Genomic DNA, 56,537 nt, shown 5'->3' with positions numbered 1-56,537 from the left:
CATCGCGGCCACCACCCCCGACCCCCGGTAAGACATACCGAAGCCCCCGATCAACCGCTCAATTTCGCAACAACCCGAATTTGCGTGCATAACTGGCCACTCGGCGAGCTGGCTAGCTCAACAAGCCCCGGCCGTACCAGTCATGGTCGTCGGCCAAACCGGGCAGTGCGAAGAAGTAGCCACCGCCGAAGGGCTGCACGTAGTCGACGAGAGGTTCGTCGTTGAGCCGGTTCTGCACGGTCTCGAACTGCCGGTCGATGTCCTGCTGGAAGCACACGAAAACATGCCCGGACTGCATGTTGCCGTTGCGGTCGACGCCCAGGTCGTAGTTGTAGGACCGCCGCAGCAGCCGCTGGTTGTCCGTGGCGGGTGTGCGCGGATTCGCGAGCCGGATGTGAGCGTCGAGCGGAATGGTCTTGCCCGCGGCGTCGGCGGCATAGTCGGGGTTGTCGAATTCGTTGTTGCCGTCCAGCGGGGCCCCGCTGTCGCGGCGCCGGCCGAACATGCGCTCCTGCTCGTTGATCGACACGCGGTCCCAGAACTCCACGAGCATCCGGATGATGCGGACCACCTGGTAGGTGCCGCCGTGGGTCCAGGCCGGCTCGGCAGGGTCGGTCACCCAGATCAGCTTCGCGGCGTCGTCCGACACGGGGTTTCCGGTGCCGTCTTTGAAGCCGAGCAGATTGCGTCCGGTGCCCGACGGGCGTGGCGGCGAGTTGTATCCGTCGATGCGCCACCGCATCTGCATCGAGCCACGCACGGTGCGCATGATGTCGCGCAGCGCGTGGTGCAGGGTGTCGGGATTGTGCGCGCACAGCTGCAGCAGCACGTCGCCGTGTGACCACTGCGGATCGGGAAAGTCGTTGGGGAATACCGTCATCGGCTTGAGTTTGACGGGTTTGCGATCGGCGAGGCCGTACCGTCCGTCGAACAGGCTGGCGCCCAGCGCGACCGTGACGGTCAGCCCGTCGGCCGGGATCACCGGGCCGAGCACGGCGCTGTCAGCGGGCGGCTGGGATATGCCGAGTTCGGGCGGCGTGCCGCCGGTGGTCAGGAACCGGGCCCGCTCGGTCAACGCCCTGAAAGTGGCTGCGAGCGTTGCCTTGTCCTTGGCGGTGACGTCAAAGGCGATGAGGCTGGCGAAGTTCTGCTTCTCGGCTGGCGGCGGCGTCAGGATGCCGGACTGGTGCTCGGCGTGGAACGGATAGCGCTCGGGCGGGGCTGCCACGGTCGCCGCGTTGGCGTCCACCGTCTTGCCTTCGAGCAGCACGGCACCGGTGATCGCGGTCCCCGCGGCACCTGCGGCGGCGCCACGCAGGAAATGCCGTCGACTGACATCCATCTGCGGCTCCTAACGGCTGACCGGTAGTTCGATGACGAGCGGCACCGAGGCCAGCGTCTCCAGTGCCTGTCCCAGGGCCGCGTTGACGGCGTTACGCTGCGCGGCAGAAGCCCGACTCAGCGGTACCCACCCCGTCGCGCGCAACGCGGCATCCAGCGCGTCGAGATCAGAATGGGCCTGCCCCAACAACTTCGGCGCACGCGGTGTGATCAGCGGGGCGAACTGACCGAGCACCGCGCGGGTCGCCTCGACCGACGCCGCGGTCTCGGCGTACTCGGTGCCCGCGCCCTGGTTGGTGTATCCGGCCAGCTGGAACCGCAGCATGTCCTCGAGAATCTCGTGGGGCCGCTTGGTCTGATCGGCGGGCTCGGGCATGGCGTCGGTGAGGTTGACCCGCAGTTTGGCGACCTCGGTGGCGAGAGCGTCGGCTACGGGCGTCAGCTGGGCGGGCGACTGCCCGTGCCACAGGCCGTATTCGAGCCGGCGCAGCCCGGCGAAGTCGGGATCGTTCGCGCCACCGGGCAGTCCGTGCGGCAGGCCCGCGATGGCGTCGCCGTAGTCTCCGAAGCTGCCGTAGGCGGCGCCGACGCGGTTCCAGGTCAGCATCGCGGCAGTCCAATCCGTCTTGGCCGCAGGGATGTTCCCGCTGCCGAGGTCGGTCCTGATGCTGCGCACCTGGTCACTCAGCGTCGCGAGCAGCGCGTCGACGTAACCCTGGTAGGCGGCCATGGCCGGCAACAGATCGTCTTCGGTGACCCGCACGATCGGCGCCGGGGCACCCGGAACATCTTGTCCGCTGACCTGTTTGGCCTGCGAGACCACCGCGGGCTGCCCGGCCAGCAGGCAGGTGAACTTGTAGCTGCCCGAGCCCAGATTGGCCGTCATCGGCGCGCTGGTGGCCGGGCCGAGGGTCTCGATCTCGGCGACGACGCCGTTGTTGGCGTCCACCAGGTTGATCTCGCCGGTCTTGCCGGACTTGTTGACGACGGTGAACGTCTGGTTGCCGGGGCGCACGGTGGACCAGTCCGCCGCGCAGGTGGTTGCCGTGACGGTCACCCGGGTGGCGTCGGTGTCGGCGCCGGGCAGCAGCGCGATGACCGCAGCGGCCACCACGGCGGGCACCACGACGACCGCGACGGCCACTGCCACCGGCCGGTGGGCGATCAGCCGACTAACAGCGGAAGGTGCCGACGGCTCTGCGGGTTTGGCCGGCGCCGGGGCCTGCCGCGCCGACCGCAGGAAGGCCGGTATGACGACGACGAGGTAGCCGACCCACGCCAGCACCTGCAGCACTGTCATCCGCGGGGTCAGCTGGGTGATGCCGGTGATGATGGTGACCCACCACGAGTCGGCGGAGATGTGACCGCTGAGGTCGAATGCGTACCAGGACCGGCCCGGGAGCCAGCCCGCGGTCTGCAGATCGCCGATGCCGTAGGCGAGGATGCCCGCGGCGATGACGATGAGCACCACGGCCGTCCGGGTGAAGAAGGTCTTGAGGTTCATCCGCACCGACCGCCGGTACAGCAACCAGCACAGCACGACGGCGATCGCCAGGCCGACGGCGCCGCCGATGATCGGGCCGATCGATTCTCCGGCTGCCTTGGCCGCGGTCCAGAAGAACAGCGTGGTTTCCAGGCCTTCGCGGGCGACCGCCAAAAAAGCCGTCAGCGCCAGCGCCCCTGACCCCAGCATCATGGCCTCGGCAACCTTGCCGCTGAGCTCGCCGGACAGCTGGGCAGCCGTGCGCGACATCCAGAAGATCATCGCGGTGACCAGCACCACCGCCAGGATGCTCAGCAATCCGCCGACGATGTCCTGGCCCACGCCGCCCAGCGAGCTCGTCGTGGCGCTCAGCACCGCCGCGAAGCTTGCGGACACCGTAAGCGCCCCCAGCAAACCCAGCCAGACGGGTGCGGTGGGCCGCCTGGCACCGTCGGCAAGCGGGGATTTGTGCACGGCGGCCAGCAGGATGCTGACCACCAGGCCCGCTTCCAGGCCTTCCCGCAAACCGATCAGCAGGTTCGGCACAGCGTCGGATAGGACCACCTAATTAAGGTAAGGCACACCAACTGAGAGGCCGCTGTGGATCCATCAGTGCGGCGGCCCCAGGTACGGGAACACCTGCAGCGTGTCGGTATGCGGGCTCAGACCGGAAGGCGGGCAGTCACCCTTCGTCAGCGACGCCAACCGGTAATCGATGACGTCGTCGGTGAACACGCGGCCGTTCGGATACTTGGCCGGCTTCGACGGGTCGAACGTCAACATGTCGGGCAGGATGCCCTCGGCGTCGATGGCAGCCACGGCTTCGTCGTCCGAATAGCCACCGGTGTGCCCCAACAGGTGGACGAACTGGGCCATCCAGCGCTCCCGGTCATGGATCGGCACGCTGGCGTTGTACTCCAGCTTGGTGTCGTCGGTGTTGAAGAAGCTGCTCACCGACGGATGCCCGGCCCGGTCCACGTGCTGCAGCTCGCCGTCGACGCGCACGCTGCACCGACCCCAGATGCGGATGTCCGGGTCGGCGCCCAGCTGCTCGGTGGGCAACTCAAGGACCATCGAACACACATTGGCCTCGGTGTTGGAATCCACGCCGGTCCAAGGGTATTGGCCGCTGAGGTGCAGTGCGGTGAAGTTGCGGCCGCCCCGGATGTCGAACAGGTTCTTGATGCCGTCGAAGTCGAAGAAGAAGGCATCGCTGCGCGCACCCGCGAAGAACGTGTAGGCATCCGTGCGGGCGATCACCGGTTCCCGCCCGAACGACACCTCGACGCCACCGAAGATCCGCTCGCCCACGGCCTCGGGTGATTCCGCCTCTTCACCGGAGGCCAGGTACACGTCCACGGTCTGGCGGCCGTCGGCGGGCTCGGAGAACACGTAGCTGAACGCGATGTCATTGCGCAGGTCACCGTTGTTGTCGATGGCCAGGCGGTAGATGGCATCCGGATGTAGGAAGTCGGCCTGTGGATTGGCGTTGAGGATCAGCACCGTGCGTGACGGGTCCGCCGGTGACTGGAAGGCATACAGATCGCACAGATCGAGACGCTGATCGCCCAGCGGCGGCCCGAGGCTCAGCCCGGTGAAGTGGTTCGACATGGTGCTATCCAACCGCTATACCCGCGCGTAGACCACCCGACTGCCCAAAACAATGTCCTGCAACGACCTTCGCCGCGCGTCGACCACCACCCACAGCAGGCCGACCGGGAACAGCACGTAGGCCACCGCTCGCAGCAGCGCCACCACCGGCCCGAGCCGTTCAGACCGCCGGCCCACCACCCGAAGCCCCATGACCACGGCTCCGACCGTGCAACCCGACACCACCCAGCAGCCCGCCAGGTAGAGAACCGACACCACGAACATCACCAACGAGGAGAAGATCGCCGAAACGGTCGGCAGGCTGAATGTGGTGGGGCCGAACATCAATCGCGTCAGGATCAGGCCGACGTACAACGCCGAGAGCACGATGCCGACGACGGCCAGGTCGATGACCGCAGCCACCCCCCGGCTCACGATTCCGGCCGGGCGGGCGTCCTGACTCACGACTGATCCCGGTCACGGCCCAGCAAGCGGTCAACGAAGCCGGACACCATGTCGTCGGCCCGCTCACCCTGGCTGCGGACGTCGGTCATCACCTCGGCGGTCACGGAGTCGGTCGACTTGCGGATGATGGTCGGCAGGTCGATGCCGTCGACCACCTCATTGGCCAAGCCCACCAGGTCGACGCGTTGGCGCACCAACTCGTTGAGGTCGAGTTCGTCCAGAACCATGTCGACGACCTGTACGGCGACGGCGGTCACGACCGCTTTCACCGGTTCGATGCCTGCGGTGATCACGCGCTCACCGCGCGCGGACAGGTCCTCGCGCACCTGCTTGAGCAGACCACCCAGTACGGGCAGTCGCTCGGCCCCGCGATAGACCGCGACCACGCCGCCGACAGCGGTTGCTGCCGCGCCCGCGGCAACCGTCACCGCGGGATGATCCTCGAGGCCTGACACGGTTCGAATGGTAGCCGCGCAGTGGTTGGCAGAACTTGGGATCGGTAACTGCGCGGGTGCTCTCTACTGATGACCATGACGACACGTTTCATGCTCATCGCGACAGCCGCGGCATTCGCCGCGATGTGTGTCGTCTCCCCCGCTGTCGCCGCGGCTGATACACGGGTGCACCTGCAGACGCCGTCCGGCAACATCCGCTGCGTGCTTGACATCTCGTCCACCACCGATGCGCCGGTGGCTCTCTGCCAGATCAGCGATCACACCTACGTCGCGGGGCCGTCGCGGGACGAGACCACCGGGGCGGCCTGCCCGATGGGCAATGCGGGTCGCGATTTCCGGCTCGACGCGGGCCGGCCCGCATTCCTACGGTGCTCGTACGCCGCGCTCGACGGCGGCGCCGGGGTGTGGGAGACGGCCGACGACGGCCAGGCCACCTCGTTGGGCCCGATCACGTGTGTCAGCGAAGCCGCGCGGATGACGTGCACCGACACCGACAGCGGACACTTCTTCCGGGTGTCACCCGAGAGTTATCAGCTGGGCTAGCCTCCGCGAGCAGACATGCGGGTCCGGGACACGCCGCGTTTCAGGGACTTTCGCGTCTGCTCGGCGGGTCAACGGGCCAGATGCCGCAAGGCGAGTTGAGCCGCGTTGGCGCCACACATACCGTGCGCGCCGGGCCCCGGTGGGGTCGCAGCCGAGCAGATGTACATCCCCGGAACACCAAGCCGGTAGGGCTGCAACGTCATCCGTGGCCCGAAAACCAGCTGCCGAATATCCTTGGCGCCCGTGCAGATATCTCCACCGACGTAGTTGGGGTTGTAGACCGACATCTCGGTGGTGGTGCGGACGGCCATCCCGACGATGCGGTCCCGAAAGCCCGGCGCGAACCGCTCGAACTGGCCGATGATGGCCTCGGTGGCGTCGCCGGTATACCCCTGCGGCACATGGGCATACGAGTAGACGGGGTTGATGTCGCCGACCGATCGCTGCGGGTCGGCCAGATACTGCTGGCCCACCAGGACGAACGGTCGCTGCGGCATGCGCCCGGCGTGGATGTCCCGCTCGGTGCCCGCGATTTCGTCGAAGCCCCCACCCAGGTGCACGGTGCCGGCCTTACCGACCTGCGGGTTACGCCACGGCACCGGGCCCTGCACGGCGAAATCGACCTTGAACGCGCCCGGTCCGTACCGGAACCTGTTGAACTGCTTGGCAACTCGGCGCGGCATTCGGTCGCCGAGGATGTCGGCGATGGCGGTCGGCGCGAGATCGAACATGGTGATGTCGGCAGCGGGCAGCTGCGCAGCGGAGGTGACCCGAACCCCGGTCTGCACCTTGCCGCCGAGATCGGCGAGCACTGCCGCCAGCGCGTCGGTGATCGCCTGCGAGCCGCCTGCGGCCACCGGCCAGCCATGTCGATGGCCTGCGGTGATGATGCCAAGGCCGATCGCCGAGGTCAGCGGACGGTGCAGCGGCTGAAAGGTGTGTGCCGCAACACCTCCGAACAGTGCCCTGGCCTGCGGAGTGCGGAACAGCCGGCTCAGTACCGAAGCCGGCAGCACCGTCGGCGCCCCGAACCGGGCCAGCGCGATCGGGTGGTTCGGCACGCGCAACAACGGGCCCATGATGTCCTGCGCGAGCGTGTCGAAGCGGGCCGACGGACCACCGAACAACGCCTTCCAGCGGGTACCGTCGACGCCCAGCCCCGCAGCGGTGTTGTCGACGCTGCGCCACAGCAGGCCCGCGCCGCCTTCGTCCAGCGGGTGCGCGCAGTCGATTTCGGGCAGCCGCCACTCGATCGGCAGATCCAGCCCGGACAGGAACGCCGAGCCGACCGCCATCGGGTGGATCGCCGCGCAATGGTCGTGTATCAGGCCGGGCACGATCGCCTCGCCCGAACGCACACCACCACCGATCTCGTCCTTGGCCTCCAGCACCGTGACGTCGACACCGCGGGCCGCCAGCGTGATGGCGGCAGCGAGCCCGTTGGGCCCGCTACCGACCACGACTGCTGTGCTCACGCCTGAACCCCGGCCCTGCGCCACGTCACGTTCAGCGGGATCGGGCCGTTGGGCAGCCACGGCTGCTCCTCGACCAGGTCAGCGACGTTCCAGGTGCCTCGCTCGATGACTCCGATGGCCGCGTCGATCACCTTGTACTCCTGGGTCTTCTTGTGGATCGGCTGCGACTCGACCCACGCGATCACGAACTCTCCGGGCTCGAACTGCGCTTCGCTCTGGATGGCCCGGATCAGATCCTCATTGTGCAGGTGCCCGTCACCGAAGTTGAACCCGATGATGGTGTTGCAGGACATCTCGCCTTCCCGCACGGTGCGGGTGTCGATGTCGGGCAGGGTCTGCAGCAGCACCGAATACAGGCCGCGGCCCTGGCTGTGCATGGCCCGCCACGCCGTCACCTGCTGGGTGAACACCTCGGCGGCCACCGGATCCCAGCCGAAGTTGATGTACTGGTCCACCGTGTTGGGCGCGGAGCGGGTCACACGGTTGAGCTTCTGCTCGGCACCCGGGGTGAATGTCCACACCGCCGAGGCCCAGTTGCCTGCGTACTGCCGCATGGCCGGCAGGAACGACACCAGGTCGGGGCGCAGGTTGCCCAGGACCGGGAAGAAGCACAACCCGATGAGCAGCGCGATGGTGAGCCACGGTGACGACATGTCCCAGATGGCATACCCGTTCCAGTTCGGGAAACCCACGAACAGGAACACGGTGACGTAGGCGAACAGCACGTTCCATTCCACCGGCACAGCGAGCGGGAACGTCGAGATGATGAACAGGTGGAAGCACACCATGACGGCGGCGGCGCAGAACGTCAGCCACGGCCACGGTGACAGCAGCAGCGCCAGCGGGGCGACGATCTCGACGAAACTGCCGGGGCCGTGCGCCATGAACGTGGACAGGTGCGACGGGCGCAGATCGTGCGGGAAGTTGCGGTAGTGCGCGCGCTTGAGCCACTTGAACGGAAGCGTCGGGCTGTTGCTCACCATGGGCGGGATGACGTTGGTGAAATGCAGGCCGAACTTCGAGATGCCTGCCCAGATCCACACCGTGCCGATCAATAGCTTGCCCGCGATGATCATGTCGACGAACGACAGCGTGGTGAAGAACAGCAGCGCGGGCAGGTACTGCTCACCGCGGGCGGCCAGGAAGATGGTCTTGTCCCGCAACCCGATCAACACCAGCAGCACCATCGGCACGATCAGCAGGGCAGGGTTGACCAGTCCGGAAGTGTTGTCCGGCAGCACTTTCGACAGGGAATCACTGTGCACACCGGGCGCCACCAGCGCCACGGTCACGCTGATGATCAGCGCCAGGTAGACGGTGACGTCGAACCAGGTGCGGCGATCACCGTTGGTGAACGGCACCGCCTTCCACGGCCGCAGCCGAATTGTGTTGACCTTGGCCCAGAATCGGTAGCCACCCGTCATCGGCTTGGTCTTGCCTGCCAGCGGCCCCCACGATCCGGCGAGCCCGATGAGCTCGAGCAGGATGGTCCACAGGATGACCTTCTGGTACATGATCGGCTGGTTCCACCAGCCCGACACGTGCCAGAATGCCGGCAGATGCGATGTGGCAGTGGCGATCACGATGCCGCCGAGGGCGTAGAAGAACACCAGCTTGACGATGTAGAGGACATGGATCATGCGGGGCACCCCGAGGCCGTGATCGGCCCACTTGGTGGTCATGATGCGGATGCGCTCCATCAGGGGCTGGCGCAGAAAGTCCTCCAGGTCGACGTCGGGCAGGGTTGGCGTGACGAATCCCATGATGAGCTCCTTCGTTTCAGGCTAGGCGCGGGCGGCGGTCAGGGTTTTGCGCAGTGCCGGCTTGTCGATCTTGCCGACGGGGTTCTTGGGCAGTTCGTCGAGCACGGTGATCTCCACGGGCAGTTTGTATTTCGAGAGCGAAGCGCGCAGGTGTGCGGTGATGTCGTCGACACTGACCTCGGCCCCGGTGTGCAGCGAGACGAACAGCACCGGCTCCTCGCCGTACAGCGCGCTGGCCTGCCCGACCACGGCGGCTTCCGCGACGCCCGGGAGGTGATAGACGACGGTCTCGATCTCCTTGGGGTAGATGTTCTCTCCACCGCGGATGATCATGTCCTTGGCCCGGTCGACCAGCACCAAGTAGCCGTCCTCGTCGAAGCGGCCGACGTCGCCGGTGTGCAGCCAGCCGTCGACGACGGTCTTGGCGGTCTCTTCGGGACGGTTGAGGTAGCCCCGCATCACGTTGGGGCCCTTGATCACCACTTCGCCGACCGCACCTTGCGGCAGCGTCGCGCCGGACGCGTCCACGATGCGAATCTCCTGACCCGGCAACGGAGTTCCGACGGTTCCCGGCTTGCGCCTGCCGTGCAGCGGGTTACCGGTGCTGGCGCACGAACCCTCGGAGAGCCCGTATCCTTCGATGAGCCCGATGCCGAAACGGCGTTCGAACCGCTCCAGCAGTTCGACGCTGGCCGGCGCCGCGCCGCACACCGCGAACCGGACGGAACTGGTGTCGGGTGTCACGTCGGCCGGTAGGCCGGCGAGCATCGTGTAGATGGTGGGTACCGCGGAGAAGTAGGTGGCCCGGCTGGCCTCGACGCGGTCGAAGAACGTGGTGGGGTTGAACCGCCCGGCGATGGTGGCCCGTCCACCCGCGATGAGCGGGGACAGGATGCTCACCACGATGCCGTTGACGTGGAAGAGCGGCAGGATCAGCAGGCTGTGGTCGGCCGGAGTCAGTTCGAAACCCTCGATCACCATGGCGCACATGGCATTGACGTTGCCGTGATCCAGCATGACGCCCTTGGGCCTGCCGGTGGTGCCGCTGGTGTAGATCAAGAGCGCAAGCGCGTCGGCGGGGTTGTCGGCGGCGTCAGCGGCGTCGGGTTCGCCGGTCAGGTCGTCCACATGCAGCACCGGGATATCGGCTTCGACGGTGCGGTCGGCGATCAACACGACCGAACCGGCGTCGGCGACCTGATAGGCCACCTCGGCAGGCACCAGGGTCGGGCTGATCGGGGTGACGGCCGCCCCGAGCCGCCACGCCGCGAACAGCACGACGACGAACTCCGTGCGGTTGGGCAGCATCTGGGCCACCACGGTGCCGGGGCCCACCCCGTGGGCCCGCAACGCGGCCGCGGCCCGCTGGACGGCGTCGAGGAATGCGGTGTTATCGAGGTCGAGGTGATCGTCGGCGACGGCGGGAGCGTGCGGGGCGGTGGCGGCCCGGTGGTCGGGCAGGGCGGCGAGATTCATATCACGACAGTAGAAATTTGTGCCCGCCACCACACCGTCGTGCGCCGATGAACTTGATTTGCCGGTTTGTTGTCCGGAAACAAATTCGCGTTCTACGGTCTAGGCATGGATCCGGCGGTCAGCGAGGCCACCGCGGTGGTGATGACCCGCTTGATAAATCGCCAGGCCGAGGTTGCCCGCGCCGTCCAGCGGCACCTGGCCAGCGATATCGCCGATCTACGCGGGGATCCCGAGATCCTGGAACTGCTGGCATCCAGCGTCGAGGGCAACGTCGACACCATCTTCCACGCACTGCGTCACAACATATCGCTGGAGAACATCGAAGCACCGACCGCGGCGCTGGAGTACGCGCGGCGCATCGCCCAGCGCGGGGTGCCGATGAACGCGTTGGTCCGCGCCTATCGACTGGGCCACGGCATGGTGCTCGATGTCGCCGCCGAGGAGATCAACCGGGCCGGGCTGGATGCCGAGACCGGCTTCACGGTGTTCGAGCGGATGACCTCGGTGACCTTCCGGTACATCGACTGGATCACCCAGCAGGTGGAGGTGGTCTATGAGGACGAACGCGATCGGTGGCTGACCAATCGCAACAGTGCCCGGGCACTGCGGGTGCGGGAGGTGCTGGCCACCGATGCGGGCGCCCCGGATGCGCTGAGCACCGCGCTCGGGTACCCGATGCGGCGCACGCACCTGGCCGTGGTGTTGTGGTGCCCGGCCGAGTCCGGTGCCGAGGACGGGCTGGCCCGCCTGGAGCACTTTCTGCGTGAACTCGCCGAAGCTGTTGGTGCACAGGGTGATCCGTTGTTCGTCGCGGCCGACCGTACCAGCGGATGGGGCTGGATTCCGTTGTCCCCCAACACCGCGCCTGCGGTCGCGGGGAAAGTCAAGCAGTTCGTCGCCGCGCATTCGGAGGCACCGCGGGTCGCGCTGGGCACCCCGCTGCCCGGGGTCGACGGCTTCCGGCGCTCGCACCGGCAGGCCCGTCGCGCGCAGGATGTGGCGATCGCAGGCGACGCCGGCGGTGTCACGGCAGCCGGTGATCCCGGGCTCGCGGCCGCCGCCCTGCTCGGGGACAAGCTGGACGAGGCCCGCGAATGGGTTACCGACGTGCTCGGCCCGCTTGGCTGCGACACCGACAACGACGCCCGGCTACGCGAGACGCTCCGAGTGTTCCTGCAGCACGGCAACAGCTACAAGTCCGCGGCCGAGGAGCTCAACCTGCACTTCAACTCGGTCAAGTACCGCGTGCTGCGCGCGGAAGACCGCCGCGGCCGCCCGATCGCCGACGACCGTCTCGACGTGGAACTCGCTCTGCTGCTGTGCCATTGGTACGGCACAGCGGTGCTAGCGCCGGGCTGACACGGTCACCGTCACCGGGATCCCGTTGAGCGCACCGTTGCCGGACGGCTCGTCGAGAAAGTCCGGCGGTGAGAGCACATTGGTGTTCACCCCCGGCGACGCGTTGGCCACCGACAGCTGCGTGCCGGGAAGACCGTGACCCCACCCGTGCGGCATCGACACCACGCCCGGCTTGATGGCGTCGGTGATCTCGACCGGCACCTCGATGCTGCCGCCGGCCGAGGTGACCGTCACGACATCGCCGTCGAACACACCGTTGGCCTCGGCGTCGGCGGGGTGGATCAACAGCGTGCAGCGGTCCTTGCCCTTCATCAGCGCAGGCACGTTGTGCAGCCACGAGTTACACGACCGCAGGTGCCGCCGACTGACCAGTACGAGGTCGACGGGGTCACGCCGCAGTCGTTCGGCGAGCCGGGGCAGATCATCGATCAGGTACTGCGGCGCCAGCCGCACCTTGCCCTCCGGCGTCGACACCACCTCGGGCAGCCGCGACTGCATCGGCCCGAAGTTGACGCCGTTGGGCCGCGCCTTGAGCTGCTCGAGCGTGATACCGCCGGGCTTCTCGCCGTAGCGGTCACCGAACGGCCCGGTGCGCAGCGTGAGATCGAGAATCCGTTCCGGACCGCCCTTTTCGTAGTGCTTGCGGATCTCGGCACCGTCGAGGCCCTGCGTGAAACACAGGTAGTCGAACCAGCCGTCGTCGATCGCTCGCACGTCGACGTCCTCGGCGGGCGTGCCCGTGCAGAGGCCGGTCAACCGGATCATGATCTCCCACTCTTCGGGGCGATCCGGATCCTCGGGCGCGAACACCGGCGGCGAGTAGTTCGCGAAACTGTTGACCGCGTTGTTGAGCAGCAGATCGTCGTGGTGCGGCTGTTCGAGCGGAGACAGCCCGGGCAGGATGACATGCGCGTGCCGGGTGGTCTCGTTGAGCGCGTTGTCAATCGAGATCATCGCGTCCAGACCGGCAAGCGCCTCGCCGAGCTTGTGGCCGGCCGGGGTGGACAGCACCGGGTTGCCCGCGACGGTGATCAGCGCCCGCACCTGCCCCTCGCCGGGTGTCGCGATCTCTTCGGCCAGGCACGAGACCGGGGCTTGTCCCAGAACTTCTTTGGCGCCGCGGACCCGGGTACGCCACCGGCCGAACTCGGGCTTGCCGCCTTCCAGACCAGGTTGGGGTTGCACCGTCAGCGACCACGCCGCGGCGTGCGGGAACATGCTGCCGCCGCGCGCGTCGAAATGTCCGGTGAGGATGTTCACCACGTCGACGAGCCAGCTGGCGAGGCTGCCGAATTCCTGGTTGCACGTGCCGATCCGGCCGTACACCACGGCCCGCTCGGTGCCGGCCAGTTCGCGGGCCAGGTCACGGATGCGCTGGGCAGCGATGCCCGTGACGGCAGCGACACGCTCGGGTGCCCACTCGGCGGCGATGGCGCCCACGGTCTGCACCCCGTCCACGTACGGTTCGGTGTGCCCCAGCGTGACAAGGCCTTCGTCGAACAGCGTGTGCACGACGCCCAGCAGCAGTGCGGCGTCGGTGCCGGGTGTGATGGCGAGCCACTCGTCGGCCTTGGCAGCGGTCGCAGTACGAACCGGATCGATGACAATCACCTTGCCGCGCTGCCGTATTCGATGGATGGCGCCCATGACGTCAGGGGCGCTGAGGACCGAGCCCTGCGAGGCGGCCGGGTTGGCGCCCATCACCACAAGCAGGTCGGTGTGTTCGATGTCGGGCACCGGGAAGCTCCACCAACCGCCGTACATCAGGTGCGAGGTCAGGTTTTTGGGCCATTGGTCGACAGTGCCCGCCGAGTAACTGGTCGGGATGCCCGAAAGACCAAGCAGGACACCGATGTAGCGGCCCAGCGAGAACGTGTGCGCACTCGGGTTGCCGACATAGCTCGACACCGCGGCGATGCCGTACTGCTCGATGACGGGGGTCAGCAGCTCGGTGCACCGGCGGAATGCAGTGTCCCAGTCCACTTCCCGCCACTGCCCGGCCACCTTGATCATGGGTCTGCGGATGCGGTCGGGGTCGTCGTGCAGGGCCGCCAACGACGCGCCCTTGGGGCAGATGTGCCCGTGGCTCCAGACGTCGTTGCGGTTGCCCCGGATGTGCGCCACCCGGCCGTTCTCGACGTGAATTTCGAGGCCGCACATCGCCTCACACAGCGGGCAGGTACGCAGATGCAGGCCGTCTTCGCCGATGGCAGCCAGCGGCAGGGAAACTCCAGCGGTCATCAGCCCACGCTAATGACAAATTTGACATTTCGGACCGCATTGGCCCGCTCACCGGGACAGGCAAGTGGCCGCTAATCCTGGCGAACAGACACGGCGGCACCCGAACTTCGGCGTGTCGCGTACCGCAGGTGGGGGCCCTCCCGCTTGCGGGGGACTGCTCGGCAGGGAAACTAGATGGGCAACAAGCCGTGCTTGCGCTGCACGCGGCCGTGCTTCTGCTTGTCGCGCAACAGGTGAAGCGACTTGCGCAGCAGCAGCCGGGTCTCGTGCGGCTGGATGACCGCGTCGATGAACCCACGCTCGGCGGCGATCCACGGCGTGGCCATGTTTTCGTTGTAACCCTTGATGAAGTCCGCGCGGATCTTCTGCACCTCGGGCGCGGTGGGGTCCGGGAAACGCTTCACGAGCAGCTGCGCGGCGCCCTCGGCACCGATCACCGCGATACGTGCGGTCGGCCAGGCGAAGTTCAGGTCGGCCGAGAGCTGCTTGGAACCCATCACGGCGTAAGCGCCACCGTAGGACTTGCGGATGGTGATGGTCACCTTCGGCACGTCGGCCTCGACGACGGCGTTGAGGAACCGGCCACCGCGCTTGATGATGCCGCCCTTCTCCTGCTCGACGCCGGGCAGGAAGCCCGGGGTGTCGACCACGAAAACCAAAGGCAGGTTGTAGGAGTCGCAGAACCGGATGAACCCGGCCGCCTTGTCGGACGCCTCGTTGTCGATGGCGCCGGACATGTGCATCGGCTGGTTGGCGACGACACCGACCGGATGCCCGTCGACGCGCGCGAACGCGGTGATGATCGCCTGCCCACGCTGCGCAGCGACGTCGAACACGTCACCGTCGTCGAAGATCCGCAGCAGGATCTCGTGCATGTCGTAGGCCGTGTTGTCGGCGTCCGGCACGATCGAGTCGAGCTCGAGGTCGTGCGGCGTGACCTCGGGCTCCATGCCTGGGTTGACGATCGGCGGATCGTCAAAAGTGTTGGGGGGCAAGAAGCTCAGGTAGTCGCGCACGTACTGGAACGCCGCGGCCTCGTCCTCGACCACCTGGTGGATGTTGCCGTAGCGGGCCTGCGCGTCGGCGCCGCCCAGCTCGTCGAGCGTCACGTCCTCACCGGTGACGTCCTTGATGACGTCCGGGCCGGTGACGAACATGTAGCCCTGATCGCGCACCGCGACCACCAGATCGGTCTGGATCGGCGAATACACCGCGCCGCCGGCACATTTGCCGAGAATGATCGAGATCTCGGGCACCATGCCGCGCAGCAGCTCGTGGCGGCGGCCGAGTTCGGCGTACCAGGCCAGCGAGGTCACGGCGTCCTGGATGCGGGCACCGCCGGAGTCGTTGATGCCGATCATCGGGCAGCCGACCATGGCCACCCACTCCATCAGGCGGGCCACCTTGCGACCGAACATCTCACCGACCGTGCCCTGGAACACCGTCTGGTCATGGCTGAACACGCCCACCGGGCGTCCGTTGATGGTGCCGTGACCAGTCACCACACCGTCACCGAACAACGCATTCGGGTCACCCGGCGTCTTGCACAGCGCACCGATTTCCAGGAAGCTGCCCGGGTCGAGCAGCGCGTGGATGCGCGCACGGGCACTGGGAATGCCCTTCTTCTCACGCTTGGCGATGGCCTTCTCACCGCCGGGTTCCTTGGCGACCTCAAGCTTCTCGCGGAGATCGGCCAGCAGCGCGGCCGTCGTCTTGTTCGTCACTTGCTCTCGCTCTCAGCTTCGATCCGGTTGAGCGCCTCGCTCATGTGAGCACCCACTTTGGCAATGTACGGCTCGTCGATGGCCTGGATGTGCTCGCCCCCGATGGGCACGACCTCGAGATCCTTGACGTACTCGCCCCAGCCGCCGTCGGGCTTGCGGGTCGCATACGCGGGCTCGAACACGATCGCGTCGTCGTGGTAACGGTCGGCCAGATACAGCGTGACGTGCCCGTCATACGGCTGGACCTCGATGGTGGCCAGGGCACGCTGGTCCAGGTACGACGTGCGCTGGTGCTCGATGATGCCACCCGGGATCTGCACGCCGCTGTCCTTGATGGCGTCCAACACGAACTTCACCTGGCCCTCGTCGTCGAGCTGCTCCAGCTCCTCGTACGGGATGGCCGGAATCTCGACGTTGAAGGTGCGTTCGGCGAACAAGGCGTAGCGATCCCAGCGGGCCCGCATGCCCTCCTTGCTCTGGTCGATCGGCTCGCCCGGAAGCGCGAGGTCGATCAGGCCGACGAACCGCACATCGGCGCCGGCCCGCTTGAGCCCGATGGCACAGGCGTAGGCCAGCGCCCCGCCCAGTGACCAGCCCGCCAGCACGAACGGACCATCGTGCATCTCCAGCAGCTTGGGCACGTATTCCGCGGCGCGTTCCTCGATCGCGCCCTCGACCCGCTCGAACCCGTAGACCGGGATATCGGCCGGCAGCCGCTTCATCAACGGTTCGTAGACCACCGTCGAACCACCGGCCGGGTGGAACACGAACAGCGGCACGTGCGAGCTGCCTTCTTTCGGTGCCCGCAGGGTGCGGACGAACCCGTCCACCACACCTTCCTCGAGCTGGTCGCGCACGATCGTGGACAGTGCCTCGATGGTCGTGGCCGACTTGACGTCGTCGACGGTGATGGTGCCCTCGGCGCGCTCCGACAGCCGCTCGGCCAACTTGGTCGCCGTCGCGTCGTCGACCGCGGGCAGCTCGTTGAAGATGCCGCCCGGGGACTTGCCGGTGACGATCGCCCACGTCGCGAACGTGACCCGTTCCGCTGCGTCGCGCGGCGGCACGTCGGCACCGAGCGCCTCGGTCACCGCCTCCTGGGTGAGCACCTTGGCGGCGGCTGCTGCCGCAGTGGCCTTGGACGGTCCGGCAGGGCCCGACGGGTCACTCGGCGGAGCCGGGATCGACGGCCCGCTCGGATCGGTGGGCGGTGCGGGGATGTCGATCGGCGCAGCGGGTGCGGCACTGTCCTCGGAATCCTTGTCGGCCAACGGATGCCCCGCCTCTGGACCATCCCCCGTCGCTCCGCTCGCCTCGGCCAGCTTGGCCTCGACCTCGGCAACACTCGATGCGCCCCCCAGGAGCTCAGCCTGCTCGGCGGCAATCTCCTCGGCCGTCTTGCCCTTCTGAGATTCGGCGATCTGATCGACCTCGTCGCGGTGCTCGATCGCGTACTTGATGAGCTCCTCGACGTTGTACAGGTTGGCGTCCCGCACCGCGGTCAGCTGGATGGGCGGCAGATCGAAGTCGTACTCGACGCGGTTCTTGATCCGCACCGCCATCAGTGAGTCGAGACCCAGCTCGATCAGCGGCACCTCCCACGGGAGATCCTCGGGCTCGTAACCCATTGCCGCACCGACGATGGTGCCGAGCCGCTGCGCGACGGTCTCACCGGACTCCGGTGACCACTTCTCGAAGCCGGCGCCCATGCCCGCGCCCTGGGTCAGGTGGTCCTGCAGGATCTCAGCGTCGTCCTCTGGCTCCGGCTCGGCGACGGCCGGCGCGGTCGAAACCTGCTCGGCGACAACACCGGCGCCCACCGCGGTCGGCAGCGTGGTCGCCGCGCCCCCGCGCGTGACGATGGCGTCGTAGACCAGCGTGAAGGACTCATCGATGCGGGCGTGCACCTGCACCGAGGCACCCCCCGGATGCCTGGTCAAGGTGGTGACGAGCCGCGATCCTTCGGCGGGTACCGCGCGCTGCTCCGACGCCGTCAGCTTGGCATCCGGAAGCACCTGTGCGGCAGCGGCTTTCACCAGAGCAGCGAGGTCAGCCGCGCCCTTGGGCACGAACTCCCACACGTGCTTGCCGTCAGGGGTCGCGACATGGTTGCCAGGCATGACCGCCGAGCTGTCGCCGGTGAAGTGCGCATCGAGCCAATGCTGCTTGCGCTTGAACCGCGTCGGCGGGATGTTGGCGAAGTCGAGAGCCCCGGCCAGACCGCTGGACTTGCGCGGGAACAGCGTCCGGATGTCCAGATCGTGGCCGTGCACGAACAGGTGCGCCATGGCCGTGACCATCGACGTGACCTCGTCCTGCTTGCGGGCGAGCGTCGGGATCAGCTGTGCGTCATGAAGCCCGGCGCTGGCGGTCGTCAGACCAACCTGCATGAGCGCCACCGGATTCGGGGCGAGCTCGAGGAACGTGGTGTGCCCGTTGTCGACCGCGTTGCGGATGCCGTGGGTGAAGTAGACGCTGTGGCGCAGCCCCTTCTTCCAGTACTCCACGTCGTGGATCGGCTCGGCGCCGGCCCGGATGAACTTGCCCTCGTGCACGGTCGAGAAGTAACCCGTGGCCAGCGGATGCGGTTCGATGCCCTGGATCTCGGCGGAGAGCTCACCGAGCAGCGGGTCCATCTGCTGGGTGTGGCTGGCGCCCTTGGTCTGGAGCTTGCGGGCGAACTTGCCCTCGGACTCCGCGCGGGCGATGATCGCGTCGACCTGCTCCGGCGGACCACCGATGACGGTCTGGGTCGGGGCGGCGTAGACACAGACCTCAAGGCCCGGGAAGTCGGCGAAGACGGTCTTGATCTCGTCGGCCGAGTACTCCACGAGGGCCATGAGCCGGATGTACTCACCGAACAGCATCGCCTCGCCCTCACCCATCAGGTGTGCGCGCGAGCAGATGGTACGGGTCGCGTCGGCCAGCGACAGACCGCCGGAGAAGTAGGCGGCGGCCGCTTCACCGAGCGACTGGCCCACCACCGCACCGGGTTTGGCGCCGTGGGCCTTGAGGAATTCACCGAGCGCGATCTGGATGGCGAAGATCACCGTCTGGACCACTTCGATGGGGTATTCGCAGGTCTCGTTGGTGTAGTCGATCGCGTCGTCGAGGATCAGCTCGACGACCGAATAGCCACGCTCATCCTGGATGTGGGCGTCGACCTTGTTGATCCACTCGGCGAAGACCGGCTCGCGCAGGTACAGCTCTTTGCCCATCTTGCGGTGCTGCGCACCGAAACCGGCCAGCACCCACACCGGCCCGTTGGTGACGGGCCCGTCGGCGGTGATCACGCTCGGGTGCTGCTTGCCCTCGGCCACCGCGCGCAGCCCCTTGACGGCCTCGTCGTGGTCGTGCGCGAGAACGATTGCGCGGGAACGGCCGTGGTTGCGCCGGGACAGCGAGCGGCCGATGGATTCCAGCGACGACGCGCGGCCCTCTTCGCTATCGATCCAGTCCGCCAACTCGGCCGCCGCGGCCTTCTTGCGCGATGTGAGAAACGCGGAGATGGCCAGCGGGACAACCTTTTTGGTGGGCTCGGCCGCTTCTGCAGCCGCCAGCTCCTCACGTGCCTTCTCGATCAGGCGCTTGGCCTCGTCGGTCAGGCCCGGCAGCTCATGCGTCGCCTCGTCGTATGCGGGGTACTCATCGGCCCCGGATTCATCCTCGTCGTGAATGAACTCGCCGTACTCGTCCATCCGGACACCACCCACGTAGACCGCGTTGGCATCGTCGGAGGCCGACTTGTCCTCGACGGCTTCGGGTTCCGGCTCGGGCTCGACGAGATCCGACGGCAGCACCTCACGCAGCACCAGGTGGGCGTTGGCACCACCGAAGCCGAAGCCCGAAACACCGGTGATGGCGTGACCGCTGTAGCGGGGCCAGTCCGAGACGGTGTCGTTGACCTTGAGGTGTTCTTTGTCGAAGTCGATGTAGGGGTTCGGGCCCGCGTAGTTGATGGACGGCGGGATCTTGTCGTTGGCCAGCGCCAGGGTCATCTTGGCCAGGCTCGCCGCACCGGCTGCCGACTCCAGGTGCCCCACATTGGATTTCACTGCACCCAGCAAGGCAGGCTTGTCGGCGTCGCGGCCCCGGCCGACCACCCGGCCCAGCGCATCGGCCTCGATGGGGTCACCGAGGATGGTGCCGGTGCCGTGCGCCTCGATGTAGTCGACGGTCCGCGGGTTGATCCCGGCGTCCTTGTAAGCCCTGCGCAGAACCTCTTCCTGCGCATCGGGATTGGGCGCCAGCAGACCGTTGGAGCGACCGTCGTGGTTGACCGCGCTGCCTGCGATGACCGCCAGGATCTGATCGCCGTCGCGGCGGGCATCGGAGACCCGCTTGAGCACGAGCATGCCGCCGCCTTCGGAGCGGGCGTAGCCGTCGGCGTCCGAGGAGAACGACTTGATGCGGCCGTCGGATGCCAGCACACCGCCGACCTCGTCGAAGCCGATCGTCACCAGCGGGGTGATGAGCGCGTTGACGCCACCGACGATGGCCACGTCGGCCTCACCCGAGCGCAGGGCCTGCACACCGTGGTGTGCGGCCACCAGCGAGCTCGAGCAGGCGGTGTCCACCGACACCGAGGGGCCGCGGAAGTCGTAGAAGTAGGACACCCGGTTGGCGATGATGGCGGTCTGGTTACCGGTGATGGCGTATGGGTGGGTGACGGTCGGATCGGCCAGCGACAGGTAGGAGTAGTCGTTGTTGGAGCTGCCGATGTACACCGCGACACTGCCGCCGCGCAGGCTCGACGCCGGAATCCTGGCATGCTCCAACGCTTCCCACGTGAGCTCGAGCGCCATGCGCTGCTGCGGGTCGATGTTGTCGGCTTCCATCTTCGACAGCGCGAAGAACTCCGAGTCGAAACCCTTGATGTCACTGAGGTAACCGCCGCGAGTGCGCGCCTTGCCCACCCGCTCGGCGATCCGCGGTTCGCTGAGGAACTCCTCCCACCGGCCCTCGGGCAGATCGGTGATGCAGTCTTTCCCGCCGAGCAGCGCGTCCCACATCTGGTCGGGGGTGTTCAAGTCGCCGGGGAACCGCGTCGACACACCGACAATCGCGATGTCCTCGACGTCACGGGCGCGCGACCAGTCCTCGTCGCCGGTGTCCTCGGGTTCGGGCTCGCCTTCGATGATCACGGTCGCCAGCGACTCGATGGTCGGGTGCCGGAACAGCACCGTGGCCGTCAGGGTGACACCGGTGAGATCCTCGATGTCGCTGGCCATCGCCACCGCGTCGCGCGAGGACAGGCCGAGCTCGATCAGCGGCGTGGTCTCGTCGATGGCGTCGGCCGACTGGCCTGTCGCAGAGGCCACGGCCTTGCGCAGCCACTCACGCATCTCCGCGACGGTCATGTCAGGGCGCGACGTCGGCTGGCCGGCAGACTCGGTGCGGGCTGGAAGATTCGAATCGCCTTGAGTTTCATCCATTTTCAAGTCACCTTTGTCTCAGACCGGCCGCCAGGCGAGGTCATGTCGTTCGGCCCGGGTCAGTCCGTCTCGTCGGGGAAAGCGTTGGCGATCTTGCCGCTGCGCAGGGTGCCGTCCAGGTAGGCGGCCCGGCAGGCGCGGCGGCCGATCTTGCCGCTGGAGGTGCGCGGGATCGCACCGGCGGCAGTCAGCAGCACGTCGCGGACGGTGACGCCGTGGCGCACCGCGATGGCGGCGCGGATGTCGTCGGAGATCGGTCCGACCTCGAGCTTGTGCGCACCCGGCGCGCGCTCGGCCACGATCACGAGCTGTTCAGAGGTGTCGTCTGCGTCGCGCTTGATGCCGGCGTGGGCGTTCTCGAAGACCTCGTCGGGCAGCTGGTTGGCCGGCACCGAGAAGGCCGCGACGTACCCGGTGCGCAGCGCCTTGCTGGCCTCCTGCGCCGAGTACTCCAGGTCCTGCGGGTAGTGGTTGCGGCCGTCGATGATGACCAGGTCCTTGACGCGGCCGGTGATGTAGAGGTCACCGTCGTAGAAGGCGCCGTAGTCGCCGGTGCGGACCCACGTGGCGTCGTCGGCTGCACCCTCGGCGTGCGACGGGCTGGTGCGCGACTTGAGGGTGTTCTGGAACACCTCCCGGCTCTCGTCGGGCTTGCCCCAGTAACCGGTACCCATGTTCTGGCCGCTGATCCAGATCTCACCGACCTGGCCGTCGGGCAGCTCGGTGGCACTCTCGGCGTCGACGATGACCGCCCACTCCGCCAGACCGACCTTGCCTGCCGAGGCCTGGGCCACGGCCTTGGGCGAATCCTCCGGCACCTCGACGATGCGCCCGTTGTTGAGCTCGTCGCGGTCGACGGTGATGATCTTGGGTTCCTCGGCCGACGGCGTGGTCGACACGAACAGCGTGGCCTCGGCCAGGCCGTACGAGGGCTTGATGGCCTTGGGCGGGAAGCCGTACGGCCCGAACGCCTCGTTGAACCGGCGCACGGTGGCCGCCGAGATGGGCTCGCTGCCGTTGAGCACGGCCTTGACGTTGGACATGTCCAGCGGCGCCGAGCCCTCCTTGGGCACGCCGCGGGCAGCCGCATGGTCGAACGCGAAGTTGGGGGCCACCGAGATGGTGCCACCGGTGTCGCCCTCCTTGCGGGCGAGCTCGCGGATCCAGCGTTCGGGACGACGCACGAACGCAGCAGGCGTCATGAAGGTGAAGTAGTAGCCGATCATCGGCGCGAGCAGCGCGGTGATGAGGCCCATGTCGTGGAAGAAGGGCAGCCAGGACAGGCCACGGTCACCGTCTTCGCCTTCCAGCGCCTCGACCACCTGCACCACGTTGGTGGCCAGGTTGAGGTGGGTGATCTGCACGCCGGTGGGGATGCGGGTGGAACCGGAGGTGTACTGCAGGTACGCGATGGTGGTCTCGTCGGGCTGGTCCGGCTTGATCCACGTGGCGGCGACGTCATCCGGGACGGCGTCGACGGCGATCACGCGCGGACGCTGGTTGGCGGGCCGGCTGCGGAAGAACTTGCGCACGCCCTCGGCCGCTTCGGTGGTGGTCAGGATGGCCGACGGGTGGCAGTTGTCCAACACCGCGTGCAGGCGTCCGACATGGCCCGGCTCAGACGGGTCGAACAGCGGCACCGCGATGCGGCCCGCGTACAGGGCGCCGAAGAAGGCCACCAGGTAGTCGAGGTTCTGCGGGCACAGGATCGCGACGCGGTCGCCCGGCTGGGTGACCTGCTGCAACCGTGCGGCGACGGCCTTGTTGCGGGCGCTGAACTGCGACCACGTCAGGTCGCGGGCGACGCCGTCACGTTCGGTGGAGAAGTCGAGAAACCGGTAGGCGAGCTTGTCGCCGCGGACCTTCGCCCAGCGCTCGACGTGTTCAACGATGCTTGCGCCGTCAGGAAACTTTATCTGTCCGTCCTTGATGAACGGATTGTGGAACGGCATATCTCTTCTCCCGTCAGAGCCGCACTCATCGTGAAGCCTGTTATGGCACGTCATTCACGGTGCGCCTCAGCCAGTCCACCGGCCGCGCGTACCCAAACCCCGAAGATCGTACGCGCGATCGGACTCGCGACTCACCTACGTGAAGCCCTTACTTTTCTCTTAATATTAAGGGAGTTCAGCTGTCCCATCCAAATCCGGCACGCTCGTGGCCGAACCGTTATCCATGCGCCGGATGCGGCGCATTCTCGATGAGGTTCTGCGCCCACGCCAGCGTCCACTGCGTGGCCGTCTGACCATTGAGAACCCAGAACTGCGGAGTGTTGTAGAGGGCGTGGACCGGACCAGCGGCGCTACCTGACAAGGTCTCCAGCGTGGCAGGCAGGTTGACGATCGAGAACGCCTCCTGCGGGGCCGAACAGATCAGATCCCCCGTGCCACAGATCTCATTGGCGCGGTCGTTGAGTGCGCCGAACCCGCCCGGGCGAGGTCCCGTCATCGTCAAACCCAGCGCCGACAGCGTCGGCACCTCGTGCAAGGTCACTTCGGCGCCCTGGCCGACGGGGTTGGGGCCGACGTCCTGGCCCACACCCATCTGTCGGCGCCCGTCGGCGATCAAGGTCACCCCGAGCACCAGGTCCTCGTCCACCGGACCGCGACCGTTGCCGATGTCGCTGGCGATGTCGCCGCCGATCACCGCGCCCTGCGAGAAGCCCATGATCACGTAGCTGGTCAGCGGGCAGCGGTTGTTCATGTCCGTCAGCGCCTTGACCGCGACCCGCGTGCCCTCGGCCCGGCTGTCGTTGTAGGACATCTGCTTGTCCGCGGCGAACGGATTGTGGAACTGCGCGGTGTAGGGAACCGTGTAGATCTCCATGCGCGAGTTGTCGAACTGCGCGCGCAGCGGATTGGTCACGTTGAGCAGCAGAGCCAAGGGGAACTGCACCGGGTTGGCCGGGTCCAGCTGCACCGAGGACTCCCAGGTGCCCGGGATCGACAACACGAAAACGTCCGGGCAGTCGGCGCTCTGGAACGCCGGACGCGGTTTACGCGTCGTCGGCGGCACCTGCACCCCGGGGGACGGCTGGGCGCTGGGCGGGGCCGACGGCGTCTCCGGCCTGCGCATCACGATCACCACGATCGCCACCACCAGCACCACGACAAGTGCCATCGCACCGGCAGCGATGAGGGCCAGGATGCGATGCCGCTTCCGTCGAGAATTTTTCGCCATGTCTCCTGCTAGCAGAGTTGTTCGGTTGCGATGCGGATGTAATCGGAGGCCGCGGCGGCGACTTCACCGTTGGATTCGTCCCCGACTGACGCGCTGCCGTCCACCACGTGGTTGGCGCGCACATCGCTGCGCACCAGAGGTAGCACAAGATCCCACACCGCCTGATCATTCTGCTTCGCGGCCCGCGCCTGACAGACGTAAGACCCGATGGTCAGGGCTTGAAGATCGCTCGACGGCTTCACGCCCGCAGCGGCCAACGCGTCGAGGTAGGACCGCTGCTGGGCGTTGACGGCCGGGGCGGTCGGTACCGACACGAGGTCACCCGACTGGGCGTGTGCGTCGTTGATCTGCGATGTCGGCAACGCCAGAGGTTCCATCATGTCGCTGCCCGCGCCACAGCCGGTCAGCAACGACGAAGCGGACACCGCGAGAACCAGGGTGGCCGACCGTACCGAGCGTTGCACGACTCCACGGTACCGGCTGCCAAAAGTTGCCCCGGTACAACCGAATTGGCCGCAGCTACTTGATGGTGGCCACCAGTTCACCAGACATCTGCGCAAGCTGCGGCGCCCAGCTGCCCCAGTCGTGCTGGCCGCCGCCCTGGAAGTCGAAGTGTCCGTTGCTGCCGCCCACGCCGCGGTAGTGCGAGTAGAACGCCCGGTTGCTGCCCTGGGCCTGGTCGCACACGCCGATCATCGCGGCCGGATCACTGCACGTCATGGTGTTGGGGGTGTACACCCACAGCCGGGTGTTGGCGTCGGCGAGCAGCTGCACGTGCACGTCGGGATCCCGCCACTTCCAGCGGCCGAGCTGCGGCGCGCCCCACATTCCGTAGCTGTCGACGCCGCCGTACTGCGCGAGCCCGGCCGTGATCGCGCCGTTGAGCGTGGTGGCCGACGGCGTCAGGAAGCCCGACAGCGAACCCGCGAACCGGAACCGGTCCGGGTGAAATGCGGCGAGCGTCACTGCCGCCGTCCCGCCCTGCGAGACACCGACGATGCCGTGTCCGCCCGGGGCCAGGCCCTTGTTGGCGGCCAGCCAGTTCGGCAGCTCATCGGCGAGGAAGGTCTCCCACTGCTTGCTACCGTCCTGCTCCCAGTTGGTGTAGAGGCTCCACGCGCCGCCCGCCGGGGCGGCCACCGAGATGCCGCGGCCAGCGAGCGTGCTCATGGCATGACCGGCGTTGACCCAGTTGCTCACGTCGGGAGCGGCGTTGAAGGCGTCGAGGAGGAACACCGCGTGCGGCCCACCGCCCTGGAACGCCACCGGGATGTCGCGGCCCATGGCCGCCGAGGGCACCATCAGGTACTCGACACCGTCTGCTCGGGCGGGGGCGCCGGAGAGGGCCGAGGTGGTCCACAGCCCGGCCGCCAGAACCGCGGCCAACAGGACCGCTCGCACGGCAATCAACCCATGCCTCATCCTCGAACCCCTCCTGTCGCCGGGAACTCCCGGAGAGCCATCGGACCCCATTGCTGAAAAGTGCCCCCGCACAGACCCCCGCGCACGCGAGGAGCACAGAACCCGTTGCGCACGCGAGGAGCACAGAACCCGTTGTAGTGAACCACATCGCACGCACAGGTGGCGATGGAAACGGCTGACGGCGGCGACCCCAGAGGATCGCCGCCGTCAGCGTCAATATCGTGTTCGGCCGCTACCGGCCCGCCTGATCAGGCGGTCGGAGTGGCACCCAGCACACGCTGCAGGTCAGGCTTCATGGCCTGCAGCTGCTGGCCCCAGTAGACCCACGCGTGGGTACCGCTCTGGGGGAAGTTGAACACCGCGTTCTGGCCACCAGCGGCGAGGTACTTCTCCTGGAAGGTGGTGTTGGTGCGGCACAGGAAGCCCTCGAGGAACTTCGCGGGGACGTCGGTGCCACCGGACTCGTTCGGCTTGCCGTTACCGCAGTAGATCCACAGGCGGGTGCCCTGGGCAGCGATCTTGCCGACGTTCACGGTCGGGTCGTTGGCCTTCCAGGCGTTGTTCGGATCGCCCGTCGAACCCCACATGTCGTCGGCCTTGTAGCCACCGGCGTCACCCATCGAGACGCTGATCAGCATGGGCCACCAGCCCTCGGACGGGTTCAAGGTGCCGGACAGGGAAGCGGCGTAGATGAACTGCTCGGGGTGGTTCATCGACAGGATCAGCGCGGACGAACCGGCCATCGACAGACCGACGATGGCGCTACCGGTCGGCTTGACCTGCCGGTTGGCCTGCAGCCATGCGGGCAGCTCCGAGCTCAGGAAGGTTTCCCACTTGTAGGTCTTGCAGCCGCCGTCCTTGCTGCCACACGCCGGCTTGTACCAGTCGGTGTAGAAGCTGGACTGGCCACCGACGGGCATCACGACGGAGATGCCGGAGTTCAGGAACCATTCGAACGTGGGGAGCTCGATGTCCCAGCCGTTCTGGTCGTCGCGTGCGCGCATACCGTCGAGCAGGTACAGCGCCGGAGCACCCGGGCCGCCGCTCTGGAACTCCACGCGGATGTCACGTCCCATCGCTGCCGACGGAACGTCGAGATACTCGACCGGCAGACCCGGGCGAGAGAAAGCCCCAGCAGTCGCCGAGCCACCCGCGACGCCTACCAGGCCAGGCAGCAGGGCCGCTGCCGCGACCGCAACCGTCAGCCGGCGCGACAGACCTGCCGCTGCGCCGCGCATCTTCCCAACGAACTTCATACCGCTCCCTATCTCATCTGTCGTATGCCGCACGTCAATTCAGCGGACGTAACCGGCTCACGTGCCCGTGTAGTCAACCACATCGAGGCCATTTTCTTCTTTTCAGCAGCTGTCTGCCCTGGTCACACTCAGTCGCCCAAAGTGCGATCAGGGCAGAACATCAGGCACACCGCAAGCGGACGCACGGGTGCCCGATTACGTATCGGGCCATGACGGCCTAGCGTTACCCAAACAGACCAACCCACTGACAGCCAAATCCCAGGTTTGTGGTCTATCGCCGCCGACGCGTCGCCGCGCAAACTACGGACCGGTTGCGGGCATGCCCGTGTACGGCGGCACCTTGGTCGGCGGCGGTTGCAGGCCACACCGGTTGATCTCGTACAACGGCACGCGGTCGATCCGGTACTTGGTGAATTCGTAGGCGTGCGTGAGGTTCGACAGGAACCGTCGCGGGCCCATCTCGCCGCGCAGAGAATTCAGCATCGAGTCGGTGTCCGGACACGTCAACGCCACCCCGGCTTCGGTGATCCAGTCCTCGTCCAGATACGGCGGGACATACGGGTGTTCCTTGAGGAACGGCCCCTCGGCAACCGCCCAGTCCGGGAACAGGTTCTTGTCGTGGCCGATGCGACCGTCGGTCAGGCGCCGCGTGTGCATCGCCAAGGGGTTTGCCAGCCCGATCTGATCGATGACCCGCACGTTGAGCCCGGTGTTCATGCTGACCATGCCGAGGTTGGTGAAAAACACTGTGTGCGGAGTTACCAGCGCCCTGCGCTCCGACGGCGTGAGGCCCGGCGGCGGCGGCAGGGCGGGCACCACATCCCACACGTCGTAGTTGCCCGACGGCAGCAGCAGGGCACCGTCGGGAGTGTTGTTGATGGCCGTGAGGACCGCCCGCATGCGCGGGTAGTCCAGGTAGTCCGCAGCGGTCAGCGGATGCGCGTGACCGGTGGCCTGCGAGTAGAAGCGCCGCTCGTCGACGATGCCGGAATAGGTGACCCGCGTGGCGTCGGCGCCGAGCCCCGGTGAGTTGGCCGCCCAGATCGACCAGCCGACGACCGCGGCCCACAGCACGCTGGTGGCGGCGGCCAACAGATAACCGGTCTCCCGGGTGAACTTCGTGCCGTCGGGCAGCACCACCGGGATCACCGCGACCGGGGCCAGCATGCAGAACACCGGAGCCAGCAGCACCCGGCCGTGCATGAAGTCACCGCCTTGGCGCACCCAGTACACCGCCTGCAGGAACCCGCTGGCCACCATGAAAATGACGATGGCGGGCGGACTTTGGATCGTCCGCGGCAGCCAGCCGTAGCCCCGCGGCACCTGCCGCCGGACCCACCACGGACGAGTCCTGGTGGCCAACAACACCATTCCGAGCAGCACCAGCAGCACCGCAGGCACCCACAGCAGGTAGGGGTGATTGAAGTTGGTCAGGTAGACGAAGCCCTGGGCCCATTTGGACCCCGAGGCGTCCTTGGCCACCGCGGTGCCGGGCACCAGCAGGCCGTAGTAACCCATCCGGAAGATCTGGTAACCCACCGGCAGTAGCCCGCCCGCGACCACGATGAGCGTCCGGCGGCGCCAACCGCGCGCGGCCACCAGCATCATGACCAGCAGCCCGCCGCCGAGCAGCGCCAGCTCCGGGCGGATCAGCACGCTGAGCCCTGCGACGAACGCCAGCGAGCCCTCGAAGGCCGAACCCGTGATGTTCTGGTGCCCCCGCTGCTGATCGGGATGTGCCCGCAGCGCCTGCGACCAGCACACCATCATCCACCAGAGCAAGCCGAGATAAGCCAGCGCCAAACCACTTTCGAGCCCCGAGGTGGCGAAATCGCGGGCCGGCGGGATCGCGATGTAGACCAGCGCGCCTGCAGGCAGCAGCAGTGCGCGACGGCCCCGCAGGCTGGGCGCGTAGAGGCGGCCGGTACCCAGCATCACGAACACCACACCGAGCACGCTCAGCACCAGGGCCAGCACCAGCACCACGTACTCCAGCCGCAGCGGGCCGCCGATCCAGGCCCCGAGGGTCACCAGGTAGGTCCACGCCGTCGAGGTGTTGGCCTCGACGCGCTCGCCGGCATTGAAGACCGGTCCGTTGCCGGCCAACAGGTTTCGCACCGTGCGCAGCACGATCAGGCCGTCGTCGGCGATCCACCGGCGTTGCCAGGCGCCCCACCCGAACAGCCCGGCGACCACCACGACGCCGACCCACAGGCTGATCCGCACCGACAGGTGGTACGGGAACGCAGGCCAGTTCTCCAAACGCTCGCCCAGGCCCCCGGCCCGCCTGCGCAGGTCGGTCACGCCGGGCCACCGGCGGGCGTTGGTGGGGTCAGCTGAAAGCGATGGCAGCACCGATGGTCCCGATCCACGCCACAGCCAGCAGCTGCAGAACCCGGTCCCGCAGTGCGATCTCCTCGGGTTCGCCTGCGATGCCGCCATCGACGTCGACCGCGTAGCGCAGGATGGCGATGGTGAACGGGATCATCGAGATGGCGAACCACGACGAGCCGACCACCCGGTCACGCTCGAAGGCCCACAGTCCGTAGCAGACCACCACCGCGGTGGCCGCCAGCGTCCAGACGAAGCGCAGATACGTGGTGGTGTAGCTCTCCAGCGACTTGCGGATCTTGGCGCCGGTGCGTTCGGCCAGCTGCAGTTCGGCGTACCGCTTGCCCGATGCCATGAACAGTGACCCGAACGCCATGACGAGCAGGAACCACTGCGACAGCGGGATCCCGGTGGCCACACCACCGGCGATGGCGCGGATCAGGAATCCGGACGACACGATGCAGATGTCCAGCACCGCTTGGTGTTTCAGCCCGAAGCAGTACGCCAGCTGGATGGCCACGTAGATCGCCATCACCAGGGCCAGGTTCGGGGTCAGCGACCACGAGATGCCCAACGACGCCGCAGCGAGCACCACCGCCAGCAGGTAGGCCAGCCACTCCGGCACGACGCCTGCCGCGATCGGTCGGAACCGTTTGGTCGGGTGCGCCCGGTCCGCCTCGACGTCGCGGGCGTCGTTGATCAGGTAGATCGACGACGACGCCAGGCAGAACACCACGAACGCGATCGACACGTTGTAGGCCAGGTCGGCGTAGTTGTAGTGCACGCCGCCGCCCAGCGCCGCCATCGGCGCGGCCAGCACCAGCAGGTTCTTGACCCACTGGCGCGGGCGCATCGCCTTGATGGCACCGCTCACCACGTTCTTGGGCGGGCCGGAAGTCGGCTCGGCTTCCTCACTCATCCGGGCTGTGCTCATCGCTCATCAGTCTCCTTCGACCCCAGAATCCCGGTTCACCGCTGTACCGACCGCCTTCCCCACCAGGGCACCGACGGCCACGCCGGTGAGCACATCGGTCGGGTAGTGCACGCCGAGCACCAGCCGCGACAGCGCCATCGGCGGCACCAGGACCACGGGCAGCGGCAGACCGGTGGTCTGGGCCAGCAGCACCGCGGCCGCGGTGGTCGAGGTGGCGTGCGCGGACGGGAAACTCAGCCGGCTCGGGGTCCCCACGTTCACCGCGATGTCGGGGTGGTGTGGACGCTCACGGCGTACCACCCGCTTGATCACCACCGCAGCGGCGTGTGCCAGGAAGGCACCGGCGCCCACCGCAATCCAGGACCGACGCTTGGACGGCTGCACCAGCGCGCCCACCGTGGCCAGGCCGACCCAGCCCAGGCTGTGCTCACCGAAGTGGGACAGCGCGCGCGCCCCGGCGAGTACACCGGTGCGACCTGCCAGTGCCGACTGAACGGCTACCAGCACGGCGTCCTCGCCGCGCGGCGCGTCGGCCATCTCAGGCCTTCTCGCCGGATTCGGCGAGCAGCACGGTCTCCCACTTCTGGGTGCTCGACAGGGTCGGCAACGCATCGCGGTACACCTTGCGCATGCGGTCGAACTGGCGGGCTATCCGCAGCTGCTGACGCAGCGAAGCACGCAGCAGCGCAAACATTTTCGCGCGGTCACGCTGGCGGTAGACGACACCGCGGCCGTCGGCGGTGGTGACGGTGACACCGTCGACCATGCACAGCGAGAACCACCGGGCGTCCTGGGTCGCCACGTTGATCTGCGGCCGGACGTGGGTTTCGGGATCAGCCTCGCGCAGCTGGTTGGCGACGCCGCGGGCCAGCCGGACCGCGATGGCGGCCTTGGAGACCGGGATGCGGACCTTCTTGCGCTTGAGATCCGACGCGGGCGGCAGCGCGGTGGCACCGGGAAGCACGACGGCGTCCGGGTACTGCGAGCGCATCTTGCGGATGTCGGGCAGCGCCGACTCCAGGATCGAGAAGATGTGCTCCGGCCCGGCCAGGAAGTCCTCCATGGCCCGGTTCTGGATGGCGACCGTCGAATATTCAAGGCAGAGAAGGTGTTTGAAGGTTGCCTTGAGGTGGCTGGCGAGCAGGCCCCGAATGTCGCCGTCCCAGTGCATCGCGGCGATCACCAACCGGTTGCGCAGGTGGAAGTACGCCTGCCAGTCGATGGCATCGTCCTTGTCGCTCCAGGCCATGTGCCAGATCGCCGCGCCCGGCAGGGTGACCGTGCGGTAGCCGTGCTCGGCGGCGCGCAGCCCGTATTCGCAGTCGTCCCACTTGATGAACAACGGCAGCGGCTGGCCGACCTCTTCGGCCACCTGCCGCGGGATCATGCACATCCACCAGCCGTTGAAGTCGACGTCGATGCGGCGGTGCAGCAGCTTGCTGCGGTAGGCGTCGACGTCGTCGAGGGCGTACTTGGCGAAGTCGTGGTCGTATTCGGCGTTGGGCGCGGCCGACCACATGAAGTTCGAGCGGTCCACCACCTCGCCCATGATGTGCAGGTGCGATGGCTCCTGCAGGTTGAGCATCTGCCCGCCCACCAGCGTCGGCTCCTTGGCGAACCGGTTCATGGCCAGCGCGCGCAGGATCGAGTCCGGCTCGATGCGGATGTCGTCGTCCATGAACAGGATCTGCTCACAGTCGGTGTTCTTCAGCGCCTCGTACATCACGCGGCTGTATCCGCCGGAACCGCCGAGGTTCGGCTGGTTGTGAATCGAGAGCCGGTTGCCCAGCGCCGCAGCGGCTTCCTCGAATCCGGGATGGTCCTTGGCCTTGCTGGTGCCCTGATCGGACACGATGACCGCGCAGATCACCTCGTCGACGAGCGGGTCGGAGGTGAGTGCGGCCAGCGCGTTGACGCAGTCCGCGGGCCGGTTGAAGGTCGGGATGCCGACGGCGACATTGGCCCGGCCCGGGGCGGGACTCGGCGCGTACCAGCCCGCGCTGTGCACCGTCACCTTGGTGTCGGTGGTGATGTCGAACCAGATCCAGCCGCCGTCCTCGAACGGCGTCAGGTCGATCTCGAACTCGACGCTCGCGGGCTCATCGGAGTCGCCGCTGGAGACCGGTGCGCCGCCGACGGTGATGCGCGCGCCGGTGGCCTTGGAGCGGTACACGTCGACGCGCGCGCTGCCGGTCAACTCGACCCGCAGCACCACCGACGTCAGAGTCGACCAGCGCCGCCAGTAGCTGGCCGGAAACGCGTTGAAGTAGGTCGCGAACGAGATCCCGGATTCCGGGCCGATCTCCAGCGTCGTGCGGCTGGGCGCATGTGCCCGACGCGCGTTGGTCGGGTCCTCGTCGAGGTAGAGCTTGCGGACGTCGAGCGGCTCGCCCGGTCGCGGCAGGATCACGCGGGCCAGCAGACTGACGGCCCTGGATTCTCCGGCGTCGAGTGCGCCGGATGGGATGTCACTCATGCTTTGCTGCTTTCCTTCTCGGGTTCGGTGACGAGCGGCGCACCGTCGGCCAGATGCGGTGCCAGCGTGTTGTCATACATGCTCAGTGCGCTGGCGATGGCCATGTGCATGTCCAGGTATTGGTAGGTGCCCAGCCGGCCGCCGAAAAGCACCTTGGCCGAGGCTGTTTCGGCCTTGGCCAGGGCACGGTAGGTGGCCAGCAGAGCACGGTCGGCTTCGGTGTTGATCGGGTAGTACGGCTCGTCGTCGTTCTCGGCGAACCGGGAGTATTCACGCATGATCACGGTCTTGTCGGCCGGGTACACCCGCTCGGGGTGGAAGTGCCGGAACTCGTGGATGCGGGTGTAGGGCACGTCGGCGTCGTTGTAGTTCATGACGGCGGTGCCCTGGAAGTCTCCGGTGTCCAGCACATCGACCTCGAAATCGAGTGTGCGCCAACCCAACCGGCCTTCGGAATAGTCGAAGTAGCGGTCCAGCGGCCCGGTGTACACCACCGGCGCGTCGGGGTTCTGCGCCCGCAGGCCCTCGCGCACGTCGAACCAGTCGGTGTCGAGCACCACCTGGATACGGTCGTCGGCGGCCATCTTCTCCAGCCACGCGGTGTAGCCGTCGACCGGCAGCCCCTCGTAGGTGTCGTTGAAGTACCGGTTGTCGAACGTGTAGCGCACCGGCAGCCGGGTGATGTTCGCGGCGGGCAGTTCCTTGGGGTCGGTCTGCCACTGCTTGGCGGTGTAGTGCTTGACGAACGCCTCGTAGAGCGGGCGGCCGATCAGCGAGATGGCCTTTTCCTCTAGGTTCTGGGCGTCTTTGGTGTCGATCTCGGCGGCCTGCTCGGCGATCAGCGCCCTGGCCTCGTCCGGCGTGAAGTAGCGGCCGAAGAACTGGGACACCAGACCCAGGCCCATCGGGAACTGGTAGGCCTGCCCGTTGTGCAGGGCGAAGACCCGGTGCTGGTAATCGGTGAAGTCGGTGAAGTTCCTGACGTAGTCCCACACCCGTTGATTGGAGGTGTGGAACAAATGGGCACCGTACTTGTGGACTTCGATACCGGTCTGCGGTTCGGGTTCGGAATAGGCGTTACCGCCGATGTGCGGACGTCGCTCGATGACAAGTACGCGCTTGTCGAGTTGCGTCGCCACGCGCTCGGCGATCGTCAGACCGAAGAAACCGGAACCAACGACAAAGAGGTCGAAATGACCTGTGGGCTGGACCGCGCCGACCCGGGGAGATAAGGACGTCATCGGCAGCCAGGGTATCCGACCGGCCCGCTACAGCCCGAATTCGATAGCGGGCGTAGGTCGCAATTCGCTCACAATTCAATATCGTCACTCTAGACCCTTTAGTCACACCAGTACCATCGATCACGTTGGCACTCATGGGCTTCGCACGTTTCGTCCTTAGCTGCTGACAGACCTGAGCAGTACAGATATGCAGTCCAATTTGAGGAGACTTCCGTGCCGAACCGACGTCGACGCAAGCTCTCGACAGCCATGCGTGCAGTCGCTGCAGTGGCAGTCGCAAGTCCAGCAGCATTGGTTGCGGTCACCCAGCTTTCCCCTGAGCCTCAGCAGCGTGAATTCACCCAGGCCGCCATGATCACCGACCTGCCCACCGAGCTGATGTCCGCGCTGTCCCAGGGGCTCTCCCAGTTCGGCATCAACCTGCCGGGCGGGTTGCTCGGCGGCACGGGCGCGTCGCCGTCGCTCGCCTCGCCGACGCTGACCTCACCCGGCCTGGGCGCGCCCGGGCTCACCAGCCCTGGGCTCACCTCCCCCGGCCTCACCTCGCCTGGGCTCACCAGCCCCGGGCTGACCAATCCGGGCCTGACCAGCCCCGGCCTGACTGCGCCCGGTGGTGCCGGTCTGCCCGGTGCAACTCCGGGGGCGACGCCGAGCCTGACCGCACCAGGTGCGCTGACCGATCCCGCACTGAGCAACCCGGCCCTGAGCAACCCGGCTTTGACCAACCCGGCGGGCGCGCTGCCCGGTGGGCTGACCAATCCGGCCGGAGCCGTGCCCGGTGGCCTGACCAACCCGGCGGGCGCCGTGCCGGGCGGCCTGACCACGCCGAGCCTCGGCGCTCCCACCACCCCGGGCCTGACCACGCCCGGCCTGGGCACGGACCCGTCGCTCATGCCGATCTCCAACGGCGGCGCCCTGCCCGCCCCGGGTGAGGTGCCGATCGCCGGTGACCCGGGCCTTGGTGGCACCTACCCGATCCTCGGTGGCCCGCTGGGGAGCGACCCGTCGCTGAGTGCGATGCCCGCGACCAGCAGCACTGGCGGCGGTGGCCTCTTCGGCGACCTGTCCAGTGCCGCCCAACAGCTCGGCGCCGGCCAGGCGATCGATCTGCTCAAGGGCATGGTGATGCCGGCCATCACCTCGGCGATGAAACAGGGCATCCCTGCGGCCGCACCCGCGGTACCGGCACCGCCGGCTCCGCCGCTGCCCACGCCCTGACGGGCCGGGCAGGAAGCGCTTGTTACGAAACGGCACCGCAGAAGCCAGTGGAGGCTCTGCGGTGCCGTTGCGTGCACGCTGAGAATCGCGTGTCGAAACATTCGTAACAACAGACACATACGTAACATCAGTCCGTGCTGTCCCGCCGTACCGCGCCGCCACTGCTCTTCACTGCGCTCGCGGCAACGGTCGTCGTCCTCCCCTGGGCGATCGACGGGGTGCCCGGGGGCAACCACAACGACCCCGCACACGCTGGACCGGTGCTCACCCAGCAACCGTTGGACAATCTGCGGAGCGGCGACAGCGTCCGAGAGATCCATCAGGCCACCCCGTTCTCGATGGTCGCCCTGACCGCACAGGACCTCAGCGGTACCTCGGCCAAGATCCGGGCGCAGAAAGCCGACGGTTCCTGGGGACCGTGGTACCAGGCGGAGAACCTCGACGGCGTCGGCAATGAAGGCGGACCCGGACCGCGCGGCACCGAGCCGGTGTTCGTCGGGAAAACCACCACAGTGCAGATAGCCGTCACCCACGCTCTGCCTGCGAACCGGCCCCCCGGACCGCAGCAGCCCGGCCTCGGCTACCGGCCCGCGTCCGTCGAACAGCCCCTCCCCCAGACCGTCAACGCAGTCCTCATCGCCCCGCCGAGGGCCCCGGTGGACACCGGGCCGCTGCCCACCGCCGCCACTCCGCCCGGTGTGCCGCCCAACGTCATCACGCGCGCCCAGTGGGGCGCCGACGAGTCGATGCGATGCGGAAACCCGGTGTACGACAGGAACGTTCGCGCCGCCGTCGTGCATCACACGGCAGGCAGCAACGACTACGCACCGGAAGACTCGGCCGGGATCGTCCGGTCGATCTACGAGTACCACGCGCGCACGCTCGGCTGGTGCGACATCGCCTACAACGCGCTGGTGGACAAGTACGGCCAGGTGTTCGAGGGCCGGGCCGGCGGCATCAACCGGGCCGTCGAAGGCTCGCACACCGGCGGGTTCAACCGCGACACCTGGGGTGTGGCGATGATCGGCGACTTCAACGATGTACCGCCCACCGAGATTCAGCTGAACACGGTCGGACGGCTGCTGGGCTGGCGCCTGGGCCTCGATCACGTCGACCCCAAGGGCAGCGTGGTCCTCACCTCCGCAGGCGGCTCGTTCACCCACTTCCCGCTCGGCGCGACCCCGACCTTGCCGACGATCTTCACCCACCGCGACGTCGGCAACACCGAATGCCCGGGCAACGCGGCCTACGCCCAGATGGACCGCCTCCGCGACATCGCCGCCCGGTTCAACCAGCCGCCGGGCCCGGCGGACCTGGCCGAACAGATGCGGGGCGGCGCCATCTACGCACGCTGGGAATCCCTCGGCGCCTCGGGCGGGCTCCTCGGCAACCCGACTTCACCCGAGACCGCGGCGGCAGGGTCCGCCCGTTACGCCACCTTCGAGCGCGGCGCGATCTACTGGTCACCGGAGAGCGGCGCCCAGCCGGTGACCGGGGCCCTCTACGAAGCCTGGGGCTCGCTCGGCTTCGAACGCGGCATCCTCGGACTGCCGACCAGCGGCGAGATCCCCGAACCGCTGTGGATCGGGCAGAACTTCCAGCACGGCACACTGAACTTCGACCGCGAGAAGGGCACCGTGACGCGCGTGGTCGACGGGGTTCCGCAGGAACTCCCGCCTCCGCCTGCCGACCAGCAGCCAGTTCAGCTGGAGCGGTTCACCCCGATCACCTAACGATCGCCCCACCAGCGTTCCAACACCCGCGCCACCCCGTCGTCGGCGTTGGTGACGGTCACCTCGTCGGCCGCGGCCAGGGCGTCGGGGTGGGCGTTACCCATGGCCACGCCGCGCCCGGCCCAACTCAGCATCGGCACATCATTGGGCATGTCGCCGAACGCCACGACGTCGACGGCGCTGAGCCCGAGCGGGCCCGCGACCTGCTCCACCCCGGTGGCCTTGCTGATGCCCACCGGCACCACCTCGATCAGACCGTTGTTGGTCGAGTACGTGATGTCGCCGAGCAGACCCACATGCTCGACGAGCGCGGCGGCCATGTCGGAGCTGCGTGCCCCCGCCTTGCGGACAAGCAGCTTGACGGCGGGCTGGGACAACAGATCCTCGAGAGACACCTCAGTGTTGTCAGGGTTGAGCCACGCGTGCTCGTAACCCGGCGAGCTGACGAACTGCGGGGTGGCCGCATCGTGCGCCGAGACGCCCACCCGCTCGACCGCCAGGCCCGCACCCGGGATCACCCGGTTCGCGATCTCGGCGAGCTCACCGAGCGCGTCGGGCAGCAGCGTGTTCGCCGAGACGATCCGGTCGGTGGCCGGGTCGTAGATCACCGCGCCGTTGGCGCACACCGCGAGCGGCGCGAGCCCCAGGCCCTCGACGACGGGCGTGATCCAGCGCGGCGGCCGGCCCGTCGCCAGTACGAATACCGCGCCTGACGCGACGGCGGCCTGCACGGCTGCCCGCGTGCGCGGGGTCACCTTCTCGTCCTCGTCGAGCAGCGTTCCGTCAACGTCCGTGGCGATCAGCCCCGGCCTCGGATCGATCGCCATCAATTGTTTCCTGTCGCTTTACCCGCCCGCTTGCGCGCACGTTCGGCCAACTCGGCCTCGTCGAGGCGTTTGGCCTCCTGGAGCGTCGGCGCCGACCCACCCAGTCGGCGCGGCACCCAGTACTGTCCCGCGGGCGCCGGGTAGTCGTGCTGCACCCGGTCCAGAAGATCCGTCATCGTGGTGCGCAACCGTGCGTCCAGTTCCTCGACCGTGCCGGTCGGCGCCAGCGGTTGCCCCACCTCTACGGTGACGGGAAACTTCTTGCGCCCCAACGCCCTCGGATGGTCCTTGGTCCAAATCCGGTGCACGCCCCAGACGATCAGCGGCACGATCGGCACGTCGGCCTCCAACGCCATGCGCACCGCACCCGTCTTGAACTCCTTGAGTTCGAAGCTGCGGCTGATGGTGGCCTCCGGATATACGCCGACGAGCTCGCCGTGGCGCAACGATTGCACCGCGAGGGCATAGGCGCCCGCCCCCGCCTCGCGGTCCACGGGAATCGTCCCGGTGTGCCTGATCAGGAAATCGACCGGTCTCACCTGCTGCATCTCGGCCTTGATCATGAAGCGCATCCGGCGGCCGCGCTCGGTCGCGGCGAGGGCGGCGGGCAGGAAATCGACGTAGCTGGTGTGGTTGATCGCGACGACGGCGCCGCCCTTCGCCGGCAGATTCTCCACGCCGCGGAAGGTGATCCTGGTTCCGGTGGCCCGAACCGCCAGCTTGCCTGCGATTTCCAAACTTCGGAAAACGGGTTCCATCCGGACCTACCCCGACGCACCAGTCGGCTCGGCGGGCCCGGTCTGTTCTCCCAATGCGCGCCGCCTGGCCGCCTTCTCCGCGGCCTCCTCGGCATCCATGCGGTTGGCTTCGGCCAGCGACGGCGCGCCGCCGCCGAGGCGATGCGGCACCCAGAACTCGCCGGGAGGGTACGGCCCATACGCGTCCTGCACCTGCTCGAGCAGATGCTGCATCCGGGAATGCAGCAGGGCTGTCAGCTCGGCCGCGGGCAGCGTCGGCTGGATCGGCTCACCGACGGTGACGAAGATGGGCACCTTGGGCCGGTAGAGCTTCTTCGGATGCCCCTTGGTCCAGATTCGCTGAGCACCCCAGACGATGTGCGGAACGATCGGCACACCGGCCTGGATCGCCATCCGCGCGGCGCCGGACTTGAAGCCCTTGATCTCGAAGCTGCGGCTGATGGTCGCCTCGGGATACACCCCGACCAGCTCACCGGCCTTGAGGTACTCGACAGCCGCATCGTAGGAGGATGCACCGTTGTCGCGGTCCACCTCGATGTGGCGCAGGCTGCGCATGATCGGCCCGGTGATCTTGTTGTCGAACACCTCTTTTTTGGCCATGAACCGCACCTTGCGGCCCCGCTTCTGCTTATACGCAGGCAGGCCGGCGAAGGTGAAGTCGAAGTAACTGGTGTGGTTGATGGCCACCACCGCTCCGCCGGTGACGGGCAGGTTCTCCACCCCGGTCACAGTGAACTTCAGGCCCTGTAGCCGCCACGCCAGCCGGGCGAGCTGGATGACAGTCCCGTACACCGGTTCCACAGCCGCAAGCGTAGTGCGCAGCCCCGCAGGGCGGGTACGCGGTCACCCGCCGACCCTGGCGACGAAGTCCCGCTGCGCAGTCAGGGCGCCCGGGGTGTACAGCCGACGCGGAGCGAACACCGCCACGAGAGTGCTCAGGACGCCGCTGTTCTCGATCCAGGCAGGCACCAGCGAATGGGTGGCGTTGGGGTACCGCGCGATCTGCAGCAGGGCAGGCACCGGCAGATGCGAGCGATACCCCGCCTCGGTATCGGCGACGTCGACATTGACGTCCCGGCCGCCCAGCATGAGCAGGACCGGGATGCGTACCCGTGCGAGATCGGCCGAGGCATCGGAGGTGAAGTTGCGTTCGGCGAAACCCCACCGCTCTGCCGACATCCCGTCGGCCGCCCCGGCGGCGAGCGCCTCGGCATAGCCGGCGCCGCGGCGCAGCAGCTCGAGATTGCGTTCCCGGCGGCCCAGTGCCGCGTCGACCTCGACAGGGGTTGCGTGCGCGGCGGCCAACTCGGCCAGCAGGTTGTAACGGCCTTGCTGCAACCAGTTGATCGCCGGGGACACGGCGATCATGAAGCGCAGCCGCGGGTCAGCCGCTGCGACCTTGGGCATCACCCACCCGGCCTGGCTCGCGCCCCACAGCCCGACCCGGTCCGGGTCGATGTCGGGCAGCTGCCGTGCCCACGCGATGGCGTCGGCGGTCTCGCGGGCCCGGTCGTCCATGCTCTGCGCCAGCCAATTGCCGGGCGCGCCGTTGACCCCCGGCTTGTCCCACGCCAGTGAGGCATACCCGGCCTGCGCCAAGGCTTCCCAGATCGGTCGGTAGAAGGTCTCATGCGTGGCGTCCACAGGACCATCGCCGTGGACGAACACGACGAGTCCGAACGGGCCGTGGCCACGCTTCGGCAGAGCCAGCACACCTTGTAGCGGTTGCGCACCGCCGGTGATGGTCACCTGACGCTCGCGTAGCGCGTATTCGTTCTGGCCCACGATCCAGCCCGCCGACCCGGTGACGACGAGAAGCACCGCCAGCCCGATCCGCACCAACCGCCGTAATCGTTCATTCATGTTACGATCGTATACGTTATGAACGAAATATCGACCCGCGTGCTGCTCGAGAGCATGGTGCGCGCCGACGCCACGATCGACACCGGCGATCTGTACGCGGTGGGCAACGCACTCGGCATGACCGACCAACAGGTCCGGCTGTGCATCCGACGCGCCGTGACCGAGGGGCAGTTCACGCAAGAGGGCCGCGGCAGGCGGGCACTGCTGCGGGCGAGCGCCGCGTTGCGCAAAACCCTCGATCCCGACGTGGAGTTCGTCCGGTACGCCTACGAGCAGGACGGTGGACACGCGCCGTGGGATGGGCGCTGGCACCTGGTGGCCTTCGCGATCCCGGAATCCCTGCGCCCGGCCCGCGACGCGATGCGCGACGGCATCGTGCGACTCGGCGGTGCCCCGATCCAAGGCGGTCTGTACGTATCGGCCAACCCGTGGGAGCCCCACGTCACCACGCTCGTGGCCGAACTTGATGTGGCCCAGTATGTTTCGCAACTGACCACGACGGATCTCACCGTCGGTGAGCACACCGCGCCACAGCAGATCGCAGCGCGACTCTGGCCGCTTGACGATATCGCGGCTCGGCACCACCGCCTGCTGGAACTCAGCCGTACCTGCGACGCGGCCCTGCGCGACCATCTGCCCGGGACCGAACGCGTGCGCATCGGTATCGAATTGGCGATCGAGTTCACCCGGGCCATGGAGCCCGATCCCCTGCTCGCGCCAGAATTACTGCCACAACCGTGGATCGGCGCGACGGCCAGAGCCGCGTTCGCTCACTGTTGGGCACGGTTGAGCGCGTTGGCCGACGCCACCGCGCCCGCACTCTTCACGCGCTACCACGACACCCTCGCAGGGAGACCATGAAGCTGGTGGCGCTCGGCGGCGCGGGCGCAATGGGAGCCACTGCCGTCCGAAAAGCCAGCGCGCTCAACATCTTCGAGGATATCGTCGTCGCCGACCGGGACCACGCAGGTGCTGCGGCGCTCGCCCGTACCGTCGGCGTGCGCGCGCAGCCCATCGACGTGACCGACGTGGCAGCGTTGCACGCCCTGCTCGCCGAAGCCGACCTGGTCATCAACACCGTCGGCCCGTACTACCTGTTCGGTCCGACCGTGCTGCGGGCCGCGATCGACACGCGCACGCACTACGTCGACATCTGCGACGACTGGGAGCCGACGCTGAGCCTGCTCAACCTCCATACCGCCGCACACGCGGCCGGGGTGACCGCGATCATCGGCATGGGCGCCAGTCCCGGGGTGTCGAATCTGCTGGCGGCGCTTGGTGCCGACCAACTCGACACCGTGCACGACATCTGCACGGCGTGGCCGGTGGACCCACCCGGGGCAGGCGTGCTGACCGATGCGGACGCCGCGTTGCTACGGGACGACGGACAACCGTCGGCGGCCGTCGTGCACTGGATGCAACAGCTCAGCGGCACGGTCGCGGTGGTGCGCGGCGGCCATGTCAGCCACGAACCACCGCTGCGACCGGTCCGGCTGCGACTGCCCGGCGGGCGAACGGGCACGGCCTACACCGTGGGACACCCCGAACCCGTCACACTGCACCGCACCCTGCGGCCCAGCGGTGATGTCGTCAACGCCATGGTCCTGCGCCGCTCCACAGCCGCCTACCTCGACGTGTTGCGGACCGACATCGACCGCGACCGCATCGACATCCACACCGCCGCCCGACGGCTGGCCACCCCCGGTGGCTGGACCGCGCTGCGATCAGCCGCCCGCACCCACCGCTTCGAGTCACCCGGCGAGCTGCCGCCGTTCTTCGCCGCGCTCACCGGTACCCGCGGCGGAGAACGCCGCCGAGTGCTGGCCCGGCTGACACCCGCCGGGTTCCCACCCGGCATGGCCGAGGCGACCGGGGTCCCGCTCGCCCTCGGTGCCGCCCAGATCGCAACCGGCCTCGCGACCGAGCCCGGCGTGCATCCCCCCGATGCCGTCATCGACCGCGACGCGTTCTTCGCCGGTCTGGCCGCGCACCTGGGCATAGGACTGGCCGAGTGCCTGGTCGTCGAGTCGTACTGACACCGCTGGCCAGCGGCGCTTCGGCGCGTCGCCGGATTCCGGCTAGGCTGGCTGGCGCTCCATGTTCTGAATCGAAAGGCTATTCGTGCAGGTCACAAGCGTCGGACATGCCGGCTTCCGGATCGATACCAGGGCCGGCAGCATCTTGTGCGATCCGTGGGTCAACCCGGCGTACTTCGCGTCGTGGTTCCCGTTCCCCGACAACAGCCAGCTGGATTGGGCGGCGCTCGGCGACGTCGACTACCTCTACGTCTCGCATCTGCACAAGGACCACTTCGACCCGGAGAACCTGCGCCGCCACGTCAACAAGGACGCCGTGGTGCTGCTGCCGGACTATCCCGTGCCGGACCTGCGCCGCGAGCTGGAGAAGCTGGGCTTCCACACGTTCTTCGAGACCACGGATTCGGTCAAGCACACCGTCAGCGGGCCCAAGGGCGACCTCGACGTCATGATCATCGCGTTGCGGGCCCCCGCGGACGGCCCGATCGGCGACTCCGGACTGGTGGTGTCCGACGGCGTCACGACCGCGTTCAACATGAACGACGCCCGGCCGGTCGACCTTGACGTGCTGCATGCCGACTTCGGCCAGATCGACGTGCACATGCTGCAGTACTCCGGCGCCATCTGGTACCCGATGGTCTACGACATGCCCGAGCGGGCCAAGGAGGCCTTCGGTATCCAGAAGCGCCAGCGCCAGATGGACCGCTGCCGCCAGTACATCGCCCAGGTCGGGGCCACCTGGGTGATCCCGTCGGCCGGTCCGCCCTGCTTCCTGGACCCGGAGCTGCGCGACCTCAACGACGACCATGGCGACCCGGCGAACATCTTCCCCGACCAGGTGGTGTTCCTCGATCAGATGCGCAGCCACGGCCATGACCGCGGCCTGCTCATGGTGCCCGGGTCGGTCGCCGATTTCACCGGCTCCGAGCTGAACGGGCTCAGCCATCCGATCGAAGACCCCGAGGCCGTGTTCACCACCGGCAAGGCCGCCTACATCGAGGACTACGCCCAGCGGATGGCCCCCGTGCTGGCCGCGGAGAAAGCCGGCTGGGCGCCCGCCGCCGGAGAACCGCTGCTCGAACCGCTGCGTGCGGTCTTCGAACCGATCATGCTGCAGTCGGACCAGATCTGCGACGGCATCGGCTACCCGGTCGAGCTGCGCCTCGGCGCCGAGACGGTGGTGCTGGACTTCCCGAAACGCTCTGTGCGCGAACCGATTGCCGACGAGAAGTTCCGCTACGGATTCGAGATCGCGCCCGAGTTGGTCCGGACGGTGCTGCGCGACAACGAGCCGGACTGGGTCAACACCATCTTCCTGTCCACCCGCTTCCGGGCCTGGCGCGTCGGTGGCTACAACGAGTATCTGTACACGTTCTTCAAATGCCTCACCGACGAGCGGATCGCCTACGCCGACGGCTGGTTCGCCGAGGCGCACGACGACACCGCCACCATCACGCTCGACGGCTGGGAGGTGCAGCGGCGCTGCCCGCACCTGAAGGCGGACCTGTCGAAATTCGGTGTGGTGGAAGGAAACACCCTCACCTGCAACCTGCACGGCTGGCAGTGGAACCTGCAGAACGGCAAGTGCCTGACCACCAAGGGACACGAGTTGAGGTGCGCACGCGAGGAGCAGAAAATGCCGGACGCCAAGTTGTGAGCGCACCGCACCAGTACTACGACGACGGTCTGATCCAGTTGGACCGTCAGGCGATCACGTTGCGGCGCTACCACTTTCCGTCGGGCACTTCGAAGGTCATCCCGCTGCGCGACATCCGCACCTACAAGGCCGAGTCGCTGAACATGCTGCACCGCTTCCGGTTGTGGGGCAGTTCGGATCTGCGCCGGTGGCTGCCGTTGGATGTCGGGCGGCCACTGCGGTCGACCCTCGTGACTCTCGAGATCGACGGATCCTACTGGCGGCCGGCTTTCACCCCGGCCGATCCGGAGAAGTTCACCCAGATGCTCGACGAGGTGCTGCACAAGGCGTGACCACGAGGGCTCAGCTGTCCGAAACCACCTGTCGCAGTTCGGATGCCGCGTCTGTCACGGTGTCGTAGACCCGCACGATGGCCTCGTCGCCCGGCTTGAGGAAGGTCGACTCTCCCAGCGGCGTGTAGCGGGTCGCGCCGATGCCGATCAGCACGTTGCGCGGATGCCCGCTGGCCACCATCAGGGCGCCGACATCCTCCAACGGCGTGTCCGCCGAACCCTTCTGGTTGGCCAACCGCTCGACAATCCAGTCCAGCAGCACCTCGCCGTAGTACGAATAACCGACCAACGGGGAGTCGACGCCATAGGCGTGCTGCTCACCGTCCCCGTCCCGCAGGAAGCAGACCAACCGCATGGTGGCCGTCGGGCCGTCGGGGGTCAGGTCACTGATGTCGAAGAACTGCGGCGCAACGCCTTTCGATGCCGGGCCCCAGTTCTTCTTGTAGCTGATCTTGGGGGCACCGGGCCGCCGGATCGAGCAGTCGTTGAACGCACCCAGCGCGAACGGCTCCAACCGCACCACGGTGTCGCCGTTCCACACCACCCGGCAGGCGACCCCGACCTCGGGTTCGATCTGCAGGTTCAACGGCCCGTTGCTCTCCCCCGCGGCGGGCAGCACGATGGCGTCGTTGGACAACGGGAACTCGCCGAGGAAGTCGTCGCGGCCAGGTGCGTACCACGGGAAAATACCTTTGGGCGCATAGCCTTCGGTGACGACCTTGACGAAATCACCGGCCTCCCCCGCCTGCTCGAGATGGCCGGCGAAGTTACCCGCCACGCCGAACCCAAACCAATTCCGCAGCTCGGCAAGGTCGATATCGATCATGGCTGCAACCCTACTGTGGGCGCGACAAGCCGGTGACAAGTCGTGCTTAAGTGGCCGCCGTCAGGCTGTTCTCCGACATTGCACCCAGAGTCCGAGCACCCAGTCCGAGGAGTACCGCCGTGCCCACCACCGTCACCGTCGAACCCCGCCGCGCGGGCGACCCCGCACCGGATCTGCTGGGCATCACCCTGGCCCACCGCGCCATGCTGGCGGATCTGACCCGCCTGACCGAGCTGGCCATGGCGGTCCGCGACCGTGACGTGATCTGCACGCCCGGCCGGGCCCGCGCCATCTCGCGCTATGTGGAGATGCTCTGCGATTCGATCCATCACCACCACAGCACCGAGGACACCGTGCTGTGGCCGGTCATCCAGGCCAGCGTGGGCAGCCACTTGGACCTCAGCGAGCTGACCGACGACCACGCCGCGCTGGATCCGCGGCTGGACCAACTGCGCGCGCGGGCCGCGGCGTTCCGGTTGTCGATGGGCGACCGCCGGGTCGCCGGTCTGATGGCCATCGAACTCGCCGAGCTCTCGACACTGCTGACCGACCACATCAACGACGAAGAGATGGAAGTGTTTGCGCTGATCAGCGAGCACGTCTCGGTGGCGGATTGGACGGCTGTGGAGGCCGCCGCCCGGGACGGCGCGCGGATGTCGTTCGACGGGCCCCGGTCGCTCGCGGTGATGACCGACGACGAGCGCACCGAGTTCGCGCAGCACGCGGGTCTGGGGCTGCGGATCCTGCTCGCCGCGCTGCGGGTGCGGCACCGTCGGCTGGAACGGGCCGTCTTCGGCCGGTGACGCTCAGTCGATGAAGCGCCGGGCCTCGGCCGCCAGCCGGTCGCGCAGCGCCGCGGCGAATTCGCGGTAGCCGCGGGCCTCATCGGGCCGGCCCAGCGCGTCGGCGGCCGCGGCGAGGGCGTCGTCGACCGGGCCGACCATCAACCCGTCGACGCCGAGTCCGGCGATCCGGCCGGAGTAGGGCATCAGTTCCGCCGCCCGCGCCCGGATTTCGTCGACGTCGCCCAGCGCCACCGCGGCATTGACCCGCAGCACGGTGAACGGCAGCCAGAAATAGGCCCGCTCGATGGGCCCGCGGTCCTGCCACAGCCGACGGGCCTCCGCCTCGCGATCGCGCGCCGCCAGCGCCAGCACCGCCGCATCCAGCGCGGCGACCGACACCTCGCGATAGAAGAACACCAGCTCGTCGGCCAACAGACCAAGATCGCCGAGGCAGAATTCACCCGTCACCCGGCCCACCATCGCGAGCTTGGCCCCGTTGGCGGCGCCGTTCTCCACCATGCGTGCCGCCAGGTCGGTGTAGGCGCTCACCGCCTCGTCCAGGCGTCCCGCCAACAGGTACATGCGGGCACGGAACAGGCCGAGCACCCCGAGCAGATGAACGAGCTGGCCCGTACCGGCCCGCGCCACCGCGAGGTCGACGTGCCGTTTGGCGGCCTCCAGATCGCAGCGATTCCCGGCCGCCAGTGAGAGCAGCCAGTGCGCGACCGCTTGATAGTCGGCCTGCTCGGCGGCTTCCGCGGTCTGTAGCAGCTCGGCGGCGATCGATTCGCGCTCGGCGTCGAGGTCGGGCCCCAGCGAGCAGTAGGCCCGGACGTTGAGCGCTGTACAGAGCAACCGCCCCGACGACTCCGGCTGCTCGGCGTACACGCGGCGCGCCAGGTCCAGCAGTTCGGTGCTGGCCGCCAACGCACCATCGGGATCGGTGCCCTCCAGTTCCACGAACAGCGCCTTGAGCAGCTTGATCCGGTCGACCGTGCTGACCTCGCCCGCCAGCATCCGGCGCAGCCGCCCGATCATCTGTTCGTCGGATTCGTCGTACTCGCGGTCGCGCCACACCAGTGGGGTGTCCCACGCGGTGAGGACGCGCACGGTCAGGTCGTCGCGGGACTTGTCGGACAGCAGCTGCAGCGCGGCCTTCAGTTCCACCCGCGCCGCGACGGCGTCGCCCGACTGCGCCAGCGCGGAGATCAGCCCACAGCGGACGTCGATCTCGCGCTCCACGGCGGCGGGCTCGGGCTGCAAGCGGCGGCTCGCGGCCAGTTCGAGCATCTGCAGCGCCGCACGCCACTGCCTGGCCGCCTCGGCGTGGGCGCCGACCGAATCCGCCTCGCCGGCCGCTTCGGTCGCGAAAGCTGCAGCGGCCAAGGCGGTTTGAGCGGTGGCAGACGCGACGGCGTGATGTGCCAGGGCGGCCGGGTCGGCCGAGCGGCCGGGCGCGGTGAGCAAGTCCAACGCCGCGGCATGCAGCCGGGAGCGACGCAGCTTCGAGGTGTCTTCGTAGAGCGTGTCGCGCACCAGCGCGTGGGCGAACCGCAGCCGGCCCGGGACGGGCTCGTCGAGCAGACCGAGCAGCACGGCCGGCTCCAGCGCATCGAGGAGGTCGTCGGGATCGCCGCGGCCGAGTTCGGCAAGCAGGTCGACGTCGATGTCGCGTCCCAGCACAGCAGCTTGACGCAGCGCCGTCACCGTCGGGCCCGGTAATCGGGCGAGCCTGCGGCGCAACACATCTCGAACACCCACCGGCACCGAGGCCCGTACCGCATCCGGGCCCTCGGCGGCCATCAGCCGGGCCAGCTCCCGCACGAACAGCGGGTTGCCGTCGGTGCGCTCCCGCAGCAGCCGCAGGGCTTCTCCGCTGACGGCGACCAGTCCGCAGTCGGCGGCCAGTGTGGCCGTGGCCGCGGCGTCCAGCCCGCCCAGCATCAGGTGCGCCGCGGTGTGGACCGTCAGCGCCGCGCGCGCCACCTGCAGCTCGCCGCGGTCCTCCGACGGGCGATAGGTACCGATCACCAGCACCCGGCACCCCTTGATCCGGTCGGTCACCAGCCGCAGCAGTTCCAGCGTCAGACCGTCGGTGCGGTGCAGATCGTCGAGCACGACGGCCAGCGGCTGGCCGTCAGCGACCCCGCTCACCACGTCGGCAACCGCCTGCCCCAACCAGAACGTCCCTGCCTCGGTTGCCGCGCCGTCGTGCAGCAGTGGGGCCAGTACGTGCCGGTCGTCCAAATGCACAGCGGGGTCGACCAATTCGCGCAGTACCTCGGTCCACGCCCAGCCTGCCGGCGCCCCGTCGACCTCAGGGCAGCGGCCATGCACCGTGCGCCATCCCGCTGCCCGCAGCCGCGCCGCGGCGGCCTCTGCCAGGGTGGTCTTGCCGGAGCCCGCCTCACCCCCGATCCACAGCACCGCGCGCTCGCCCGCGGCGACGGACCGCGCAGCGTCATCGATCGCGGCCAACTCTTCGGCGCGGCCGTACGCCGACCGATCCGGCCGGTCGGTTGCCGCGAACTGCGTCGCCGGCTCCGGGCGCGGTTGCGGCTGCGAGGGTTCCAGATGATCGGCGTGACGCAAGATGTCGCGCTCGAGATCGCGCAACGCCCGGCCCGGCTCCAGTCCCAGCTCGTCGACCAGATGTTCGCGGGTGCGGCGCAGCGCCTCCAGCGCGTCGGTCTGCCGTCCGGCCCGGTACAGCGCGGTGGCCAGCACGGCCGCGGCGCTCTCGCGCCCCGGGCAATCCCCCACATGGCGTTCCAGCGCCGCGATCGCGGTGCCGTACCTGCCGAGCTCGACCAAGGCGGCGGCGTGGCATTCCACCGCGGCCAGTCGCAATTCGTTCAGCCGGGCCACCTCCGGCGCGGCCCACAACGCGTCGCCGACGCCCGCGAACGGGTCGCCCGCCCAGTCGGCCAAAGCCTCGTCGAGCAGGCACACGCGCTGTTGCGGGTCCGATTCTTCATATGCCGCAGTGACTTTCGCCTCGAACCGCCACGAGTCGACGGCGTCGACCGGAAGCCGCAGGCAGTATCCGGGCGCGGCGCTCACCAGGACACTGGCCGGGGCCCGGCGCTGCCGCCCCGGCTCGAGGACACGCCGCAGATGCGAGACGTAGACCTGCAGCGCCGACAACGCCTTGGGCGGCGGCTCGCCTTCCCAGAGATCGTCGATGAGCCGGTCCACGGACACGGTGTGCCCGTGCGCCGTCACCAACCGGGCCAGCAGCGCGCGCTGCAGTCGGGCCCCGAGATCGACCGGTGCGTCACCGACCCAGGCTTGTACCGGGCCGAGCACGCTCACCCGCACGGGGTCCACCGCAGTCATGGCCGCGGTGTGACTACTTCGCCGGCTCCAGCACCGCGGTGCCGACGAACGGCACCAGGGCTTCGGGAACCAGCACGCTGCCGTCGGGCTGCTGGTGGTTCTCCAGGATCGCCACCAGCCAGCGGGTGGTGGCCAGCGTCCCGTTGAGGGTGGCGGCGATCTGCGGCTTGCCGTTCTCGTCGCGGTACCGCGTGGCGAGCCGCCGCGCCTGGAACGTCGTGCAGTTGGACGTCGAGGTCAGCTCGCGGTAGGTCTGCTGAGTGGGCACCCAGGCCTCGCAGTCGTACTTGCGTGCCGCTGACGAGCCGAGATCCCCTGCGGCGACGTCGATCACGCGGTAGGGCACGTCGATGGCGGCCAGCATCTGGCGCTGCCAGCCCAGCAGCCGCTGATGTTCAGCCTCGGCGTCCTCGGGCTTGCAGTAGACAAAGCCTTCGACCTTGTCGAACTGATGCACCCGGATGATGCCGCGGGTGTCCTTGCCGTAGCTGCCCGCCTCGCGGCGGAAGCACGACGACCAACCGGCGTAGCGCCGCGGGCCGGCCGACAGGTCGAGGATCTCGTCGGAGTGGTAGCCCGCCAGCGGCACCTCGGAGGTGCCGACCAGGTACAGGTCGTCGGCCTCCAGCCGGTACACCTCCTCGGCGTGCGCACCGAGGAAACCGGTGCCCGCCATGACCTCTGGGCGTACCAGGACCGGCGGGATCATCAGTGTGAACCCGTTGGCCACAGCCAGCTGGGCGGCCAGCTGCAGCAGGCCGAGTTGCAGCAGCGCGCCGTGCCCGGTGAGGAAGTAGAACCGCGAGCCCGAGACCTTGGCGCCGCGTTCCATGTCGATCAGGCCGAGGGCCTCGCCGAGTTCCAGATGGTCCTTCGGGTTCTCGATGGCCCGGGGTTCGCCGACCGTGTCCAGCAACACGAAATCGTCCTCGCCACCGGACGGCACACCGTCGATGACGACGTTGGCGATCGCCATGTGCGCGGCGGTGAAGGCCGTGTCGGCGTCCGCCTGCGCCGCCTCGGCGGCTTTCACCTGCTCGGCCAGATCCTTGGCCTTCTCCAGCAGGGCCGGGCGCTCCTCCGGGGAGGCCTTGCCGACCAGCTTGCTGGCCGCCTTCTGTTCGGCGCGCAGATTGTCGGCGGCCGACACGGCCGCCCGCCGCGAGGCGTCGGCGTCCAGGAGTGCGTCAACGAGCGCGGGATCTTCACCGCGGGCCCGTTGCGAAGCGCGAACGATGTCCGGATTCTCGCGCAGCAGCTTGAGGTCGATCACGGGCGCAACCATACTTTTCGCCGACGCCTGCCGTGCATCCGAGGTAGCCGATACCTGCTCCTCAGCCGTCGGCAAGCACAACCACATAACGTTACAACCGCATCACTTGTCACATGGCCTGACACGCCTGTCACAATGGACGCGATGTTGGAGGCACCCGAGCAAGACGATCTGCTCCCCTACCGGACCGATGATGATCGGAAGTGGGGGAAGTGGTGGAGCAGTTTGCACGCCGCGTCGGCGCGACGTGTGCTGTTGCTGACGGCGCTGGGTGGCCTCCTGATCGCCGGACTGATCACGGCGTTCTCGCACGGCACGGGATCTGAGACCGGGCTCAGCGCGGGCTCGATCTCGCTGGGGCCCCGCGGCAACGACACGTTCGATCACGTCAAGCCCGGCGACTGCTTGAACTGGCCGGGCACCAACCCCGACGCCGCCCACATCGTGGCCTGCAAGGACGAGCACCGCTTCGAGGTCGCCGAGTCCATCGACATGAAGACGTTCCCCGGCACCGAGTACGGCCCCAACGCCGCGCCGCCGTCGAAGGAACGCGTCGCGCAGATCAGCCAGGAGCAGTGCACGCCTGCCCTGCGGTCGTACCTGGGCCCCAAGTTCGACCCGAACGGCAAGTTCACCATCGGCCTGCTGTGGTCCGGTGAGAAGGCCTGGAAGCAGTCCGGTGAGCGACGCATGCTGTGTGGCCTGCAGTTGCTCGGTCCCGGCGACACCCAGCTGCCGTTCCGGGGCAACGTGGCCGACATCGACCAGTCGAAGGTGTGGGCCGCGGGCACCTGCCTGGGCATCGACCCTGCCACCAACCAGCCCACCGATGTACCGGTCGACTGCGCAGCGCCGCACGCCATGGAGGTCACCGGCGCGGTGAACTTGGCGGAGAAGTTCCCCGGCGGCCTGCCTGCGGATCCCGATCAGGACTCGTTCATCAAGGACAGCTGCACCAAGCTGACCGACGCCTACCTGGCGCCGGTGCAGCTGCGCGCCACCACGCTGGCGCTCAGCTACAGCACCATCTCGCTGCCCAGCTGGTCGGCGGGCAGCCACCAGGTGTCCTGCAACATCGGCGCCACCCTGGGCAACGGCGGCTGGTCCACCCTGGTCAACAGTGCCAAGGGCCAACTGCTGATCAACGGGCAGCCGCCCGTCGCACCGCCGGACATTCCCGAGGAGCGGCTCAACCTGCCGCCCATCCCCATGCCCGACACCTCGTCAGCCGGATCGCAGTCGTCGAGCTCGCAATCGGGATCCTCGAGCTCCGGGTCGTCGAGCTCGCAGTCCGGGTCGTCGTCGAACTCGTCGGGTTCATCGTCGTCGAGCAACCAGACCCAGCACATGCCGCAGCAGCCGGCAGCCAGCACGGCCGCGCCGGCACCGGCGTCGAACACCAACCCGCCGCCACCTGCCGCACCGCCAGCAGGCGACCAGCCCGCGCCGGCACCCGCCCCGGCGGGCGACGCACCGCCACCGGCTCCCGCCGCTGGCCAGCCCGCGCCCGGGCCGGCACCGGGACCGGCACCCGAGGTTCCGCCCGCACCGCCGGGACCGTGATCCGTGGCCGCGCGGATGCGCCCGCAACGGTTTGACGAGCTGGTTTCCGACGCCCTGGATCTGATCCCGCCTCAGCTGGCGGCCGCGATCGACAACGTCGTGGTGCTGGTCGAGGACCGCAATCCTGACGAGCCCGACATTCTCGGTCTCTACCAGGGCGTCGCGCTCACCGAGCGGGACTCCTGGTATGCCGGGTCACTGCCGGACACCATCACGATCTACCGCGACGCGATCCTCGACATCTGCAGCAGCGAGGAAGAGGTGGTCGACGAGGTGGCGATCACGGTGATCCATGAGATCGCGCATCATTTCGGGATCGATGACGAGAGGCTCCACGAGCTGGGGTGGGGATGACCAGAAAGCTGGGGATGAGCGCTTGCGCGAAGACCAGAAAGCTGGGGATGAGCGCTTGCGCGAAGACCAGAAAGCTGGGGCTGACCCGCGCGGCAACCACACGGTGTCGGTCCACGGTGCTATGAACGGGCCATGAGCATCCAGTGCCGAGATTGTCTGGCCGGGCTGGAGCACTGCCACGGCACGGTCATCCACCACGTCCGGTACCGCGCGGAGTGCACCGACGACGGCTGCACCACACCGGAATCCGCACACACCTTCAGCATCGATTGCGAGTCGATCGGCTGCCCGTGCGGCCGCGACATCGCGTTGGCGATCTAGCTCCGCTCAGCCCATCGGGTCGGGTGCGCGCAGCGCCTCTTCCGTCGGCCGCACGGCCGGTTCGGGGTAGAACGGCGGGGTCAGCTGGGCCCATTGCACGCAACTCCACCGCCCTTCGGTGACGGGCGCCAGGACCACTGACTCGGTGTTGCCCAGGTGATGGTCGAGCGCGAATCCACCGTCGACGCCTGCGAGTACCGCGGCCACCAAGCGGATGGCTGCGCCGTGGCTGACCAGGACGATGTCGCCGGTGAAGGCGTCGTCGTCGAGGTAGCGCAGCCGCAGCTGGGTGAGCACGGGAACGTACCGGTCGAGCACGTCGCTGGCGCTCTCGCCGCCGGGCATGGCCAGGTTCAGATCGCCGCGATGCCAGCGCTGGTAGATGCCGTTGAACTCGGCGATGGCCGCGTCGTCGTTGCGGTTCTCCAGCTCGCCGACCTGGACCTCGTGGACGCCCTCGAACTCGTGGGGTTTGAGTCCCACCTCGCCCGCGATGCCGGCCGCGGTCTGGGCGGCCCGACGGGCCACCGAGTGGGCGACGATGTGTGGGCGGTTGCCGAGCGCCCCGGCGAACTGCCGCGCCTGGTCGCGGCCGAGGTCGGTGAGCTCAGCGCCGGGCGGCCGGGTGTCCAGGCGCCGATCGACGTTGCCGAGAGACTGGCCGTGCCGGACGAGTATCAGCCGTCCGCTCATGCCGTTCCTCCACGCAGCCGCGTCAGCCACTGCGAAGCCTCGTCGAGTTGCGGGGGCAGTGCGCCCGCCGCCGATCCAGTCGGCCAGGAACCCAGATATCGCACATCTGCACAACGACGGAAGAGCGCTTTGAGTGCCTCGGCGACCGAATCGTCGTCGATGTGCCCGACGCAGTCGAGGAAGAACATGTACGTGCCCAACTCTGTTCTGGTGGGACGGGATTCGATCCGGGTCAGGTCGATGTCGCGGATCGAGAGCTCGGTCATCGCCGCGACGAGCGCGCCGGGCACGTTGTCGAGCCGCAGCACCACCGAGGTCCGGTCGGCGCCGGTCGCGGGCGGCGGCGGGCCGGGCTGTCCGGCGAGCACGAACCGGGTGCGGGCATTGGCCTCGTCGACGACACGGTCGGCCAGCACGTCGAGCCCGCAGCGCTGCGCGGCCAGTCGGGTGCTCACACCGGCGTCGACGCGGCCTTCGGCGACGTCGTGCGCGGCCGCCGCGTTGGAGGTGGTCGGTACCACCTCGGCGTCGGGAAGGTTGGCCGCCAACCAGCGACGCACCTGCGCCAGGGCAACCGGGAAAGCGGCCACCGTCCGGACCGGGCCGGTGTGGCCTGGTCGGGTGACGATCGTGAATGCGACGTCGAGCGTGAACTCGGCGTAGATCTGCAACGGGCTGCCTGCCGCGAGGCTGTCCATGGTCTGCAGCACCGAACCCTCGATGGAGTTCTCGATCGGGACGCAGGCGTAGTCGGCCGCGCCGTCGCGCACCGCTGCCAGCGCACCCGGTGTGGTGTCGGTCAGGACGGGCGTGAACTCGGCTTTGCCGTCAGGGATGCCGGGGATCAGCCCGGCGGTCACCATCTGCAGTAACGCCGCTTCGGTGAAGGTTCCTTCGGGGCCGAGATAGGCGATGCGCAGCACGGTGCCAACCCTATCGGTTCGGTCACCGGGACCCGCCCGGCGAAAGGGTAAGGCTTGCACTTTCGCCACAGCCAGTTAAGTTAGGCTTACCTCACTAACGATGACACGTAGCGACGAAAGGCGGCGAGATGGCCCCAGCGGCACCGACGACAGCTGAACGAATCCGCAGCGCCTGCGCACGAGGCGGGGGCGCCATGCTTGCCGTCGAGGGCATCGAGCCGGTGGCATCGCCCGTGCACCACTTGCTCGACGACGGTTCGTTCGCCATCACCGTGCCTGCCGCCGGTCCGGTGAGTTCGGTGCTGACGTCGTCCGGCTCGGCCGGCGTGCAAGCCGTCCTCGAGCTCACCGACTACGCGCCGCTGCCCCTGCGCGAACCCGTCCGCTCACTGGTGTGGGTCCGCGGCTGCCTGCAGCAGGTGCCCGCCGAGACCGTTGCGCCCCTGTTGGACCTCATCGCCGCCCAAGACCCGAATCCTGCGCTGCTTCAGGTGAACACCGGATCCGAGACGGCTGACGACAGCTACGCTCTGCTGCGCCTGGAGATCGAGTCGGTGGTGGTGGCCGACTCGACCGGCGCGGAGTCCGTCGCACTGGGCGCACTCCTGCAGGCCCGCCCAGACCCGTTCTGCACCATGGAATCCTGCTGGCTGCAGCACATGGAATCGGCCCACCGCGACGTGGTCGAACGCCTGGCAACGCGGCTGCCGATGGCGCTGCGCCAGGGCCGGGTGCGGCCGCTGGGCCTGGATCGCTACGGCGTGCAGCTGCGCGTCGAGAATGCCGACGGCGATCACGACGTGCGGCTGCCGTTCGCCAAGCCGGTCGATGACGTCACCGGTCTGAACCAGGCGATCCGGATCCTCATGGGCTGCCCCTTCCTCAACGGATTGCGCGCCCGGCGCGTCTGACCCCTCGCGAACGACGGCTACCGTTGCTCCGGTGACCGCGGCCCCGTCCACCGACCCACAGCGGCGCGGGCTGCGCATCGAGATCGCCGTCGTCCTGGCCGTCACGTTCGGACTCAGCGCGTACACCGCGCTGCTGAAGCTCACCGAGGCCGTGCTCCTCGGACTGTCCGGCCAGAAGATCACGCTCAACCCGAAACGCTCGCCGTTCGACCTCATCGACCTGGGCCTGCACCTGGCAGGCATCGTGCAGCTGCTGGCCTGGGGAGCCCTGGCGCTGTATCTGTTGTGGCGCAGCGGTTTCAGCCCACGATCGATCGGCCTCGGCCGGCCGCGGTGGCGCGCCGACGGGCTGGGCGGGCTCGGACTGGCCGCCCTGATCGGCCTTCCCGGGCTGGCGTTGTACGCCGCGGCGCGGCTGCTCGGCCTGTCCGCGAATGTGGAACCGGCCGAGCTCTACGACACCTGGTGGCGCATCCCCGTGCTGATCGGCGCGGCCTTCGCCAACGGCTGGGCCGAAGAGATCATCGTGGTGGGGTTCTTGCTGACGCGGCTGCGCCAGCTCGACATCAGCCCTGGCCGCGCCCTGGTGATCTCAAGCCTGCTGCGTGGCGCCTACCACCTCTACCAGGGCTACAGCGCCGGCGTCGGCAACATCGTCATGGGCCTGGTGTTCGGCTACGCCTGGCAGCGCACGGGCCGGCTGTGGCCGCTGATCATCGCGCACACCATCATCGACTCCGTCGCGTTCGTCGGTTACGCACTCGTCGCGCGCCATCTGGGCTGGTTGCAGTAGCCGAAGGCGTCCGGCACGTACATTTTTCCTGTGGACGACAACCGGTACCCGCCGCCACGGCCCCGCCGTGAGCCGTCGCAGGTGATCCGGCGCGATCCACATCACCGGCCCGCCTGGCCGCCCAATCCACCCACACCGTCGC

Annotated in this window: 44 protein-coding genes; 14 read left to right on the top strand and 30 right to left on the bottom strand. The window is 68.1% G+C overall.

The genetic code is table 11. The annotated features are described in order from the left end of the window. Window positions 1-112: 112 nt before the first annotated feature. The 5 genes from efeB to BST13_RS32755 are packed head-to-tail and all read right to left on the bottom strand — an operon-like array spanning window position 113 to window position 5,334. Window positions 113-1,342, bottom strand: coding sequence for an iron uptake transporter deferrochelatase/peroxidase subunit (gene efeB, locus BST13_RS32775; protein ID WP_083169600.1), 1,230 nt, complete (start codon window positions 1,340-1,342; stop codon window positions 113-115). Window positions 1,343-1,351: 9 nt separating this feature from the next. After that, complete coding sequence (efeU, locus tag BST13_RS32770; RefSeq protein WP_083169598.1) at window positions 1,352-3,388, bottom strand: iron uptake transporter permease EfeU; 2,037 nt, start codon at window positions 3,386-3,388, stop codon at window positions 1,352-1,354. Between the two features lie 45 nt (window positions 3,389-3,433). Beyond that, window positions 3,434-4,435 (bottom strand): DUF4331 family protein, encoded by a 1,002-nt coding sequence (locus tag BST13_RS32765; protein ID WP_083169584.1) that lies wholly within the window; start codon window positions 4,433-4,435, stop codon window positions 3,434-3,436. Between the two features lie 15 nt (window positions 4,436-4,450). After that, window positions 4,451-4,879 (bottom strand): RDD family protein, encoded by a 429-nt coding sequence (locus BST13_RS32760; protein WP_083169582.1) that lies wholly within the window; start codon window positions 4,877-4,879, stop codon window positions 4,451-4,453. Then, entirely contained in the window at window positions 4,876-5,334 is a 459-nt protein-coding gene (locus BST13_RS32755) for a hypothetical protein (protein WP_083169580.1), read from the bottom strand. Before BST13_RS32755 ends, BST13_RS32760 begins: the two co-directional genes overlap by 4 nt. Before the next feature lie 75 nt (window positions 5,335-5,409). Here BST13_RS32755 and BST13_RS32750 point away from each other — a divergent pair, with 75 nt between their 5' ends. Continuing rightward, window positions 5,410-5,877, top strand: coding sequence for a hypothetical protein (locus tag BST13_RS32750; RefSeq protein WP_142282889.1), 468 nt, complete (start codon window positions 5,410-5,412; stop codon window positions 5,875-5,877). A 68-nt stretch (window positions 5,878-5,945) separates the two neighbouring features. Here BST13_RS32750 and BST13_RS32745 read toward each other — a convergent pair whose 3' ends face one another. The 3 genes from BST13_RS32745 to BST13_RS32735 are packed head-to-tail and all read right to left on the bottom strand — an operon-like array spanning window position 5,946 to window position 10,591. Next, the gene (locus BST13_RS32745; protein WP_083169608.1) at window positions 5,946-7,352 is read right to left on the bottom strand and encodes a phytoene desaturase family protein; all 1,407 of its coding nucleotides are present in this window, start codon (window positions 7,350-7,352) and stop codon (window positions 5,946-5,948) included. Next, window positions 7,349-9,115, bottom strand: coding sequence for a DUF3556 domain-containing protein (locus BST13_RS32740; protein WP_083169576.1), 1,767 nt, complete (start codon window positions 9,113-9,115; stop codon window positions 7,349-7,351). The genes BST13_RS32745 and BST13_RS32740 overlap by 4 nt, the downstream gene beginning before the upstream one ends. Before the next feature lie 21 nt (window positions 9,116-9,136). Further along, window positions 9,137-10,591 carry a class I adenylate-forming enzyme family protein gene (locus BST13_RS32735; RefSeq protein WP_083169574.1) on the bottom strand — a complete coding sequence of 485 codons (1,455 nt, stop codon included), beginning with the start codon at window positions 10,589-10,591 and terminating at the stop codon, window positions 9,137-9,139. 105 nt (window positions 10,592-10,696) lie between these two features. Between BST13_RS32735 and BST13_RS32730 the strand changes: the two genes are divergently transcribed. Beyond that, window positions 10,697-11,950, top strand: coding sequence for a PucR family transcriptional regulator (locus BST13_RS32730; RefSeq protein ID WP_083169572.1), 1,254 nt, complete (start codon window positions 10,697-10,699; stop codon window positions 11,948-11,950). Here the strand turns inward: BST13_RS32730 and BST13_RS32725 are convergent. The 13 genes from BST13_RS32725 to glf form a co-directional block, all read right to left on the bottom strand. Continuing rightward, window positions 11,936-14,191: a molybdopterin-dependent oxidoreductase gene (locus BST13_RS32725; RefSeq protein ID WP_083169570.1), complete on the bottom strand. Its 2,256-nt coding sequence runs from the start codon at window positions 14,189-14,191 to the stop codon at window positions 11,936-11,938. The genes BST13_RS32730 and BST13_RS32725 overlap by 15 nt on opposite strands. 170 nt (window positions 14,192-14,361) lie before the next feature. Further along, window positions 14,362-15,915 carry an acyl-CoA carboxylase subunit beta gene (locus BST13_RS32720; RefSeq protein WP_083169568.1) on the bottom strand — a complete coding sequence of 518 codons (1,554 nt, stop codon included), beginning with the start codon at window positions 15,913-15,915 and terminating at the stop codon, window positions 14,362-14,364. Then, window positions 15,912-21,275, bottom strand: a complete 5,364-nt coding sequence (gene pks13 / locus BST13_RS32715; protein WP_095533804.1) for a polyketide synthase Pks13 — start codon at window positions 21,273-21,275, stop codon at window positions 15,912-15,914. The genes BST13_RS32720 and pks13 overlap by 4 nt, the downstream gene beginning before the upstream one ends. A 134-nt stretch (window positions 21,276-21,409) precedes the next feature. Next, window positions 21,410-23,302 (bottom strand): long-chain-fatty-acid--AMP ligase FadD32, encoded by a 1,893-nt coding sequence (gene fadD32 / locus BST13_RS32710; RefSeq protein WP_083169564.1) that lies wholly within the window; start codon window positions 23,300-23,302, stop codon window positions 21,410-21,412. A 217-nt stretch (window positions 23,303-23,519) separates the two neighbouring features. Continuing rightward, window positions 23,520-24,530, bottom strand: a complete 1,011-nt coding sequence (culp6, locus tag BST13_RS32705) for a carboxylesterase Culp6 (protein WP_083169562.1) — start codon at window positions 24,528-24,530, stop codon at window positions 23,520-23,522. 8 nt (window positions 24,531-24,538) lie between these two features. Next, entirely contained in the window at window positions 24,539-24,994 is a 456-nt protein-coding gene (locus tag BST13_RS32700; protein ID WP_083169560.1) for a DUF732 domain-containing protein, read from the bottom strand. Window positions 24,995-25,049: 55 nt separating this feature from the next. Continuing rightward, complete coding sequence (locus tag BST13_RS32695) at window positions 25,050-25,952, bottom strand: alpha/beta hydrolase-fold protein (RefSeq protein WP_083169558.1); 903 nt, start codon at window positions 25,950-25,952, stop codon at window positions 25,050-25,052. Between the two features lie 248 nt (window positions 25,953-26,200). After that, the gene (locus BST13_RS32690) at window positions 26,201-27,208 is read right to left on the bottom strand and encodes an esterase family protein (protein ID WP_064946002.1); all 1,008 of its coding nucleotides are present in this window, start codon (window positions 27,206-27,208) and stop codon (window positions 26,201-26,203) included. A 300-nt stretch (window positions 27,209-27,508) separates the two neighbouring features. Further along, window positions 27,509-29,512: a terminal beta-(1->2)-arabinofuranosyltransferase gene (gene aftB / locus BST13_RS32685; RefSeq protein ID WP_281254779.1), complete on the bottom strand. Its 2,004-nt coding sequence runs from the start codon at window positions 29,510-29,512 to the stop codon at window positions 27,509-27,511. Between the two features lie 28 nt (window positions 29,513-29,540). Beyond that, window positions 29,541-30,458, bottom strand: a complete 918-nt coding sequence (locus BST13_RS32680) for a decaprenyl-phosphate phosphoribosyltransferase (protein ID WP_083169557.1) — start codon at window positions 30,456-30,458, stop codon at window positions 29,541-29,543. A gap of 21 nt (window positions 30,459-30,479) precedes the next feature. Beyond that, entirely contained in the window at window positions 30,480-31,010 is a 531-nt protein-coding gene (locus tag BST13_RS32675) for a phosphatase PAP2 family protein (RefSeq protein WP_083169556.1), read from the bottom strand. Window position 31,011: 1 nt separating this feature from the next. Then, window positions 31,012-32,949: a glycosyltransferase gene (locus BST13_RS32670; RefSeq protein ID WP_083169555.1), complete on the bottom strand. Its 1,938-nt coding sequence runs from the start codon at window positions 32,947-32,949 to the stop codon at window positions 31,012-31,014. Beyond that, window positions 32,946-34,190: a UDP-galactopyranose mutase gene (glf, locus tag BST13_RS32665; RefSeq protein ID WP_083169554.1), complete on the bottom strand. Its 1,245-nt coding sequence runs from the start codon at window positions 34,188-34,190 to the stop codon at window positions 32,946-32,948. The genes BST13_RS32670 and glf overlap by 4 nt, the downstream gene beginning before the upstream one ends. Window positions 34,191-34,403: 213 nt before the next feature. Here glf and BST13_RS32660 point away from each other — a divergent pair, with 213 nt between their 5' ends. Next, window positions 34,404-35,408 (top strand): hypothetical protein, encoded by a 1,005-nt coding sequence (locus BST13_RS32660; protein WP_083169553.1) that lies wholly within the window; start codon window positions 34,404-34,406, stop codon window positions 35,406-35,408. A gap of 134 nt (window positions 35,409-35,542) precedes the next feature. After that, window positions 35,543-37,141: an N-acetylmuramoyl-L-alanine amidase gene (locus tag BST13_RS32655; protein WP_083169551.1), complete on the top strand. Its 1,599-nt coding sequence runs from the start codon at window positions 35,543-35,545 to the stop codon at window positions 37,139-37,141. Here the strand turns inward: BST13_RS32655 and BST13_RS32650 are convergent. The 4 genes from BST13_RS32650 to BST13_RS32635 are packed head-to-tail and all read right to left on the bottom strand — an operon-like array spanning window position 37,138 to window position 40,568. Further along, window positions 37,138-37,968 (bottom strand): Cof-type HAD-IIB family hydrolase, encoded by an 831-nt coding sequence (locus BST13_RS32650; RefSeq protein ID WP_083169550.1) that lies wholly within the window; start codon window positions 37,966-37,968, stop codon window positions 37,138-37,140. The two genes, BST13_RS32655 and BST13_RS32650, sit on opposite strands and share 4 nt — an antisense overlap. After that, window positions 37,968-38,726: a lysophospholipid acyltransferase family protein gene (locus BST13_RS32645; protein WP_083169548.1), complete on the bottom strand. Its 759-nt coding sequence runs from the start codon at window positions 38,724-38,726 to the stop codon at window positions 37,968-37,970. Before BST13_RS32645 ends, BST13_RS32650 begins: the two co-directional genes overlap by 1 nt. 6 nt (window positions 38,727-38,732) lie before the next feature. Then, window positions 38,733-39,527 carry a lysophospholipid acyltransferase family protein gene (locus BST13_RS32640; protein WP_083169546.1) on the bottom strand — a complete coding sequence of 265 codons (795 nt, stop codon included), beginning with the start codon at window positions 39,525-39,527 and terminating at the stop codon, window positions 38,733-38,735. A gap of 42 nt (window positions 39,528-39,569) precedes the next feature. Beyond that, window positions 39,570-40,568: an alpha/beta hydrolase family protein gene (locus tag BST13_RS32635; RefSeq protein ID WP_425437083.1), complete on the bottom strand. Its 999-nt coding sequence runs from the start codon at window positions 40,566-40,568 to the stop codon at window positions 39,570-39,572. A 39-nt stretch (window positions 40,569-40,607) separates the two neighbouring features. Between BST13_RS32635 and BST13_RS32630 the strand changes: the two genes are divergently transcribed. The 4 genes from BST13_RS32630 to BST13_RS32615 all read left to right on the top strand — a co-directional run bounded on the left by BST13_RS32630 (window position 40,608) and on the right by BST13_RS32615 (window position 44,614). Continuing rightward, the gene (locus BST13_RS32630; RefSeq protein ID WP_083169542.1) at window positions 40,608-41,450 is read left to right on the top strand and encodes a PaaX family transcriptional regulator C-terminal domain-containing protein; all 843 of its coding nucleotides are present in this window, start codon (window positions 40,608-40,610) and stop codon (window positions 41,448-41,450) included. Then, window positions 41,447-42,625: a saccharopine dehydrogenase family protein gene (locus tag BST13_RS32625; protein ID WP_083169540.1), complete on the top strand. Its 1,179-nt coding sequence runs from the start codon at window positions 41,447-41,449 to the stop codon at window positions 42,623-42,625. Before BST13_RS32630 ends, BST13_RS32625 begins: the two co-directional genes overlap by 4 nt. 85 nt (window positions 42,626-42,710) lie before the next feature. Beyond that, window positions 42,711-44,282 carry an MBL fold metallo-hydrolase gene (locus BST13_RS32620; protein ID WP_083169538.1) on the top strand — a complete coding sequence of 524 codons (1,572 nt, stop codon included), beginning with the start codon at window positions 42,711-42,713 and terminating at the stop codon, window positions 44,280-44,282. Beyond that, complete coding sequence (locus BST13_RS32615; RefSeq protein WP_083169536.1) at window positions 44,279-44,614, top strand: PH domain-containing protein; 336 nt, start codon at window positions 44,279-44,281, stop codon at window positions 44,612-44,614. The genes BST13_RS32620 and BST13_RS32615 overlap by 4 nt, the downstream gene beginning before the upstream one ends. A 10-nt stretch (window positions 44,615-44,624) precedes the next feature. Here BST13_RS32615 and BST13_RS32610 read toward each other — a convergent pair whose 3' ends face one another. Next, the gene (locus BST13_RS32610) at window positions 44,625-45,440 is read right to left on the bottom strand and encodes a DUF5718 family protein (protein ID WP_083169534.1); all 816 of its coding nucleotides are present in this window, start codon (window positions 45,438-45,440) and stop codon (window positions 44,625-44,627) included. Between the two features lie 119 nt (window positions 45,441-45,559). Here BST13_RS32610 and BST13_RS32605 point away from each other — a divergent pair, with 119 nt between their 5' ends. Continuing rightward, window positions 45,560-46,243, top strand: coding sequence for a hemerythrin domain-containing protein (locus BST13_RS32605; RefSeq protein ID WP_245839899.1), 684 nt, complete (start codon window positions 45,560-45,562; stop codon window positions 46,241-46,243). A gap of 3 nt (window positions 46,244-46,246) precedes the next feature. On the opposite strand, the gene BST13_RS32600 is transcribed toward BST13_RS32605, so the two are convergent. Next, window positions 46,247-49,564 (bottom strand): ATP-binding protein, encoded by a 3,318-nt coding sequence (locus tag BST13_RS32600; RefSeq protein WP_083169532.1) that lies wholly within the window; start codon window positions 49,562-49,564, stop codon window positions 46,247-46,249. A gap of 13 nt (window positions 49,565-49,577) precedes the next feature. Further along, window positions 49,578-50,837, bottom strand: a complete 1,260-nt coding sequence (gene serS / locus BST13_RS32595; protein WP_083169602.1) for a serine--tRNA ligase — start codon at window positions 50,835-50,837, stop codon at window positions 49,578-49,580. A 135-nt stretch (window positions 50,838-50,972) separates the two neighbouring features. Between serS and BST13_RS32590 the strand changes: the two genes are divergently transcribed. From BST13_RS32590 to BST13_RS32580, 3 genes are all read left to right on the top strand, one after another. Further along, window positions 50,973-52,400: a septum formation family protein gene (locus tag BST13_RS32590; protein WP_083169530.1), complete on the top strand. Its 1,428-nt coding sequence runs from the start codon at window positions 50,973-50,975 to the stop codon at window positions 52,398-52,400. 3 nt (window positions 52,401-52,403) lie between these two features. Further along, complete coding sequence (locus BST13_RS32585) at window positions 52,404-52,754, top strand: metallopeptidase family protein (protein ID WP_083169528.1); 351 nt, start codon at window positions 52,404-52,406, stop codon at window positions 52,752-52,754. A 132-nt stretch (window positions 52,755-52,886) separates the two neighbouring features. Beyond that, window positions 52,887-53,075: a hypothetical protein gene (locus BST13_RS32580; protein ID WP_083169526.1), complete on the top strand. Its 189-nt coding sequence runs from the start codon at window positions 52,887-52,889 to the stop codon at window positions 53,073-53,075. A 6-nt stretch (window positions 53,076-53,081) separates the two neighbouring features. Here the strand turns inward: BST13_RS32580 and BST13_RS32575 are convergent, their stop codons facing one another. Together BST13_RS32575 and pheA are read right to left on the bottom strand one after the other, a co-directional pair. Further along, entirely contained in the window at window positions 53,082-53,768 is a 687-nt protein-coding gene (locus BST13_RS32575; RefSeq protein ID WP_083169524.1) for a histidine phosphatase family protein, read from the bottom strand. Further along, window positions 53,765-54,691 (bottom strand): prephenate dehydratase, encoded by a 927-nt coding sequence (gene pheA / locus BST13_RS32570; protein WP_083169522.1) that lies wholly within the window; start codon window positions 54,689-54,691, stop codon window positions 53,765-53,767. The genes BST13_RS32575 and pheA overlap by 4 nt, the downstream gene beginning before the upstream one ends. A 128-nt stretch (window positions 54,692-54,819) precedes the next feature. Between pheA and BST13_RS32565 the strand changes: the two genes are divergently transcribed. Beyond that, window positions 54,820-55,602, top strand: coding sequence for a DUF2470 domain-containing protein (locus tag BST13_RS32565; RefSeq protein ID WP_083169520.1), 783 nt, complete (start codon window positions 54,820-54,822; stop codon window positions 55,600-55,602). Between the two features lie 31 nt (window positions 55,603-55,633). Further along, window positions 55,634-56,395: a CPBP family intramembrane glutamic endopeptidase gene (locus BST13_RS32560; RefSeq protein WP_083169518.1), complete on the top strand. Its 762-nt coding sequence runs from the start codon at window positions 55,634-55,636 to the stop codon at window positions 56,393-56,395. Window positions 56,396-56,537: the final 142 nt, after the last annotated feature.

Origin of the sequence: Mycobacterium aquaticum (assembly GCF_002086485.1) — a bacterium.
Lineage (GTDB): Bacteria > Actinomycetota > Actinomycetes > Mycobacteriales > Mycobacteriaceae > Mycobacterium > Mycobacterium aquaticum.
Note: the sequence above shows the minus strand (reverse complement) of the source record. Positions and strands in the feature narration are given on the sequence as shown.

Excerpts from the sequence above, each read along its gene's own strand:
- efeB (WP_083169600.1), bottom strand. The coding sequence starts at position 1,342 with ATGGATGTCAGTCGACGGCATTTCCTGCGTGGCGCCGCCGCAGGTGCC.
- BST13_RS32765 (WP_083169584.1), bottom strand. The coding sequence starts at position 4,435 with ATGTCGAACCACTTCACCGGGCTGAGCCTCGGGCCGCCGCTGGGCGAT.
- BST13_RS32750 (WP_142282889.1), top strand. The coding sequence starts at position 5,410 with ATGACGACACGTTTCATGCTCATCGCGACAGCCGCGGCATTCGCCGCG.
- BST13_RS32740 (WP_083169576.1), bottom strand. The coding sequence starts at position 9,115 with ATGGGATTCGTCACGCCAACCCTGCCCGACGTCGACCTGGAGGACTTT.
- BST13_RS32735 (WP_083169574.1), bottom strand. The coding sequence starts at position 10,591 with ATGAATCTCGCCGCCCTGCCCGACCACCGGGCCGCCACCGCCCCGCAC.
- BST13_RS32730 (WP_083169572.1), top strand. The coding sequence starts at position 10,697 with ATGGATCCGGCGGTCAGCGAGGCCACCGCGGTGGTGATGACCCGCTTG.
- BST13_RS32725 (WP_083169570.1), bottom strand. The coding sequence starts at position 14,191 with ATGACCGCTGGAGTTTCCCTGCCGCTGGCTGCCATCGGCGAAGACGGC.
- pks13 (WP_095533804.1), bottom strand. The coding sequence starts at position 21,275 with ATGACCGTCGCGGAGATGCGTGAGTGGCTGCGCAAGGCCGTGGCCTCT.
- fadD32 (WP_083169564.1), bottom strand. The coding sequence starts at position 23,302 with ATGCCGTTCCACAATCCGTTCATCAAGGACGGACAGATAAAGTTTCCT.
- culp6 (WP_083169562.1), bottom strand. The coding sequence starts at position 24,530 with ATGGCGAAAAATTCTCGACGGAAGCGGCATCGCATCCTGGCCCTCATC.
- BST13_RS32695 (WP_083169558.1), bottom strand. The coding sequence starts at position 25,952 with ATGAGGCATGGGTTGATTGCCGTGCGAGCGGTCCTGTTGGCCGCGGTT.
- BST13_RS32690 (WP_064946002.1), bottom strand. The coding sequence starts at position 27,208 with ATGAAGTTCGTTGGGAAGATGCGCGGCGCAGCGGCAGGTCTGTCGCGC.
- BST13_RS32680 (WP_083169557.1), bottom strand. The coding sequence starts at position 30,458 with ATGAGTGAGGAAGCCGAGCCGACTTCCGGCCCGCCCAAGAACGTGGTG.
- BST13_RS32675 (WP_083169556.1), bottom strand. The coding sequence starts at position 31,010 with ATGGCCGACGCGCCGCGCGGCGAGGACGCCGTGCTGGTAGCCGTTCAG.
- BST13_RS32670 (WP_083169555.1), bottom strand. The coding sequence starts at position 32,949 with ATGAGTGACATCCCATCCGGCGCACTCGACGCCGGAGAATCCAGGGCC.
- glf (WP_083169554.1), bottom strand. The coding sequence starts at position 34,190 with ATGACGTCCTTATCTCCCCGGGTCGGCGCGGTCCAGCCCACAGGTCAT.
- BST13_RS32650 (WP_083169550.1), bottom strand. The coding sequence starts at position 37,968 with ATGGCGATCGATCCGAGGCCGGGGCTGATCGCCACGGACGTTGACGGA.
- BST13_RS32645 (WP_083169548.1), bottom strand. The coding sequence starts at position 38,726 with ATGGAACCCGTTTTCCGAAGTTTGGAAATCGCAGGCAAGCTGGCGGTT.
- BST13_RS32630 (WP_083169542.1), top strand. The coding sequence starts at position 40,608 with ATGAACGAAATATCGACCCGCGTGCTGCTCGAGAGCATGGTGCGCGCC.
- BST13_RS32625 (WP_083169540.1), top strand. The coding sequence starts at position 41,447 with ATGAAGCTGGTGGCGCTCGGCGGCGCGGGCGCAATGGGAGCCACTGCC.
- BST13_RS32610 (WP_083169534.1), bottom strand. The coding sequence starts at position 45,440 with ATGATCGATATCGACCTTGCCGAGCTGCGGAATTGGTTTGGGTTCGGC.
- BST13_RS32600 (WP_083169532.1), bottom strand. The coding sequence starts at position 49,564 with ATGACTGCGGTGGACCCCGTGCGGGTGAGCGTGCTCGGCCCGGTACAA.
- BST13_RS32590 (WP_083169530.1), top strand. The coding sequence starts at position 50,973 with ATGGACGCGATGTTGGAGGCACCCGAGCAAGACGATCTGCTCCCCTAC.
- BST13_RS32580 (WP_083169526.1), top strand. The coding sequence starts at position 52,887 with ATGAGCATCCAGTGCCGAGATTGTCTGGCCGGGCTGGAGCACTGCCAC.
- BST13_RS32575 (WP_083169524.1), bottom strand. The coding sequence starts at position 53,768 with ATGAGCGGACGGCTGATACTCGTCCGGCACGGCCAGTCTCTCGGCAAC.
- BST13_RS32565 (WP_083169520.1), top strand. The coding sequence starts at position 54,820 with ATGGCCCCAGCGGCACCGACGACAGCTGAACGAATCCGCAGCGCCTGC.